The organism is Demequina gelatinilytica (assembly GCF_000971115.1).
Taxonomy (GTDB): Bacteria; Actinomycetota; Actinomycetes; order Actinomycetales; family Demequinaceae; genus Demequina; species Demequina gelatinilytica.
Map to the genome: position 1 here is coordinate 22036 of NZ_BBLV01000016.1, position 44231 is coordinate 66266.

At 71.2% G+C, this 44231-nt stretch carries 40 protein-coding genes and 1 pseudogene; 18 read left to right on the top strand and 23 right to left on the bottom strand.

What is annotated here, in order from left to right; all coding sequences use genetic code 11:
* Positions 1 to 548 (bottom strand): hypothetical protein (locus AOM00_RS15640; RefSeq protein WP_169746855.1); only part of this gene is annotated, 548 nt, incomplete at its 3' end.
* A 180-nt stretch (positions 549 to 728) separates the two neighbouring features.
* On the opposite strand from AOM00_RS15640, the gene AOM00_RS12405 reads away from it, so the two are divergent.
* The gene (locus AOM00_RS12405; RefSeq protein WP_082097030.1) at positions 729 to 2135 is read left to right on the top strand and encodes a recombinase family protein; all 1407 of its coding nucleotides are present in this window, start codon (positions 729 to 731) and stop codon (positions 2133 to 2135) included.
* 162 nt (positions 2136 to 2297) lie between these two features.
* On the opposite strand, the gene AOM00_RS12410 is transcribed toward AOM00_RS12405, so the two are convergent.
* The 6 genes from AOM00_RS12410 to AOM00_RS12430 form a co-directional block, all read right to left on the bottom strand.
* The gene (locus AOM00_RS12410) at positions 2298 to 2840 is read right to left on the bottom strand and encodes a rolling circle replication-associated protein (RefSeq protein ID WP_062518088.1); all 543 of its coding nucleotides are present in this window, start codon (positions 2838 to 2840) and stop codon (positions 2298 to 2300) included.
* Between the two features lie 754 nt (positions 2841 to 3594).
* Positions 3595 to 3846 (bottom strand): DUF2510 domain-containing protein, encoded by a 252-nt coding sequence (locus AOM00_RS15255; RefSeq protein ID WP_082097035.1) that lies wholly within the window; start codon positions 3844 to 3846, stop codon positions 3595 to 3597.
* Positions 3847 to 3924: 78 nt separating this feature from the next.
* Complete coding sequence (locus AOM00_RS12415; protein ID WP_369345433.1) at positions 3925 to 4971, bottom strand: LPO_1073/Vpar_1526 family protein; 1047 nt, start codon at positions 4969 to 4971, stop codon at positions 3925 to 3927.
* A gap of 235 nt (positions 4972 to 5206) precedes the next feature.
* Entirely contained in the window at positions 5207 to 5545 is a 339-nt protein-coding gene (locus AOM00_RS12420) for a hypothetical protein (RefSeq protein ID WP_156159165.1), read from the bottom strand.
* 144 nt (positions 5546 to 5689) lie between these two features.
* On the bottom strand, positions 5690 to 6541 hold the full coding sequence (locus tag AOM00_RS12425; RefSeq protein WP_156159166.1) for a hypothetical protein: 852 nt from the start codon (positions 6539 to 6541) through the stop codon (positions 5690 to 5692).
* 10 nt (positions 6542 to 6551) lie between these two features.
* On the bottom strand, positions 6552 to 7061 hold the full coding sequence (locus AOM00_RS12430) for an O-acetyl-ADP-ribose deacetylase (RefSeq protein WP_062518092.1): 510 nt from the start codon (positions 7059 to 7061) through the stop codon (positions 6552 to 6554).
* A gap of 177 nt (positions 7062 to 7238) precedes the next feature.
* On the opposite strand from AOM00_RS12430, the gene zwf reads away from it, so the two are divergent.
* Together zwf and gnd are read left to right on the top strand one after the other, a co-directional pair.
* Positions 7239 to 8669, top strand: a complete 1431-nt coding sequence (gene zwf, locus AOM00_RS12435; protein ID WP_062518093.1) for a glucose-6-phosphate dehydrogenase — start codon at positions 7239 to 7241, stop codon at positions 8667 to 8669.
* A 22-nt stretch (positions 8670 to 8691) separates the two neighbouring features.
* Positions 8692 to 9729: a phosphogluconate dehydrogenase (NAD(+)-dependent, decarboxylating) gene (gene gnd / locus AOM00_RS12440; RefSeq protein ID WP_062518120.1), complete on the top strand. Its 1038-nt coding sequence runs from the start codon at positions 8692 to 8694 to the stop codon at positions 9727 to 9729.
* A gap of 70 nt (positions 9730 to 9799) precedes the next feature.
* Here gnd and AOM00_RS15835 read toward each other — a convergent pair whose 3' ends face one another.
* The 4 genes and pseudogenes from AOM00_RS15835 to AOM00_RS12455 form a co-directional block, all read right to left on the bottom strand.
* Positions 9800 to 9997, bottom strand: coding sequence for a hypothetical protein (locus AOM00_RS15835; RefSeq protein ID WP_062518094.1), 198 nt, complete (start codon positions 9995 to 9997; stop codon positions 9800 to 9802).
* Between the two features lie 364 nt (positions 9998 to 10361).
* Positions 10362 to 10592 (bottom strand): annotated as a pseudogene (locus AOM00_RS15840) (DUF202 domain-containing protein); the annotation flags it as partial.
* A gap of 22 nt (positions 10593 to 10614) precedes the next feature.
* Entirely contained in the window at positions 10615 to 11163 is a 549-nt protein-coding gene (locus tag AOM00_RS12450) for a hypothetical protein (RefSeq protein WP_228373498.1), read from the bottom strand.
* A 105-nt stretch (positions 11164 to 11268) separates the two neighbouring features.
* Positions 11269 to 12354, bottom strand: coding sequence for an Rv2578c family radical SAM protein (locus AOM00_RS12455; protein ID WP_082097039.1), 1086 nt, complete (start codon positions 12352 to 12354; stop codon positions 11269 to 11271).
* Between the two features lie 111 nt (positions 12355 to 12465).
* Here AOM00_RS12455 and AOM00_RS12460 point away from each other — a divergent pair, with 111 nt between their 5' ends.
* The 5 genes from AOM00_RS12460 to AOM00_RS12480 all read left to right on the top strand — a co-directional run bounded on the left by AOM00_RS12460 (position 12466) and on the right by AOM00_RS12480 (position 18080).
* A complete protein-coding gene (locus AOM00_RS12460; RefSeq protein ID WP_062518096.1) occupies positions 12466 to 13896 on the top strand; it encodes a hypothetical protein in 1431 nt (476 codons plus the stop codon).
* Between the two features lie 163 nt (positions 13897 to 14059).
* Positions 14060 to 15967 (top strand): DUF4914 family protein, encoded by a 1908-nt coding sequence (locus tag AOM00_RS12465; protein WP_228373499.1) that lies wholly within the window; start codon positions 14060 to 14062, stop codon positions 15965 to 15967.
* Positions 15968 to 16006: 39 nt separating this feature from the next.
* Positions 16007 to 16432, top strand: coding sequence for a VOC family protein (locus AOM00_RS12470; protein WP_062518097.1), 426 nt, complete (start codon positions 16007 to 16009; stop codon positions 16430 to 16432).
* A gap of 47 nt (positions 16433 to 16479) precedes the next feature.
* Complete coding sequence (locus AOM00_RS12475) at positions 16480 to 17094, top strand: sugar O-acetyltransferase (protein ID WP_228373500.1); 615 nt, start codon at positions 16480 to 16482, stop codon at positions 17092 to 17094.
* Positions 17091 to 18080: a phosphotransferase family protein gene (locus AOM00_RS12480; protein ID WP_062518098.1), complete on the top strand. Its 990-nt coding sequence runs from the start codon at positions 17091 to 17093 to the stop codon at positions 18078 to 18080. Before AOM00_RS12475 ends, AOM00_RS12480 begins: the two co-directional genes overlap by 4 nt.
* Before the next feature lie 237 nt (positions 18081 to 18317).
* On the opposite strand, the gene AOM00_RS12485 is transcribed toward AOM00_RS12480, so the two are convergent.
* The 3 genes from AOM00_RS12485 to AOM00_RS12495 form a co-directional block, all read right to left on the bottom strand.
* Positions 18318 to 19220 (bottom strand): alpha/beta hydrolase, encoded by a 903-nt coding sequence (locus tag AOM00_RS12485; RefSeq protein WP_228373501.1) that lies wholly within the window; start codon positions 19218 to 19220, stop codon positions 18318 to 18320.
* Between the two features lie 78 nt (positions 19221 to 19298).
* Positions 19299 to 20216, bottom strand: a complete 918-nt coding sequence (locus AOM00_RS12490; protein ID WP_062518100.1) for a phosphotransferase — start codon at positions 20214 to 20216, stop codon at positions 19299 to 19301.
* 20 nt (positions 20217 to 20236) lie between these two features.
* Entirely contained in the window at positions 20237 to 21085 is an 849-nt protein-coding gene (locus AOM00_RS12495; protein ID WP_062518101.1) for a phosphodiester glycosidase family protein, read from the bottom strand.
* A gap of 84 nt (positions 21086 to 21169) precedes the next feature.
* Here AOM00_RS12495 and AOM00_RS12500 point away from each other — a divergent pair, with 84 nt between their 5' ends.
* Complete coding sequence (locus tag AOM00_RS12500; protein ID WP_062518102.1) at positions 21170 to 22060, top strand: NAD(P)-dependent oxidoreductase; 891 nt, start codon at positions 21170 to 21172, stop codon at positions 22058 to 22060.
* A gap of 22 nt (positions 22061 to 22082) precedes the next feature.
* On the opposite strand, the gene AOM00_RS12505 is transcribed toward AOM00_RS12500, so the two are convergent.
* The 4 genes from AOM00_RS12505 to AOM00_RS12520 form a co-directional block, all read right to left on the bottom strand.
* Positions 22083 to 22685 carry a hypothetical protein gene (locus AOM00_RS12505; RefSeq protein ID WP_156159168.1) on the bottom strand — a complete coding sequence of 201 codons (603 nt, stop codon included), beginning with the start codon at positions 22683 to 22685 and terminating at the stop codon, positions 22083 to 22085.
* Positions 22686 to 22718: 33 nt separating this feature from the next.
* On the bottom strand, positions 22719 to 23474 hold the full coding sequence (locus tag AOM00_RS12510) for an amino acid ABC transporter ATP-binding protein (RefSeq protein ID WP_062518123.1): 756 nt from the start codon (positions 23472 to 23474) through the stop codon (positions 22719 to 22721).
* Between the two features lie 5 nt (positions 23475 to 23479).
* The gene (locus AOM00_RS12515; protein WP_062518104.1) at positions 23480 to 24445 is read right to left on the bottom strand and encodes an amino acid ABC transporter permease; all 966 of its coding nucleotides are present in this window, start codon (positions 24443 to 24445) and stop codon (positions 23480 to 23482) included.
* 82 nt (positions 24446 to 24527) lie between these two features.
* Entirely contained in the window at positions 24528 to 25451 is a 924-nt protein-coding gene (locus AOM00_RS12520; protein ID WP_062518105.1) for an ABC transporter substrate-binding protein, read from the bottom strand.
* A 300-nt stretch (positions 25452 to 25751) separates the two neighbouring features.
* On the opposite strand from AOM00_RS12520, the gene AOM00_RS12525 reads away from it, so the two are divergent.
* The 3 genes from AOM00_RS12525 (at position 25752) to AOM00_RS12535 (ending at position 29390) form a co-directional block, all read left to right on the top strand.
* Positions 25752 to 27122: a hemolysin family protein gene (locus AOM00_RS12525; protein WP_062518106.1), complete on the top strand. Its 1371-nt coding sequence runs from the start codon at positions 25752 to 25754 to the stop codon at positions 27120 to 27122.
* The gene (locus AOM00_RS12530) at positions 27119 to 28168 is read left to right on the top strand and encodes a hemolysin family protein (protein WP_062518107.1); all 1050 of its coding nucleotides are present in this window, start codon (positions 27119 to 27121) and stop codon (positions 28166 to 28168) included. Before AOM00_RS12525 ends, AOM00_RS12530 begins: the two co-directional genes overlap by 4 nt.
* A gap of 82 nt (positions 28169 to 28250) precedes the next feature.
* The gene (locus tag AOM00_RS12535; RefSeq protein WP_062518108.1) at positions 28251 to 29390 is read left to right on the top strand and encodes a DUF2510 domain-containing protein; all 1140 of its coding nucleotides are present in this window, start codon (positions 28251 to 28253) and stop codon (positions 29388 to 29390) included.
* Between the two features lie 9 nt (positions 29391 to 29399).
* Here the strand turns inward: AOM00_RS12535 and AOM00_RS15475 are convergent, their stop codons facing one another.
* Together AOM00_RS15475 and AOM00_RS12540 are read right to left on the bottom strand one after the other, a co-directional pair.
* Positions 29400 to 29543: a methionine/alanine import family NSS transporter small subunit gene (locus tag AOM00_RS15475; protein WP_156159169.1), complete on the bottom strand. Its 144-nt coding sequence runs from the start codon at positions 29541 to 29543 to the stop codon at positions 29400 to 29402.
* Positions 29540 to 31147, bottom strand: coding sequence for a sodium-dependent transporter (locus tag AOM00_RS12540; RefSeq protein ID WP_082097043.1), 1608 nt, complete (start codon positions 31145 to 31147; stop codon positions 29540 to 29542). Before AOM00_RS12540 ends, AOM00_RS15475 begins: the two co-directional genes overlap by 4 nt.
* 148 nt (positions 31148 to 31295) lie before the next feature.
* On the opposite strand from AOM00_RS12540, the gene AOM00_RS12545 reads away from it, so the two are divergent.
* From AOM00_RS12545 to AOM00_RS12560, 4 genes are all read left to right on the top strand, one after another.
* Positions 31296 to 32117, top strand: a complete 822-nt coding sequence (locus AOM00_RS12545; protein WP_062518109.1) for an alpha/beta fold hydrolase — start codon at positions 31296 to 31298, stop codon at positions 32115 to 32117.
* A gap of 191 nt (positions 32118 to 32308) precedes the next feature.
* Complete coding sequence (locus AOM00_RS12550; RefSeq protein ID WP_062518110.1) at positions 32309 to 33298, top strand: ABC transporter permease; 990 nt, start codon at positions 32309 to 32311, stop codon at positions 33296 to 33298.
* Positions 33299 to 33307: 9 nt separating this feature from the next.
* Positions 33308 to 34249: a carbohydrate ABC transporter permease gene (locus AOM00_RS12555; protein ID WP_062518111.1), complete on the top strand. Its 942-nt coding sequence runs from the start codon at positions 33308 to 33310 to the stop codon at positions 34247 to 34249.
* A gap of 36 nt (positions 34250 to 34285) precedes the next feature.
* Entirely contained in the window at positions 34286 to 36064 is a 1779-nt protein-coding gene (locus AOM00_RS12560; RefSeq protein WP_062518112.1) for an extracellular solute-binding protein, read from the top strand.
* 58 nt (positions 36065 to 36122) lie between these two features.
* Here the strand turns inward: AOM00_RS12560 and AOM00_RS12565 are convergent, their stop codons facing one another.
* Genes AOM00_RS12565 through AOM00_RS12575 form a run of 3 tightly spaced genes read right to left on the bottom strand, consistent with a single transcriptional unit; the run spans position 36123 to position 39363 of the window.
* A complete protein-coding gene (locus AOM00_RS12565) occupies positions 36123 to 36368 on the bottom strand; it encodes a hypothetical protein (RefSeq protein ID WP_062518113.1) in 246 nt (81 codons plus the stop codon).
* A gap of 39 nt (positions 36369 to 36407) precedes the next feature.
* Positions 36408 to 37010, bottom strand: a complete 603-nt coding sequence (locus AOM00_RS12570) for a YesL family protein (protein WP_062518114.1) — start codon at positions 37008 to 37010, stop codon at positions 36408 to 36410.
* On the bottom strand, positions 36994 to 39363 hold the full coding sequence (locus tag AOM00_RS12575; protein ID WP_082097045.1) for a glycosyl hydrolase family 95 catalytic domain-containing protein: 2370 nt from the start codon (positions 39361 to 39363) through the stop codon (positions 36994 to 36996). Before AOM00_RS12575 ends, AOM00_RS12570 begins: the two co-directional genes overlap by 17 nt.
* 58 nt (positions 39364 to 39421) lie before the next feature.
* On the opposite strand from AOM00_RS12575, the gene AOM00_RS12580 reads away from it, so the two are divergent.
* Together AOM00_RS12580 and AOM00_RS12585 are read left to right on the top strand one after the other, a co-directional pair.
* Positions 39422 to 41449, top strand: coding sequence for a beta-galactosidase (locus AOM00_RS12580; RefSeq protein ID WP_062518116.1), 2028 nt, complete (start codon positions 39422 to 39424; stop codon positions 41447 to 41449).
* Entirely contained in the window at positions 41446 to 43950 is a 2505-nt protein-coding gene (locus AOM00_RS12585; RefSeq protein ID WP_062518117.1) for a beta-glucosidase family protein, read from the top strand. Before AOM00_RS12580 ends, AOM00_RS12585 begins: the two co-directional genes overlap by 4 nt.
* The last annotated feature ends 281 nt before the right edge of the window (positions 43951 to 44231 follow it).

Here is a 44231-nt window from a genome sequence, read left to right on the forward strand (position 1 = left end):
TCCTGCCACCGGTCCCCATCCCACCGTGCCACCACATCCGTGCACGCCCTGCGCAGATCCACCAGCGACAGGCGCGCGGCCATCCTCACCAGCCTCGTAGCCAACTCATCACCGGCGCCCTCGCACCGCTCCAGGGTCTCCACGATCAGCCGAGCCTGCGCCGTCGACACCTCACCCGCGAGCACCGCAGCCGCCACCGGCGACCACCGCACCTCACCCCCAGCCCGGGTACTCGCGTTGACCAGCAGCGTGCCAGCCTCGATCGCATCCCGGGCCTGACCACCCGAACCACCCTGACCCTGCGCGACCATCTGATGAGCGTTCCGATGCCCCCGCCGACGCGCCATCCCACCACCCTTGGCCGCATCGGACCGACGCGCCACCTCGGCTGCGAGGACCGCGTGAGGGACCGCGGCCAGCCGCTGGTAGCGGGCGGCAGCGTCCAACGCCGCCGCCAGCTCCGCCTCGGACAAGGCCGCCAGGTCACGGTCCTCGAACGGCGCGAGCGCCTCACGCGCCGCGTCGATCGCCTCTACCGGGAAGGTCATGACACCAGTCAACACGAGGGGACTGACACCCACCCCCCGATATCCACCCTGCTAGATGTGGAAAACAACACCAGATTTCGACCTGGGGACATCACCCCTGGGGGCTGCCCAAGACGACACGCCTCACCGAGCACCGGACACACTGGGACGCCCTTGGCAGTGACTCGCTAATGTGCCCCCATGGCTGAGCGGACTGCGGTTGCACTGTATGCGCGTATCTCACGGGACCCCAACGGCGACATGCTGGGCGTGACGCGGCAGTTGGAGGACTGCCGCGCGGAAGCCGAGCGGCGCGGATGGACGGTCGCTGAGGAGTACGTGGACGACGACACGTCGGCGTACTCAGGCAAGACGCGTCCGGCGTACGAGCGGATGTTGCGGGACATCACCGATGGGCTGATCGACGGCGTGATCGTGTACCGGATGGACCGGCTGCACCGTCGTCCGCTCGAGCTCGAGCACTTCGCGGACACCTGCAAGGCCGCAGGGCTGACGGACGTGGTGTCGCTTCAAGGCGAGTTCGACATGGGCAAGTCCGATGGACTGTTCGTGGCGCGGCTGATGGCATCGGTCGCGGCGCACGAGTCGCATGTGAAGTCCGAGCGCATCAAGCGCAAGTTCCTGCAGAGCGCCGAGACGGGCGCACCCTACATGGGTGGCGGGCACCGCCCGTTCGGGTACCAGGACGACCGCGCGACGCCTCACGAGGTCGAGGCGACGGCGTTCCGTGAGGCCGCTGCGCGGGTTCTAGCCGGGGAGACGCTGTACTCCGTCGCAGGCTGGATGGAGGCCCAGGAGGTGACCGGCACGAAGGGATCGAAGATGACCCCGAGCGCCCTAAGGTCGCTGCTGCTGAGCCCCAGGAACTACGGCATGCGCGTTCACCAGGGGCAGATCATCGGCGAGGGCACGTGGACGGCCCTGATCAGCGCCGAGGACGGTGAGCGGCTGCGGCTGTTGCTGACGGACCCGAAGCGCCGCACCAACCGCGCCGCACGCCGCTACTTGCTGTCGGGCATGCTCATCTGTGGCAAGTGTGGGGCGACGATGAAGTCCCACCCCCGCAACGGCGTGCGCCGCTATGGGTGCGGCATCCAGTCCACCAAGAACGACCCGTGCAAGGGCACGTACATCGTCGCCGAGCCCGTCGAGGCGCTGATCGCCGAGGCGGTGCTCGTGCGGCTGGACTCGCCCGACCTGGTGGGAGCGCTGACTTCAACCGTGGATGAGGACAAGGTCCATGCGGTCGGTGACGAGATTGCCTCGGATCAGCGGCGCATGGATGACCTGGCATCGATGTTCGCCGACGGGGACATCTCCCGCGAGGAGTGGAAGGTCGCCCGTGACCGGATCGAGGCGCGCATGGAGGCCAACCGGAAGGCGCTGGCACGGATGACCCGTCGGGACGCGATCGAGGACTACATCGGCCAGGGCGCGAGCCTGCGCGATCAGTGGGAGTCGCTGAACCTGTCCAAGCAGGTGCCGATCATCAAGGCCGTGATCGAGTCGGTGACGATCATGCCGTCCCGAGCATCGGGGATGCAGCGCTTCGACCCGTCCCGCGTACTGCCCGTGTGGCGGCTGTAGGCGCCCCGTGCGCGCCTGACGGCTTGCCGCGCGGCGCGCCCATCAGCACGCCGACACGCGCCAGCACCCCCGGATCGGTGACGAGCACCGGCACTCCCTGAGCAGCGCACGACGCCTCCACCCACGCACGCAACTGGTCAAGGGTGAGTCCGTGCCGGCCCTTCATCGGTCACCCCACTGAGCCCACAGCGCCGGCGGCCCCTCCCAATCGTCCGAGTCGCCCGAGTGCCACACCCGCTGCGGCATCGACCCCAGCGCCTCGGATGCGGCATCAAGCAGTCCTTCCGACGAGGGCGCCCACAGGTGCACCTTCTCGGGCTGGAACCCCTGTGCCACGTCGTAGCGGTGCAGCCCGAGAGCGCGCGCCTCGGGATCGGCGAAGGTCTTCGCGACGTACTTGGACACGTATCCCGCAGCCTTGCGGGACTCCTCCACTGCGCCCGCACCGGCCCGCAGGTCACCGAGCAACTTGATGTGCACGAACCCGTGCCCCCACGCCTGCACGATCACGGACCGCTGGACGTACCTGCCGATAGCGAAGTGCACGTGGAGACCGTGACCGGACTTGTGCCACTCCGGCACCCACACGTACGGCAGCGGATCACCGCCAAGCGCGGAGCGGAGGTTGCGGAAGAAGTCCGCGACATCGGCGCGCAGCTGCGAAGGATCGTGACACCCGGCACCGGCGTAGGTGAGGGTGCCCATGCGGTTGAGACGGTTCGCGGTGCAGTAGCGCCGCAGTCTGGCGCGAGCCCGACGACCGGCCTCGCGTGCGGCTCGTTCAGGATCAGCCGCCATGCCCCGAGCGACATAGGAGCGGTCCGGGCGATCGATCGAGGCGCGGAAGTAGCCGCCGCCTTCCAGGGCTTGCGGGTAGAGGCTGAGGTGCCAGCCGGGTTGAGTAGTGGTGCCTTCCAAGACGCAGACCTTCGAGCAGTGCCGACAGAGGAACTGGCAACTGCCGGACCGATGGCGACCTACGAATGACGACGACCGGGAGCAGTTGCTCGACCGGTCATCAGAGGCGTTGGCTTTTTCATCGGGTCCCGTGCTGTGCTGCGGACCGCAGCACGGGAGGCTTCCCGAGATCCCTACCCATGGCCGGGTCGGCAGTCGCAGTCCGGGATCAGACCGCATATGTGTTTGTCTCGTCGCCGGTATCGACGTCCGCGCCACTAGTAGTAGCGCATTTGGTCACCTAGGCGCAATAGTCACCTGCGGGCTTCGCCCCGACACCTCCAGCGTCGCGCCTCCACGCGCCCCCTCAACCCGCGCTCACGCTCGGGTTGAGGAAGGTGCTCCCGCACCTGCGCGGGCCGAGCCCGCGTCCAGGTGCGGGTGGACCGGGCACGCTCCACCGCTTAGGCCTCCGGTATCGAAACGAAGCCCCAGCCTGGCGCGAGCGGTCCAGCGGCAAGCCCGCAGGTGGCCGGGTAAGCGACGGCGAGCGGGTGTCGCGCTAGAAGTCTGCGGCCCGCAGCTGGTTGAGCACGATCCACCCGATGACGACGACGCCGACCGTGATCATGTGCCACGCGACCAGAGTGCGCCACCCTTCCCACCCCGGAGGCGTCACCTTGGACGAGGGCGCGGTGGGCGCAGGTTGCTCAGGATTCCTAGTGTGTTCGGCCCAAGCGGCACCATCCCACCAACGCTCAACCGGCGCCCCACTGGGATCGTTGTACCAGCCCGAAGGCGGTGAATCTGGCATGCCGCAGACGCTAGCGGGAAAGCCCGTCAAAGCCAACGAGTTATGTTGCTATTTCAAGTGAAGTGCGCGCCTGCGGCGCTAGTCAATCGGAGGCAGCACACCGCGCTTGTCGAGGCGCAGTGCATTCGCGCGCGCCAAGACCCGCCCGACCGCCGTTACTTGCACGGCGTGGGGGATCTGCCCCCACCACTGCTCGATCTGCGCCAGATTCGGACGGAGACGCAGCCGCTCCAAGAACGGCTCGACCAGCGACTTGTCTACGTTTCCGAAGCCAAATCTCTTCGCTTGAGACGCCAGGCCGTCAGCAACGTCCGATGGGATCCCCATTGCATCGAGGGTCTGCGCTTGCGCAACCGCGAACCGGAGATAGTCGGGCTTCAGTTCGTGCTGAACCATTAGTCGCGGGTCGATGTACTCCTTCCCGCCATGGGTGAAAGGCCAGTCGAACCCTTCGGCCAGAACGCCTCGCGCCAAGTATCCCGGCATCCGATTGGGGTAGTACTCGCGGAAGGGCTTGAGGCTCGACACTTGGCTTAGTCGAATGGCGTCAAGTACGTCCAGGTGGTCAAGCCACTCAATGCCCTCTGGCAACGGACCATCTACTAGGTCGCCCATGAGTGCATCCATGGCATCGAGTCCCGCATCAAGCGTCTGAGCAAGCGGACTGTATTGCTGTAGTGCTTGGAAGACGGTCAGTCCTCGGAGCGCCTCGTCGTCAACACTGTCGACAATCTCGATCGCTTTCTCGATGCCCGTTCGGACCGTTCGAATGGTTCCGCGAGCCGCGCGGTCCACCAGCAATCCCGACAGAAGGTCGTAGTCCGAATCGTGTTCCGAGACTGCCGCGCCTTCCTGTGCCCGCTTGTAGGACCGGAGGAATCCGGGATCGGCGAAGACCTCCAAGCGGCCCTCCCGAATCAGGGAGGCGATAATGCGGTCGTCGAGCTTCGTGATCCGCTCTTGGATCACGCGCGTCGACTCGTCGGCGTACTCGGCAAGCACGCCTCTCGCCGCCTGTTCCGCGATCTCGCGCGCCCTGGGTTCCGTGACTCCAAGGATCACATCACCCGCCGCTTGCACTTGGGTGGAGTTGTCACCCGCTGATTGAGACTGCCGTGAGTTCACTTGTCAGACCGTGCGTCGCGTCCAGCCTGGACCTGGTGCGAGTTGTTGGCAGCCCGCTGGCGCTGAGTGATGCTTCTCTGCGCGATCTTCCACGTGACCGCGCTGCCCCCTGCCCCGCCGACTAGAAGTCCGATCACGAGTGTTCCGAGACCTTCAAATAGCCAATCCATCCGGTTCCCTCCAACGTCTTGTGCCACAAGATCGGGTGCGTTCTTGGGACAAATTGGCTCGTTCCCTACTGTGCTCCAATGGCTGCTGAGAGCCCTTGGATCGCGAGCACGAACATGAGCGCACCGAGGACGCCGATCGAACCGAAGCTGATACCGGCGATCGCCTGGACCTTGCCGGAACGCGGTTCCCAGGACTGGGAGATGACACGTAGCGCAGACACTCCGGTGAGGATCGCCGTGGCTCCGAATGCGATTCCGAGAACCACCGTCATGCACGTCACCGCAGCCAAGATCCCGAAGATGAGCGAGACGATCGCGCGCTTCACGAACGGGGGGCGCATCGCGTAGACGATCTGAATGTTCTGGTTCGCTCGCTGACGTGCGTTTGGTGCATCGAAAGCCATGATTACGTCCCCCATTGCAGTAAGTCTCGCGCACTCTATCGGCAGTACCGGCGACTCGGTCAAGAGGGGGTGCATTGGCAAGTTGCTCCCTTGGCCAGCCTCCTGCCGCAAGGTCGCCCACACGCGCAAGCACCGAACCCGATCTCAGCGGTTGACCACGTCGCCGTCGGAGGTCAGGTCGTCGTCCGGGCCCACCTCGAACGACTCGAGCCCGGGAACCGCCACCACCGCGTCGATGAGCCCGCGCGCCCCGGCCACCAACGTCGAGTCGAAGTCGACCTCGGTGGCGACGAGCCACGCGTGGTCCTGCGGCCATACGAGCTGAGGGGTGGGGTCACGGAAGCTCGCCCACCACCCGACACCGGCAGCGAACCCCCAATCCGGGTCCGCAAGCTCCGCGAGCGCACCGCCGAGCAGCACGTATTCGCGCCCGGGCAGCGCGAGCACGTCGCCCGCAGCGATGGCCTCCACGATGCCCGCATCGATCATCGGCAGCTGTGGGAGCGCGGTGGCCTCGAGCCCGGCGGCGGCCTCCGTCGCGACCATGACGTGCCGCCCACCGGGATGCAGCCCGCTGGATCCGGTCCAGAACCCGACCACCGCATCGTCCGGCGTGGACGTCGCCTCGAGCAGCGCGGGCACGAGGCGCGCGAACAGCTCCGGCTCGAACGCCCCCTGCTCGGGCTGGTCCACCTCCCACCCGTCACCCCATCGCACCACAGCTTCGCGCGCGAGCGCGTGCCACTGCATCAGGGGATGCGCCGTGCGTCCCAGCGCGGATGCCAGCTCCGCCCAGGTCCAGCGACGCTCGTCGACCACGCTCGGCACCATGCCGCTTCCCCGGTCGGACCAGTCGAGCCGCCTGCCCCGCAAGGGATGCATGACCCGGACGTAGGCCTCGAAGCCCTCACCTGCGACGTCGCGCACCCGTCCGCCGAACGTGGGGATCCGCCCCTGCAGCCACTCCCCTGCATCGGACCCGCGCAGCACCTTCATGCGCAGCACCCTAACGCGACAGGATTCCCCGGTAGATGGCCAGGTCCTCGTCGTCGTAGGCGCAGAAGGTGACCTCCTCGACGTACGGCGCGGACGCGAGCGCACGCGCCACCGACCGCACCGCGACCTCGGCCGCCTGCGCCTTCGGGTACCCGTAGATCCCTGTCGAGATGGACGGGAACGCGACGGTGCGGCACCGATGCTCCTGCGCCAGCACGATCGCCGCCTCGTAGGCCGAGGCGAGCGCGAGCGCCTCCCCGCGGTCTCCGCCGTGCCAGACCGGCCCGACGGCGTGGATCACATAGGTCGCCGGCAGCGCGTAGCCGCCGGTGAGCTTCGCGGATCCCGTCGCGCATCCGTGCAACGTCTCGCATTCGTCCTGCAGCCCCGGTCCCGCGGCGCGGTGGATCGCGCCGTCGACCCCGCCGCCTCCCAGCAGCGACTCGTTCGCCGCGTTGACGATGGCGTCGACCGCCATCGTCGTGATGTCCGCGCGCCGCACGGACATGACGGCGGTCATCGTCCGCCCCCGGATGCGCGCCTTCCCCCAAGCAGCATCGTCACGCTCCCCCGTTGTGCCCCCTGTGCCACACGATAAAGGGAGCGGCGCCATCGCGCCTGCGGAACATCCGCCCGGGCATCTCGGTTGGCCCTGAAGGAGCCCTCAGGGCACGCATCCCCCACCGAAGGAGCGACGATGGTCGACCAGCAGGCGGCTCACGGCCGCGCGGACGCCGATGCCCTGGTGTTCTTCGGAGCCTCGGGCGACCTCGCGCGGAAGATGATCTTCCCTGCGCTGTACGGCATGGTCGCGCACGAGGAGCTCACCGTGCCCGTGATCGGCGTCGCGTACTCGCAGTGGGCCCTCGAGGATCTGCGGACCCGTGCCCGCGAGTCGGTGGCGGCGGCGGTCCCCGACCATGACCCCGAGGTGCTCGACACCCTGCTGGGCCTCCTTCGCTACGTCGACGGCGACTACCGCGACGCCGCGACCTTCGAGTCGCTCAAGGCGGCCGTCGGCGACGCGCAGCGTCCCGTGCACTACCTGGCGATCCCGCCGACCATGTTCGGGACCGTCATCGAGGGCCTCGCCCACGTCGGCCTCCACAAGCACGCGCGCGTGGTGGTCGAGAAGCCCTTCGGCCGCGACCTCGCCTCCGCACGCGAGCTCGACGCCGTGATCCGCAGGGCCTTCCCGGAGGAGTCGGTGTTCCGCATCGATCACTTCCTGGGCAAGGACGAGATCATGAACCTGCTGTACTTCCGGTTCGCGAACTCCTTCCTCGAGCCCGTATGGAACCGCGACCACATCGCGAGCGTGCAGATCACCATCGCGGAGGACTTCGGAGTCCAGGGCCGCGGCGCCTTCTACGACACCGCGGGAGCGCTGCGCGACGTGCTGGAGAACCACATGCTGCAGATCGTGGCGCTGCTCGCGATGGAGCCTCCTGCGTACCAGGGATACGGCGCGGTGCATGAGGCGAAGGCCAACGTCTTCCGGGCGATCCGTGCGCTCACCAGGAACGACATCGTCCGCGGCCAGTTCGCCGGCTACCGCGACGAGCCGGGCGTCGCGCGCGGCTCCGACGTCGAGACCTACGCCGCGGTGCGGCTCTTCATCGACTCGTGGCGCTGGGCCGGGGTGCCCTGGTACCTCCGCACCGGGAAGCACCTGCCGGTGACGGCCCACGAGGTGGTGGTCGAGTTCAAGAAGCCGCCTCAGGCCCTCTTCGACGACGCGATGATGGCCCAGCGCCCCAACCATCTGCGCTTCCGCCTCCAGCCGGACGGCGAGATCGCGCTCGGCGCCCGCGTCAAGACGCCTGGCGAGGAGTTCGTGGGCGAGCAGCGCGAACTGGTGGTGAGCACGGGAGGCGCCGGCTCGCGCCACCCCTACGAGCGCCTGCTCGCGGACGCCCTTGATGGAGACCGCGCGCTGTTCACCGCCGAGGAGACGGTCGAGGCCGCGTGGCGCGTGGTCGACGGCGTCCTCGCAGACCACGCCCCCGCGATCCGCTACACCCCCGGCACGTGGGGCCCTACGGAGGCCGACACGCTGATCGGCGCGGACGGCCCGTGGCACGACCCCGTGCTCAAGACGACGACGGACGATGCGGCGCGCGCCTGAGCGCGCAGGACAGGAGGTCAGCATGCAGCTGGGAATGATCGGTCTGGGCCGGATGGGCGCGGGGCTCACCCGACGGCTCATGCGGGACGGCCACACCGTCGCCGTCCACGACGTGAGCGCCGAGGCGATCGACGCGCTCGCAGCCGAGGGCGCGGTGCCCGTGCATGATCTCGAGGGCTTCGTCGAAGCGCTCCAGGCTCCGCGCACCGTGTGGGTGATGGTGCCGGCGGGAGAGGTCACGCAGCGCGTGGTGACAGAGCTCGCGAAGGTGCTCGAGCCGGGCGACACCGTCATCGACGGCGGCAACAGCTACTACCGCGACGACATCGCCCACGCGGCGGCGCTCGCCGAGCACGGCATCGGCCTGGTCGACGTGGGCACCTCGGGCGGCGTGCACGGGCTCGAGCGCGGCTTCTGCCTCATGATCGGCGGGGACGATGCAACGGTCGAGCGCCTCGCTCCCCTGTGGCGGTCCATCGCGCCGGGCGTCGAGTCGGCCGAGCGGACTCCCGGCATCGCCACGGGCGGCGTGCCCGGGCTGCTCGAGCCGGGCGAGGAGGGCTGGCTCCACTGCGGCCCCACCGGTGCCGGGCACTTCGTCAAGATGGTCCACAACGGGATCGAGTACGGGCTCATGGCGGCGTACGCCGAAGGCCTCAACATCCTCAAGAACGCGAACATCGGGTCGCAGCCACGCGGGGCCGATGCTGAGACCGCCCCTCTGGCACAACCCGAGTACTACCCGTACGACATCGACACCGCCGCGGTGGCCGAGGTGTGGCGGCGTGGCTCGGTGATCGGCTCGTGGCTGCTCGACCTCACGGCGGCGGCGCTGCGGACCGACCCCGAGCTGTCCTCCTTCTCCGGCCACGTGTCGGACTCCGGCGAGGGCAGGTGGACGTCCATCGCGGCGATCGACGAGGGCGTCCCGACCCCGGTCCTCACCACGGCCCTGTACTCGCGCTTCGCGTCGCGCGACCTCGACGACTACGCCCAGCGGACGCTGTCGGCGATGCGCAAGGGCTTCGGCGGGCACGAGGAGAAGCCGACCGGCGAATAGCGGGAGGCCGCCAGGAGCCCCGCGCCTGCGCGGCGCACGGGACGATGCATCCCGCGCGCCGCGTCCTGGGTCAGGCGAGGCGCAGCCGCGCCTCGGCATCGGAGGCGTGCGCGAGGGCACGCGTCAGCACGCGCACCTCGGCGGCACGGACGCGGCGGCGCAGCGTCGCGAAGGCACGCGCGCGTCGGGGCCGCGCGGCGCGACCGCTCAGCGAGGCTGCCGCGAGCCGGTGGGACTGGACAAGGGTGACGAAGTCGTCGGTGAACATGGATGCTCCTTCGGTGAGCCGATGGTTCCGGTGCCGGCGCGACGGTGCCGCGCGGTGGGGCCACGGAGGAGCTGCGGACGCAGGGCGTAGCGGACGTGCCCTGCGGACCGGGCGGGACGCCTCGCGAGGCGGTGGGCCGACGCGGCCGATGGCGGCTCGCTCTGTCGGCACGGACGTTCTCCAGGTGGATCGCGTCCGCGGGTGAACGGCGGGGCGGTCCGCGTTGCCGTGGTCCGCCCTCATGCTCGTCTCGAGGAGGAGGCCCTTGCGGGCCTTCTCCCACGGTAGGAGAAGGGAGCGCTCGGGGGCAAGCCGGCAGGCCGCGGGGCGGCATGCGGCCCGCATCGCGGTCGTACGAGCGCCACGAGCACAGCGCCTGCGCCGCGTACGCGATCGCGAGCAGCAGCGGGATCGCGCCGGCGCCCAGGCACCATCCCCGATCGACAGGAAGGTCGAACGCGACGAGCGCGACCCCCGTGACGATGAGCGCGAGTGCCGTCCGGATCCACGAGAGGAAGGTGCGCTCGTTCGACAGCGCGGCCTGCGCGGTCCGCGCGTTCGTGGCGTCGGCCTTCTCGCGCAGCGCCGTGCTCACCGTCGCCGCCGCGACCCGGCGCCTACGAGCTCAGCTCGGCCACGCCGAGCAGGTCACGCGCCGCGGCGTCGTCGACGTACGGGAGCTGCGCGAGCACGGCGTCCGCGCCATCTCCGAGGAGCTCATGGAGCGGCCCGTCCAACGAGGCGTCCATGCACTCGCCGGGGAAGACGATCCCGCCGTCGCCGGCCTGCACCATGACCGTCGCGACGTAGTCGTCGCCTCCGTGCTCCTCGAGCCCGATCCAGACGGGCGCGCCGTTCGCGAGAGCCCAGTCGATGCCCGGCCAGTACGACGCGTGGACCTCGGCCACCCACGTGTCGCCGTCCGACGTCTCGAACGTCGCGGGAAAGGTCTGCCGGTCGCCGTCCGGATCGCGCACCGCATCCTCCACCGCGGAGAGCTCGAACCACTCCTGCACGGTGTCCACGAGGAACTCCGCGGGCGAGGCCCCCTCGCCGGGCGAGCCGTCGCACGCTCCGAACGCGCTCCGGAGATCCTCCGCGGTCGCATCGGCGCCCGGTTCCACGGCGCAGGCCGCCGCCATGGTCACCAGGCACGCAGCCGCCAACCCACGACCCCACCGTGACATGGTCCCCCCCAGCCTCGACTCGCGATGCTCCCCCTGCGCCTGAGCGTAGTTCCGCGACGAAGCCGCCGGTAGAGGCCGCCCCGATCAGAACAGCGTGGGCTGGGCGGGTGCAGCCACGGGCGCGCCGTCCCGGCCGTAGGCGCGCGTCCGACGCCACTCCCCCTGGTCGTCGCGCGCGTTCGCACGCGATGCGACGGTCCCGGTGTTCGGGTCCTCGGGGGTCCGAGCGAGCCCGTGTGCCGCGATGAGCGGCTTGATCCGCGCGGCGAGCCGTCGCCGGTAGTCCTGGGGCGCGTAGGAGCCGTCCGCGTAGAGCGCGCGGTAGCGCGGCAGCAGGTCGGGCCGATGCCCGTGGAGCCACTGCGCGTACCACTCCTTGACCCCGGGGCGCAGGTGCAGCGCGGTGTACGGCACCGACGAGGCCCCCGCCGCCTTGATGCGGCGGAGCGCGGCGTCGAGATGCTCCTCCGAGTCGGTGAGGAACGGGAGGATCGGCATCATGAACACCGCGACGTCGAAGCCCGCCTCCGCCGCGGCCGTCACGGTCGCGAGCCGCGCCTGCGTGGTGGGCGTGCCGGGCTCGATCATCTGCTGGAGCTCGTCATCCGCGATCGCGATCGACAGCGCCAGGTCCACGGGCGCGGACTCCCGCACCGCGGCGAGGAGCGGCAGGTCGCGTCGCAGCAGCGAGCCCTTGGTGAGGATCGACAGCGGCGTGCCGGAGTCCGCGAGCGCGCGGATGATGCCGGGCATGAGGCGGTAGCGGCCCTCGGCCCGCTGATACGGGTCCGTGTTGGTGCCGAGCGCGACGTGCTCGCGGTTCCACGAGGGCTTGGCGAGGTCCTTGCGCAGCGCCTCCGCGATGTTGATCTTGACGATGATCTGGCGGTCGAAGTCCGCACCCGCGTCGAGCTCCAGGTACCGATGGGACGGCCGCGCGAAGCAGTACACGCACGCATGGGTGCATCCGCGGTACGGGTTCACGGTCCACGTGAACGGCACGGCGCTGCCCGGACCCACGCGGTTGAGGGCGCTCTTCGCGAGCACCTCGTGGAACGTCACGCCGGCGAACTCGGGCGTGGTGACCGTCCGCACCAGGTTCGACATCCTCGCAAGCGCAGGAAGCGCATCGTCCGTCTCGGCGCGCAGCGCCTGTCCCTCCCACCGCATGCCGCCATTCGAACACGTGTTCGAATGGGCGTCAAGCCTACCCGCCGAGCCGCTTCCCGTACGCTCGACACCAGGGGCGACGCCCCACGGCCCACGCCCTGAGGAGGAGCCATGGCAGGGATGACGAAGGCGCAGCTCGAGGCACGCCTGCTCGAGCTCGAGGCGGAGAACACGCGCCTCCAGGAGGCGATCGAGGAGAACACGCGGCTCCGCGCGACGCTCGCACCCGTCGACGCCGCGCCCGCACCCGCACCCGCGGCCGCGCAGCCCCGCCCTGCGCGCGGACGCGCCTTCCTGGGCATCGTGCTCATCGTCCTCGGCGCGCTCGTCGCTCCGCTCGGGACCGTGGCGGCGTACGCGAGCCGCATGGCCACCGACACGGACGTGTTCGTGAACACCCTCGCGCCGCTGGCCGACGACCCCGACGTCCAGGCGTTCGTGGTCGACGAGACCACCGCGGCGATCGACCAGGCGCTCGACACCGACGCGCTGGTCGCCGACCTGCTCGCGAGCGTGATCGACGAGGACTCGACGCCTCGCCTCGCGAACGCCTCGGAGGTGCTCGGCCCGCTCCTCGCGGACCAGGCACGCGTCGCGATCCGCAGCGCGCTCACCCAGGTGGTGGGCGCCGACGCATTCGCGACGGTCTGGCGCGAGGCGCTCACCCTGGCGCACGGCCAGCTGGTGGGTGTGCTCAGCGCCGATGCGGACGGCGCCATCGCGGTCGACGAGGCGGGCGTGGTCCAGCTGCAGCTGCAGCCGATCATCGAGCAGCTCCGGCCGGCCCTGGTCGAGGCGGGCTTCACGCTCGCGGACTCGATCCCCGACGTCGACGTGAACGTCACGCTGGCGGAGGTGCCCAAGGTCGCGCAGGCGCGGCTCGGGTACTCGATCCTGCATACGGTCGGCACGGTGCTGCCATGGATCGCGCTCGCGCTCATCGCGGCGGGCATCCTGGTCCACCCCCGCCGGCCGCGCGCGAGCATCGTCGCGGGCGCGCTGCTGCTCATCGTGGGCGTGGTGCTCGCGCTCGTGGTCGCGACCGCGGGCGACATCGTCGCGGCCGGGCTCGCGACCGAGGTGCCGACCGCGGCCACCGCGGCGATCTACGGGGCCCTCACGGCGGAGCCCGGAGCTGTGCTCATCGCGTACATCGTCGCGGGGGCCGTCGCCATCGTCACGGGCCTGGCGCTGGGAGGCTCGCGCCCCGCGGCGACCGCCCGCGGCCTGGGCGGCACGTACGTGACGCGCGGTGCCACCGCGCTCGACGCCCACGGCTGGCGCCCGTCGGCGCTGGGCGGGCTGCTGCGGCGCCAGGGCTGGCTGCTGTGGCCGTGGCTCGCGATCGTGTTCCTGCTCCTCTTCGCGACCCTGCGTCCGTTCACCCCGACGGGAGTGGTGGTGGGCGTGGTGATCCTCGGCCTCGCGGGCGCGGCCTTCGCGGTCCTGCGGGCCGAGGGGGACGATGCGGCGGCGGACGATGCGGTGGTCGCCGCACCAGAGCCCGCACCCGCGCCCGAGGAGCCCTCCCCCACGATCTGAGCGGGCGCATCGTCCCAGGTCGCGCACGCTTATCGCGTGACCTTCACGTGACCCGTGACCTACGTCCCTTTTACCTTTCCTTTTGCATCGGCAGACTCGCCGGAAGGCGCGCATCCTGGACTCAGGCGTGCCCTCCCCCCACCGCGAGCCGAAGGAGCCGAGCGTGCTGCACACCCTCACCTACCTCGACCAGCTGACCCTTGCCGAGGACGTGCGCGAGGCCCTGTCCTCGGCGCCGTCCGTGACGGTCCCGAAGACGCGGCGCGAGCTCTACGCCCTGTCGCTGGGGCCCGAGGGCGGCCCCGTCTTCTCGGTCGACTACGACGTCGACGGCGAGGTGGTCACGGAGGCCACCGTGACCCGCTGCCGCAACGGCATCGCGGTCAACTACCCCGAGGACTACATGCGCCGCCGCGACCCGCAGTGCATGGTCATCGCGGACGACCGCCCCACCGACAAGACGCGCTACAAGGACCGGTTCGGGCACGGCTTCGACGGCGCGCGGGCGGACACCATGGCATGGCTCGCCCGCCAGGACCTCGTGGTGGTGCCGTTCAAGGCGGGTGGCCTCACGCACGGCTCCCCGTCGATCGCGATCATGCCCGCCAACGCCGCGTTCTTCGCGACCGCGCTGGTCGACCTGCAGGGCTGGGTCACCTTCGACGAGCTCGGCGCCTTCACGCCGCGCTCGATCCTGTACGTCGCGCCGCCGTTCCGCCACACCCACTTCGACGGCAAGCAGGTGGTGGTCCACGACCGCACCGAGACGCTCCACGAGATCTTCGCCTACAACCTCTACCCGGGCCCGAGCGCCAAGAAGGGCGTGTTCTCGGTGCTGCTCGACATCGGCGAGCAGGAGGGCTGGATCACCGCGCACGCCTCCTCGGTACGCGTCACCACGCCGTACGACAACGAGACCGTGATCATGCACGAGGGCGCCTCGGGCGGCGGCAAGTCCGAGATGTGCCAGGAGCTCCGCCGCGAGGACGACGGCCGCATCCTGCTGGGCGAGAACGTGGTCACCGGCGAGGAGTACCTCATCACGCTGTCCGAGACCTCGGACCTCGCCGCCGTCACCGACGACATGACGCTGTGCCACCCGGCTGTCCAGGACGGCAGCGGCAAGATGGTGGTCGCCGACGCTGAGGACGGGTGGTTCGTCCGCGTCGACAACCTCAAGTCCTACGGCGCCGACGTGCACTTCGAGCGCGCGGTCATCCACCCGGACGAGCCGCTGGTCTTCTTCAGCATCGACGGCGTCCCCGACGCGACCGCGCTGCCGTGGGAGCACACCATGGATTCGACCGGCAAGCCGTGCCCGAACCCGCGCGTGGTGATCCCCCGCAGCATGATCCGCGGCATCGTCAACGACCCCGAGCCTGTCGACGTGCGCACGTTCGGCGTGCGCATGCCGGCCTGCACCGCGGAGAAGCCCTCCTACGGGATCATGGGCCTCACGCACTTCGTGCCTCCGTCCCTCGCATGGCTGTGGCGTCTCATCGCGCCGCGCGGCGACAAGAACCCGTCGATCGGCGAGGCCGCCGACGCGGTCCGCAAGCTCGAGCACGGCGGCATGGTGTCGGAGGGCGTCGGCTCGTACTGGCCCTTCTCCACCGGCACCCAGGTCGAGGCCGCGAACCTGCTGCTGCGGCAGATCACCGAGTACAACCGCACGCGCTACGTGCTCACGCCCAACCAGCACGTCGGCGCGTACAAGGTGGGCTTCTCGGGCGAGTGGCTGACGCGCGAGTGGCTCGCACGCAAGGGTGGCGGGCGCATGCGCGCCGACCAGCTCGAGCCGGCGCGCTGCGCGCTGTTCGGCTACGCCCCGAAGGAGATCACGCTCGACGGTCAGCCGATCCGCCGCACGCTCCTGCGCCCCGAGACCCAGTCGCAGGTGGGCACCGCCGCCTACGACGCCGGCTGCGCGATCCTCACGGGCTTCTTCAAGGCGGAGCTCGAGAAGTTCCTCACCGACGACCTCGACCCCCTGGGCCGGCAGATCATCGAGACCTGCATGGCGGACGGCACGGTGGCGGACTACGAGGCCCTCACGCCGATGTACCTCTGAGCGGTTGACGGGAGGGCGCCCGGGGCGCACGGTGGCGGCATGACCGCCGACCGCGCCTCGGGCGCCCTCCAGCTCCGCCTGGTCCTCCACGCGGAGGACCTCGACGCGGCGCTCGCGCTCTACCGCGACGCCCTCGGCATGCCCGTCGAGCTCGACCTCGCCACCTCCACCGAGGACGGCGACGCGCGGGTGGTGGTGCTCGACGCAGGCCGCGCCACGCTCGAGCTGGTCAACGGCGCGCAGCGCTCGCTCATCGACTCGATCGAGGTGGGGCGCCCGGTCGCACGCGAGGTCAGGCTCGCGCTCGAGGTGGACGATGCTGCGGGCGCGACCTCGGCGGCACGTGCGGCAGGCGCGGAGCAGGTCGCCCCGCCCACGCGCACACCCTGGGGCTCGCTCAACGCGCGCCTCGAGACGCCCACCGGGGTCCAGCTCACGCTGTTCGAGCAGCTCGAGCCCGAGTAGCCGTACGTCCCACCCACGGCGCCCGCCGCGGCCCTAGGTTGGAGGGCGTGACGCACGAGAACCAGATGAAGGCCGCGATGGCCGAGGTGCCCGTCGAGGACCCGAGCCGCACGGAGTACCAGAAGCTGAGCAACGACGAGTGGTTCAAGTACCGCTCCGGCCCCGAGCTCGCCGACATGCAGCGCGCGACGCTCGCACGGCTGCGCGAGCTCAACGCGGCCTACTACGACGATCCGGAGGGTTCGACCGCAGGCCTCGCGGACCTTGTCGGGGGATGCGGTCCGGGTCTCGACTACCGCCCGCCCCTGTACCTCGAGTACAAGGAGCGCGTCCGGTTCGGCGCGAACGTCTTCATCAACTCGAACCTCATGATCCTGGGCTCGGGCGTGGTGACCATCGGCGACAACGCGCTCATCGGGCCCGACGCGCGCTTCTACACGGTCAACCACGCCTTCGACGTCGAGATCCGTCGCGAAGGCTGGGAGCGGGCCTTCCCCATCACCCTCGAGCCCGACGTCTGGCTGGGCGGCTCCGTGGTGATCTGCCCGGGCGTGACGATCGGCCGCGGCTCCGTGGTCGCCGCGGGCGCGGTGGTCACCAAGGATGTCCCGCCCATGTCCGTGGTCGCCGGCAACCCCGCGCGCGTGATCCGGACGCTGTGACCGAGCTGCTCCCCACCCAGCGCGCGCTCGACCGCGCCGAGCTCGAGGCCGTCCTGGCGCCGCTCGGCACGGTCGTCGACCACTGGCTCCTCTCGGGCGGCACCTTCTCCGCGGTCCAGGGCGTCGAGCTCGGAGGCGGCGGGACCGTGGTGGTGAAGACGTCGGTACCGGACGCGCGCCGCCTGCTCGCGTACGAGCACGACATGCTGCGCTGCGAGCGAGACAACCTCGCGCTGGTCGCGGAGCTCGACATCCCCGCGCCGCGCGTGCTCCTCGACGACTTCACGCGCACGCACACGGACGTCGACGTGCTGGTCATGACGATGATGCCGGGCATGGCGTGGGACGATGCGGCCCCGGTCATGACGCCCGAGGCGAACGAGGCCGCATCGGCGCAGGTCGGCGCGATCCTCGCGGAGCTCGGGCGGGTACGAGGGCCGCGCTTCGGCATGCCGGCGGAGCGGTTCCGCCTGGGCGGCGACACCTGGCCGAGCTTCATGAGGCGCCTGATCGACGCCACGGTGGACGATGCCGAGGCCTGGGGCGTGGACGTCGAGGCCGGGCGCCTGCGCGCGGGCCTGGAGGCCGCTGGCGGCTCGCTCGCGGAGGTGACGGTGCCCTCGCTGGTCCACGCGGACCTGTGGCACGGCAACGTCCTCGTCGATCCGAGCACCGGGCAGGTCACGGGCGTGGTCGACTTCGAGCGCTCGCTGTTCGGGGACCCGCTGTGGGGCCTTGCCGGCGGCGAGACGCACGCCTCGGGGCCGTTCGAGCCGGCCAAGGTGCGCGGCTACGAGGACGCCACGGGCGCGCCGCTGCGCATGGACCGTGCCGCGGAGCTCCGCGTCGCGCTGTACCGCCTGTGGTCGATGGCGGTGCAGCTCACCGAGATCGAGCCTCGCGGCTTCGCCGGCGACTGGGTCGAGGGGCATCGCGGCTCGATCCGCGCGAACCGGGAGAGGCTCTGCGCGATCCTCGGCGTCTGAGCTGCGCCGACGGTCGGCGAGCGCCGGCCTTCCGGAGTCGTGGGTGAGCGCATGGCCCCGGCCATGGAGCTCGACGAGGTCGGTGCGGCACGGGTTGCGGCTCTGGATGCGGAACTGGACGGCGACATCGCGGGCGCGGCGGCGGCCCGTGCGCGCTCGGCGGGGTAGTCGCGATGGATGTCATCGCGTCTCGACGCTCTCCGGAGCGATGCGGATGCCGCGCGGTGCGCGCGCCCGTCACTCTCCCGCGTTCTCCTGGAGCCACGCGATCACCGCATCCGCGACCTCGCGCCAACCCGAGTCGATCGCGATCGAATGGCCGCGGCCAGGGAACTCGCGGAACTCGGTCGGACCGGGGTTCCGGCTCTGCAGCTTGAGGGTCGCCCGGTTGATCGCGGGCGCGACCAGGTGGTCGACCTCGCCTCCGATGATGAGCAGCGGGCCGCGGGCGGGGTTGTCGAGGTCCACGGCCGCCTCGGAGCGCGGCTGGAAGCGGGCCGCCGCGGCCTGGAACAGCGGACGCGCGGGAGCCGCGACATGCATCGTCTCCCACAGGCGGCGTGCCTCCTCCTTGCCCAGCCCGTTGGCCCACGCGTACTCGAACTGAGGGAGCGTGAGCCGGATGGCGCGCGAGCGGTTGGCGGGGTTGCCCAGCACGGGCGACGAGGCGCGCAGCACCGGCAGCGGCAACGGCAGCACGCCCTTGATGGGCGCGGGCTCGATCGCGACGGTCGCGCGTGCGAGGCCCAGCCCGGCCACCTTCTGCGCGAGCAGCCCTCCGAACGAGTGGCCGACCACGAACGGCGGGAGGTCGAGCGCGGCGATCACCGCCGCGACATGGTCGGCGGCCTCCTGGATCCCCACGCCGGCCACGGCGTCCGGGTCCGCGAGCGCGGACTCGAACGTCTCGGGCTCGCGCGGCCATGCGACGGCGACGGACGTCATCCCGTGCTCGAGGAGCAGCTCCTGCCAGGGGCTCCAACCGTCCGCGACGGCCCACAGCCCGTGGATGAGGACCACCCCGGGCCGCCCGGAGGCGTTGACCGCATCGATCTGCTGCTGCTCGCGCGCCGTGATGGGCGCGGGGGGATCGGCGACGGTCATGGAACCCTCCGGGGACTCGCCAACGGGGGCGCTCACCCCCGACGCGACGCTAACCCCCGCACCCACCCGAGCGGTAGGCCCTGGGCGCTTTCGGCGGATTCGTGCGCGTGAGCGTCACACGCCGGCGAGCGCGAGCCGCTCCTCGCCGTCGCGCAGGATCGCCGCCGTCACGGCGCCCGGACCGCCATGGAGGTGCTCGAAGACGGCGTTGTAGCACGCAAGCCAGACCGACGTCGCCCACGCGACCTCGACCTCGTCGGGCGTGAGCGTCCTCCCCGTCGCCTCCTCGTAGGCGGCGAGGACGCGTGCTCCCGTCGCGATGTCGGCCGCCGCACCCGCGTCGGGGGTCGCGGGATGATCGAGCGCGAGCGTGCCGACCAGGACCGCCTCGGGACGCAGCACGATCGAGTCCCAGTCGTGCACGATCGCCCGGTCCCCCCGCCACCGCACGTTGAGCCCGTTGAGGTCCGCGTGCCCGAGCACCGCCGGGAGTTCGCTCGCCTCGAGCCGGCTCCGCGCGGCCCTCGCGAGCGCCGCGAGCGCGGGCGGGAGATCGGGCTCGATCCGGTGCGGGTCCCAGCGAGCGGACGATGCGGGCGGCCACACCCGTGCGGCGGCGCGATGGTCGTAGTGGAGCCACGGCGTCGGCGCGAGCCCTCGCGCCTCGACCTCCGCGAGCGCCGCGACGATGCGTGCGAGAAGGCTCGCGTACAGGGCGGGGGCGTCGCCGTCCGGGGTGAAGACCCCCTCGGGACGCCACTCCTCGGCCGTGAGCCACGCATCGTCCCCGAGCGGGTCGGGTCCCGCCACCAGGTCGGGGGCGTCGATCCCGGCGTCGAGCGCCGCGCGGTGGGCGCGTGCGACGATCGCGAGCCGATCTCCCCCGCCCCGCCGCTTGACGGCGAACCGCCGCCCATCCTCGAGGCGGACGCCCCACACGTCCGACATCGAGGAGGCCTCGAAGAACACCTCCGCGGGCGTGGATCCCAGGCGTGACACGACCCAGCGGGTCACAGGCTCGTCGAGCGTCATGGCATGACGCTAGCGCCCGCTCAGCGCGGGTAGGCGGCGATCACGCCGGCGTACGGCCCCAGGAAGGACGTGGGCTCGGAGCCGCCGGAGATCCATAGCTGGGAGATCTGGCCGTCGAGGTACAGCGCATCCTCCACGCCCAGCTCGTCGCGGAACATCGTCGCGAAGTCCCACAGGTTGACGTAGGTGCGCGTGATGACCAGGTAGACGGTGCCGCCGTCGGGGCTGACCCCGACGCCGGTGCGCAGCGCGGTGTTGGCGCTGCCCTCGGTGAACTGCGGGTGGATCTCGCCGTCGAGCAGCAGCGCGGGCCCGGACTGGGTCGCCTGCGCGACGCCCGCGGGGTCGTACAGCGTCGAGTCGACCACCGCGGCGGTGCCGTCCTCGCGGATCTCGAACACCGCGTTGGGCTTGAGGTGGAAGTTGCCGTAGCCGTCCGCGAGGTTGAGGGCACGCAGCTCCTCGCCATCGGCCACCAGGAGCCCTCCGGGCGTGAGGTCGTCGGAGAAGATCCCGGCGTTGGTGAGCACCGCGATGCCGGGATGCGCGTCGATGTACTCCTCGAGGTCGGTGCCGTCGGGGTCCTGCGGCCAGTCGACGTGCACGTCCCACGCGTCGAGGTCGAGCGTCACCACGCCGTAGGACCCGTGCTCGGCGAGGTCGATGACCTCGACGGGCACGTCCACGGCTTGGGCATCCGGCGTGGAGGTTCCGGTGGACACAGCCTCGGACGCGGTCGCGGTGGGTGCAGGCAGCCCGGAGGAGCTCGGTTCGCCGATGTCGACGCTGGTCTCGGAGCCGTCCGAGCCTCCCAGCCACGAGCAGCCGGCGAGCGGGAGCGCCACGAGGGCGACGAGGAGGGGGCGCACGCCCCGAGGCTACGCGAGGGAAGCCCGGGGGCGCGCCAACCGTTGTCCTCACGGACCCACCGTCACCCGATCAGAGGAGCACCCATGTCCGACAACCCCGCCGCCGCACCCCGTCCCCTCGTCGTCGCGGTGCTCGGGACCGGCATCATGGGCGCCGCGATGGCGCGCAACCTGGTGCGCGGCGGGCACCAGGTCCGCGTGTGGAACCGCACGCATGCGACGGCCGCGGCGCTCGCCGCGGACGGCGCCTCGGTCACGCTGACCCCGTCGGAGGCGGTCCACGAGGCCGATGCGGTGCTCACCATGGTGCATGACGGGGCCGCCGCGATCGAGGTGATGCGGCAGGCGGCGCCCGGGCTGCGCGCGGGCACGCTGTGGATCCAGTCCTCGACGGTGGGCCTCGAGACGCTGCCGGACCTGGTCGCGCTCGCGGAGGAGCTCGAGGTGGTGCTGATCGACGCGCCGGTGCTCGGCACGCGCGAGCCCGCGGAGGCGGGGCGCCTGACCGTGCTGGCGGCCGGACCGCTCGATGTCCGTGACACCGCGATGACCGTCTTCGACACCGTCGCCACGCGCACCGTATGGACCGGGGACGATGCCGCGGCGGGCACGGCGCAGCGCCTCAAGCTGGTCGCGAACTCGTGGGTGCTCGCCGTCAACAACGCCGCCGGCGAGACGCTCGCGCTCGCCCGTGGGCTCGGGGTCGAGCCACAGGCCTTCCTCGATCTCATCGAGGGTGGCCCGCTCGACCTCGGCTACCTTCACGCGAAGGCGGCGCTCATCCTCGAGGACCGGCTCGCCGAGGCGAGCTTCGGGGCGGCGACGGCCGCCAAGGACGCCGCGCTCATCACCCACGCCGCCGCCTCCGCCGGGGTGCGCGTGGATGCCCTCGACGGGGCGCGCGAGCGCCTGGTCCGCATCGTCGAGGCGGGGCACGGCGATGAGGACATGGCGGCCGCGTACCGCGCGAGCTGACCCCGAGCGGCGCCGAGGGAGCTCAGAAGACGAACGTGATGGAGCTGACGACGCCGTAGGCCACCAGGCCTCCGAACGCGAGGAGAACGGACCCGGCGAGCACCGCTGCCCACCAGGGGAGACCGCGCGCGCACCATCGAGCAACCGGCCAGTACAGCGCGACGATCGCCGCGACCGACAGCACGTGCGCCATGAAGAACAGCAGGCCAGCGGACCCCAGCACGAGCCCCAGGACGGGCAGCGCGAGCAGCGGCACCACCGGGACCCAGCGCGCCAGCGCGAGCCTGCCGCCGGTGACGGCGTAGGCGAAGGCCCGCAACGTCAGGAGCGCCCACGCGAGCGCGGTGCCCGCCAGCACGGAGGCGCTTCCCGGGCCCTGCCAGCGGTCCTCGCCCCACAGGAGCAGGAACGCGAACGGCAGCGTCACTCCCGGGAGGAGTGCGAGGACCAGCGTGGCGGCGAGGACCAGGTTCTCCCCCGGCGACCGCGGATGCCGATCCCGCGGCGAGAGCTCCACGGGCGCCGCGAAGACGGGCGGCCCCTCGGAGGCGACCACCGGCGGGGCGGGGCCGTCGTCGGGATGCCAGCTCCAGCGCCCGTCTGCGCCCCCTCGCCCCTCAGCCATGGCACGCATCATGCCGCGCGCGCACCGTCGGGTCTACAGCACGTGCACGAGGAAGTCCTTGGTGCGCTCGTGCGTGGGCGCGTCGATGACCTGCGACGCGGGCCCCTCCTCGACCACCAGGCCGTCGTCCATGAACACCACGTGATCGGCGACCTCGCGCGCGAAGCCGATCTCATGGGTCACCACCACCATGGTCATGCCGCGTGCTGCGAGGTCCTTCATCACGGCGAGCACCTCGCCCACGAGCTCGGGGTCGAGCGCCGACGTCGGCTCGTCGAAGAGCATGATCTCGGGATCCATCGCGAGCGCGCGGGCGATCGCCACACGCTGCTGCTGGCCGCCCGAGAGCTGCGCCGGGTAGTGGTCCATGCGGTCGGACAGGCCCACGCGCTCGAGGAGCTCCGTCGCCTTGGTCCTGGCCTCCGCCTTGGAGCGTTTGAGGACCTGCACCTGCGCCTCGACCACGTTCTCGAGCGCCGTCATGTGCGGGAACAGGTGGAAGCGCTGGAAGACCATGCCGATCCGGGAGCGCTGCCGCGCGATCGCGGTCGGGTGCAGCCGGTGCAGCGTGCCCGAGGCGTCCTCGCGGTAGCCGAGCAGCTCCCCCTCGATGCGCACCGAGCCGCCGGTGAGCACCTCGAGCTCGTTGAGGCAGCGCAGCAGCGTGGACTTGCCCGAGCCCGAAGGACCGAGCACCACGCACACCTCGCCGGGCTGGACCGTGAGGTCCACGCCCTTGAGGACGTGCAGCTCGCCGAACATCTTGTGCGCCTCGCGCACCTCGACCATCGCGGTCACGGGGTCACCTCCAGGAAGGGGTCGTCCTTGGCGGTGCCGGACGCCTTGATCGCCGCCTGCCGCCCGAGGCGGGGCGCACGCGGTCCACGCCTCCGAGGCGTGGTCTCGCCGGTGCCCCGGCCGTAGTACCGCTCGAGGTAGTGCTGGCCGACCATGAGGACGGACGTGATGAGCAGGTACCAGAACGCGCTCACGATGAGCAGCGGGATCGGCTCGAAGATGCGGTTGCCGATCGCGTTGGTCGCAAACGTCAGGTCCAGCGTGAAGGGCACCGCGGACACGAGCGACGTGGTCTTCAGCATCGAGATCGTCTCGTTGCCCGTCGGCGGCACGATGACGCGCATCGCCTGCGGGATCACGATGCGCCGCAGGATGGTCGACTCCTTCATGCCGAGCGCCCGCGCCGCCTCCTCCTGGCCGGGGTCCACCGACCCGAGCCCGGCACGGACGATCTCCGCAAGGTAGGCGGCCTCGTTGAGCCCGAGGCCCAGCAGCGCCGCCCAGAAGGCCGTGATGACCGTCTGCGTCTCGAAGGTGACGAACTCGGGACCGAACGGGATGCCGAGCGACAGCGTCGGGTAGAGCACCGAGATGAGGCCCCAGAACACCAGCTGGGTCCAGATCGGGGTGCCGCGGAACAGCCAGATGTAGAACCACGCGACCGAGCGCAGCACGGGGTTGTCCGAGCGGCGCATGATCGCGAGGATCACGGCGAGCACGATGCCGATGAGCATCGACCCGACCGTGAGGATGAGCGTCCAGCCGACGCCACGGATGACGGTGACGTCGCGCAGGTACAGCCCGACGGTATCCCAGGCGAACTTGGGGTTGGTCACGAGCGCGTGCACCGCCATCGCGGCGAGCACGACCACGATGGCGGCGGCGATCCAACGCCCGGGGCGCGGCACGGGGCGCGCGTGGATCCGGTTGGGCACCGGGTCGGCGTGCGTGGGCTGGGTCATCGCTGTCTCCTTCTCTCGGACGCGAGACGACCGGCACATCGTCCCTCCTCTCCCGGGTGGGACGATGCGCCGGCGGCTCGGGTCAGGAGGCCGGGTTGACCTCGGCCGTGGTGAGCATGCCGTCCGAGGCGCCCCACGCGTCGAGGATGCTCTTCAGCGTGCCATCGTCCATGAGGCCCTGCAGAGCGAGCGCGATCGCATCGGTGACCTCGGAGCCCTGCGCCGTGACGATGCCCTGCGACGCGGTCGCGAAGGCGTCGCCCAGCTGCTCGAGCTGGTCGCCGGTCTGGGTGACCGCGTAGCCGATGATCGGCGAGTCCGCGAAGAGCACGTCGGCCTTGCCGCCGACCACGTTGGTCGCGGCGTCGGCCTGCGAGTCGTAGTTGAGCACGTCGAGCGCGTCCTTGCCGGCGGCGTCGCAGTCGGCGGCCATCTGGTTGGCCTCGTCCTGCTGGACGGTGCCGGTCTGCACCGCGACGGTCGCGCCGCACAGGTCGGCGGCGTCGATGCCGGCGGGGTTGCCTGCGGCCACCGCGTAGGCCTCGCCCACGCTGAGGTAGGACGTCATGTCGGCGACGGCCTCGCGCTCAGCGGTGATGGTGAAGGAGCTGATGCCGGCATCGAACTTGGTGCCGATGGACGGGATGATCGAGTCGAATGCCGCGGACTGGATCTCGGCCTCGAGGCCCAGCGCCGCGGCGATGGCCTCGGAGATGTCCACGTCGTAGCCGATCGGGGTCTGGCCGTCGACGTCGAGGTACTCGGCGGGCGCGTAGGTGGTCTCCATGCCGACGCGGAGCGTGCCGCGGTCCACCACGTCCTGCGGCAGGAGCGCGACAGCCTCCTCGTTGACCGCGACCGTGCTCGGGTCGAAGCCCTCGGCGGCCGCGGTGGCGGTGCCGGTGCTCGTGCCGGTCGACGTGCCCGTCTCCTGCGAGGCGTAGGTGCAGGCGGACAGGGACACGGCGGTCATCGCGGCGATCGCGACGAGGGCAGGCTTGCGCATAGGGGTGCTCCTTCGAGGGGTGTGAGGGCGCATGCGCCCTCGGGGACCCGCGAGGTGGTTCCTGTCGGTCTCTCACGGAGGGCGATGCATCGCTATGCATCATTATGCATGGTGATGAATGGCGCTCGGGACGCGCGGGACGAATCGCACTCCTAGGTGGGGTGACGATCGGTCGGCCTCATCGCGCGCGGACCTCGCCTACAGTGTTCGCATGCCCGACGGTCATAGTCCCGAGCGCCGGAACGCGATCCCGCGATCGCCGATGGCGCCCCTTCCCACCCCGTCGAGGGGAGCGCGCCGATGACGCAGGCCTGGCTGCTGCTGCTCCTCACGCTTGCGCTGATCGCCGCGAACGCGCTGTTCGTCGCGGCCGAGTTCGCGTTCGTCACGGTCGACCGGCCCACGGTGGACCGCGAGGCGTCCGCGGGCGACAGGCGCGCGCGCTCGCTCCGGATGGGCCTCACCAGGCTGTCGACCGAGCTGTCCGGGGCGCAGCTCGGCATCACCGTGTCGTCCCTCCTGGTCGGGTTCATCGCGGAGCCGTCCGTCGCGACGCTCCTGCGCGGGCCGCTCGAGTCGCTCGGGCTCCCCGAGGAGACGTCGCTCGGCGTCGCGCTCACGCTCGCCTTCATCCTTGCGACCGGCACCCAGATGGTCTTCGGCGAGCTCGTGCCCAAGAACTGGGCGATCGCCGAGCCGCTGCGCGTCGGCCGCGCAGTCGCGGGCGCGCAGCGGGGCTTCACCTGGTTCGCCGGCCCGCTCATCGGCGTCCTCAACGGGGCCGCCAACCGCATCGTCCGCATGCTCGGGATGGAGCCGCGGGAGGAGCTCGCGTCGGCGCGCACCGCGCGCGAGCTGCACTCGCTGGCCGAGCGGTCGGGCGCCCAGGGCACGCTCGAGCCGCGCGTCGCGCGCCGCCTCGCACGCGCAGCCGAGATGAAGGAGCGCACCGCCTCGGACGCCATGACGCCGCGCACACGCGTGCACTTCGTCGCGCACGATGCGCCGGTCGCCGAGGTCCTCGCGCTCGCGTCGCGCACCGGGCACGCGCGCTTCCCTGTCACGGGCGAGAGCGTCGACCAGATCGTCGGCGTCGCGCACTTCAAGCGCGCGCTCGCGGTGCCCGCGCGCTCGCGCCGGTCGGTGGCGGTCTCCGAGATCTGCCTCCCGGTGGCCTCCGTGCCGTCCACCATGCCGCTCAGCGCGGTCCTCGAGGCGCTCCGCTCAGGCTCGCAGGTGGCGGTGGTGGTCGACGAGTACGGCGGCACCGACGGCGTGGTGACCCTCGAGGACCTGGTCGAGGAGATCGTGGGCGAGATCGAGGACGAGCAGGACCGCCCGGTGAGCCGGCACCGCCGGCTTCAGGACGGCAGCTGGTCGCTGTCGGGCCTGCTGCGTCCCGACGAGGCCGGCGAGGTGATGGGCCTCGAGCTTCCCGAGGCACGCGAGTCCGACACGTTGGGCGGCCTGCTCACCGAGGTGCTCGAACGGTTCCCCCGCGTGGGCGACGAGGTCGAGCTCGCCGCACGCGACGAGTCCCGCCGCGACGACGACGGCATCGCCATGCCCGTGGTCGCGCGGGCCCGCGTCACCCGCCTCGACGGCCATCGCGTCGATCGCGTGATCGTGACGGTGGCCGCGCCCTCCCCCGCCGAGGAGGCAGGCCGATGAACGACTACGTCGCGCTGCTGCTCGCCCTCGCGCTGCTCGCGGGCAACGCCTTCTTCGTGGGCGCCGAGTTCGCGCTGATCTCCGCGCGCCGCACCCAGATCGAGCCGCGCGCCGCCGAGGGATCCTGGGCGGCACGCATGACCCTCCGCGCGATGGAGCATGTCTCGCTCATGATGGCCGGTGCTCAGCTGGGCATCACCGCCTGCTCGCTCGGCCTCGGCGCGATCGCGGAGCCGGCTGTCGCGCATCTCATCGAGGCTCCGCTCGCGGCCGTCGGCGTCTCGGGCGCCTGGCTGCACGGCATCGGGTTCACGATCGCGCTGGTCATCGTGGTCGCGCTCCACATGGTGCTCGGCGAGATGGTGCCCAAGAACATCGCGATCGCCGGCCCGGAGCGGGCGGCGATGTCGCTGGGCCCCCTCCTGTACGGCGTCGTGTGGGTGCTCAAGCCGCTCATCTGGCTGCTCAACGCGAGCGCGAACCTGGTGCTCCGGATGCTCAAGGTCGAGCCGCAGGACGAGGTCACGTCCACGTTCAGCGCCGAGGAGGTGGAGGGCTACCTCGCCCAGTCGCGCTCCGAGGGGCTGCTCGACGAGCACGAGCATCGCGTCCTCACGGGCTCGCTCACGCTGAGCTTCGAGACCGTGCGCGACGTGATGACCCCCGTGGGCTCGCTCACCACCCTGCCCGTGGACGTCACCCCGCAGCGGGCCCAACGCGAGTGCGTGAGGACCGGGTACTCGCGCTTCCCGGTGGTGGACGCCGACGGCCGCTACGTGGGCTACCTCCACCTCAAGGACTTCGCGTCCGTGCCGCGCGGCGGCGCGACCCGGCCGGTGGACCCCGACGCGATCCGGCCCCTGTCGGTCATCTCGCCGGAGTCCTCGCTCGAGGAGGCCCTCACCACGATGCAGGCGCGCGGCACGCACCTCGCGCTGGTACGCGACCCGGGCTCGGACGAGGTGCTCGGCGCCGCGATGCTCGAGGACGTCATCGAACGGCTCGTGGGCGAGGTCGCGGACGCCGCGCAGGCGGTCGGGCCGTGAGGCGCGCGCCCTGCTCGCGCGCCGACCGACCCACCTGGTAGGTTCCCCTTCACGCGTGGCGACGCGCGGGCTGGGGGATGCCATGGAGTTCACGCCGGAGTTCGGGCAGGAGCCTGCGCCGCCGCGCGCGGTCCGGCTCCCCGAGGCAGGCTGGCTCCCCGACCCGAGCGAGACCGACCTGGAGCGCTACTGGTCCGGGACCGCCTGGACCGGACGCGTGAGGGACCGCGTCACCAAGGTCGAGCGCGGGATGATCCGCCCCCAGGTGGTCCTGGAGCTCTACGCCCGCGAGCGTCGCCGGCGTCGCGGCCGTGTCGCGTGGCGCGTGACCTTCGCCGCGCTCGCCGGGGTCCTGGCCGTGAGCCTCGCGAGCACCGCGGGGCTGCTGCCCGAGTCGGCCAACGTCGCGGCGATCGCCGCGGACGCCGTCAACGAGGCGACGCGACCCGGCACGGGCGACAGCCGCTACCCGATCGGGGGCTCGACCGAGCTGGTGCGGCACCTCGCCACAGCGATGGTCGAGCAGGACGACTCGATCGACGTCTCGTACTGGGTGCGGTCGGAGGGCTCGGACGCGGTCGACGACGCGATGCGGGAGGCGCTCACGCAGAACCCGTACGTGTTCGTGCGCGGCTGGACCGTGCGCACGCGCGGCGGCGGCACGACGATCGCCCCGAACTACGTGTACGACGACGCGGAGGCCGAGCGGCGTCGGCTCGAGACCCAGACCGCGGTCGCGGTGGGCCTCGAGGCCTCGGGAGCCAATGCCGCGACGAGCGACGCGGACAAGGTCGCCGCGATCCACGACCACCTCGCGTCGGTCGCGACCTACGACATGGCGGCGTTCGAGGCGATGCACGTCACCGACACCTCCCCCGTGATCGAGCGCTCGCAGGAGGCCTACGGGATCCTGGTCGACGGCACCGCGGTGTGCAACGGCTACGCGCAGGCCTTCCTCGCGATGGCGTGGGCGGCGGGCCTCGAGGCCGTGGAGGTGACCGGCTCCGACTCGGCGGGTGCGACCGGCGGCGACCACGCGTGGAACAAGGTCCTGGTCGACGGCCGGTGGCTGCTGGTCGACGTCACGTGGGACGACTCGGGCGATCCGCCGCGGCCGTACCGCGACTACCTCATGGTCAAGGACTCGGCCCGCGTGCTCGCGACGCGCACCACCGACGCCTCGTGGATCGTCGACGAGCACCTGGGCGACTACGCGTCCTGATCCCGCTCCTCAGTCGGGCACGCGCGTGTCCTCGCCGCCCTCGGGCATGTGGTCGTTCTCCGGGCGGCGCGCGACATAGGCGATCGACGCCACGAGGCCTCCCCAGATGAGGACGATCGACACGAGCATGAGCACCAACGCGTCGGCGGTCATGTCCGCCCCCTCGGGTCGTAGTCCTCGGTATGGCGCTCCCCCACCTCCGCCGGGAGCGCGAGCTGCTCACGCGAGGGCCAGGCGTGGAAGCGGTCGATGTCGCGGCGCCATCGCATCAGCGGCATGAGCAGCGCGACCGCGAGCAGGAAGGCCGCGGTGCCCCATCCGAACACCGCGAGGTACCAGCCCGGGTAGCCGCCGTAGCCGTCCCTGATGAGGCTCACCGCTTTCTCCGCGAACATGTAGATGAGCAGCAGCGCGACCGCGTTGACCAGCCACAGCCAGTAGCGACCCGGGCGCATCGTGGACACGGCGGCGAGGTGCCGCTCGAGCTCGTGCCCGCGGCGGCCGAACCACAGCGCAGCGGCGATCATGGTGATCGCCCCGGCCACGATGCCGAGCTGGTTGGACCACTGGTCCACCGTGTCGAGCAGGTACAGGCCCGTGGTGGTGCCGAAGCCGATGATCGACAGCACGGCGGACACGACGCCCACCGCGACCGCGCCCCCACGCGGGTGGAGGCCGAACTTGTCCTGCAGCGCCGCGGAGATCACCTGGAGCACGGAGACCAGCGAGGTGAGCCCCGCGAGCACGAGCGAGCCGAAGAACAGCGCCCCGAAGAACGCCCCGCCGGGCATCTCCGCGATCACCGCCGGGAACGTCACGAAGGAGAGGAAGGGCCCGGCAAGGTTGTCCAGGCCCGCGACCGTGGTGCCCTGCTGGTGGGCGAGGAACCCGAGCGTGGCGAACACGCCGATGCCCGCGAGGAGCTCGAACGAGCTGTTGCCGAACGCGACCACCATGCCGGGCGCCGTGATGTTGGAGCGACGGCGGCGGTACGAGGCGTAGGTGATCATGATCCCGTAGGCGAGCGACAGCGAGAAGAAGATCTGCCCGTACGCCGCGATCCACACCTGCGGGTCGGTGAGCGCCGCGAAGTCGGGCGTGAAGAGCGCCCCGACACCGTCCGCGGCCCCGTCGAGGAGCAGCGCGCGCACCACGATCACCAGGAACGTCGCGACCAGCACCGGGATCCCGATGATGTTGAGCCGCTCGACGCCCTTGTGGATGCCGAGCGCCAGGATCACGATGGTCACCACCCAGACAGCGACGAGCGGGATGAGCACCTGCGGGACGAACGACAGGCTCACCGTGCCCGCCTCACCGAGCTGCAGGTACTCCCCGGTGAAGAATCCCGCGGGGTCGTCCGCATAGGACTGGCCGAAGCTGAAGAAGAAGTAGCTCACCGCCCACGCGATGATCGCGGTGTAGTAGAGCCCGATCACGAAGCAGATGGCGACGTGGAGCCACCCCACGCCCTCGGCGTTGCGGTGGACGCGACGCATGGCGAGCGGCGCCGAGCCGCGGAAGCGGTGCCCGATCGCGTTCTCGAGGAACAGGATGGGGACGCCGGCGGTCACCAGCGCGACGAGGTACGGGATCATGAACGCGCCGCCGCCATGCTCGTAGGCCTGGCCGGGGAAGCGCCAGATGTTGCCGAGCCCGACAGCCGAGCCGATCGCGGCGAGGATGAACGCGGTCTGCCCGCTCCAATGCTCGCGCTTCTCGTGCGTGTGGGGTGCCGCCTCCGGGTGCTCTGCCATGGGGTCCCTCCCTCCGCGCGTGCGCGCGACTCCCACGCTATGCCTGGCGTGCGCATCGTGCCTGGTGGGGCAGGACGATGCGGCGCAACTGGTACATTTTCGCCCGCGGTGCCGCACGCGGCACCGGGAGCGACAGGGAGGTCGATCGATGGAGGCAGGCACGGTCCAGGCCCGCACCGAGGCGAGCCGCGAGGCGCAGCTCGCGTACCGGCGACGCCGGTCCGCAGGGCCGATGCTGGTGCTCCTGCACGGCATCACCGACGGCGGCTCCACCTGGGGCCGGGTGGCCGGCGCGCTCGACGGAGGGTTCGACCTGGTGATGCCGGACGCGCGCGGCCACGGCGGCTCGACCCGTGTGGCCGCGCCGCTCACGCTGCCCCTGCTCGCGGAGGACGTCGCGGCGACGATCGAGGCCCTCGGCGGCGCCCCTGCCCTGGTGTGGGGCCACTCGATGGGCGCCGCCACGGCGGCGCTGCTCGCCGCGACACGGCCAGACCTGGTGCGCGCCGTGATCCTCGAGGACCCGCCGTTCCACGCCTCCGAGACGATGCGCACGGGCGAGGACCCTCATCTCGCGGCATGGGTGGCCTCGCTCGCCGGCATGCGGGACATGACCGCGGCAGAGCGCCTCGAGATCGCGCGGCGCGACAACCCCGGATGGGATCCTGCCGAGCTGGAGCCGTGGGCCGAGACCAAGGCGCAGCTCGACACGGCCGCCCTCGCGCTGCTCGACGGTGCGCTCGGCGCGGGCTGGCGCGCCACCCTCGCGCGCGTGACGTGCCCCGCGCTGCTGGTGACGGGCGACCCCGCCCGCGGCGCCATCGTCACCCCCGAGGTCGCGGCGGAGGCCCTCGCGCTGCTCCCCCGCGGCGAGGTCGCGCGCATCGACGGTGCCGGGCACAGCGTCCACCGCGACCGCTTCGGCGAGACTCTCGACGCGGTTCACGGCTTCCTCGCGCGCGTGCCGTGAGCCGCGACGCATGCATCGTTGCAGACCTGTGACCCACGCAAGTTGACGTATCGATTCGACACGTCTACCTTGAGTCGAAGCGATTCGAAAGTTGCCGCCGCCAACGAATGTCGGTAGCGGCCCGAGGTCCTGAATCACGAAGGAGTGGCCATGGACAACACGCAGAAGACCCCCACGAAGGGTGCGAGCAGGTGAGCTCGCCGACGGTGGTGACCGAGGCCGTCACGACGACCATCGATCACGCGGCCGATACCAAGGGACGCAAGCGCGCCGACAAGCCGCGGCGCAAGACGTCCTTCAAGCTGTTCCTGCTGATCTCACCGTTCCTGGTGCTGTCGTTCCTGTTCGCGTACTACCCGCTGTACGGCTGGGTGTACTCGCTCTACGACTACAAGCCCGCGCTCGGCCTGTCGGGCAGCGAGTTCGTGGGCCTCCAGTGGTTCCGGCTCCTGGTGAGCTCCCCCACCCAGGTCGACCAGATCCTCCAGGTGCTCACCAACACCCTCGCGATCAGCTTCCTGGGCCTCGCGACCTCGATCCTGCCGCTGCTGTTCGCGGTGCTCCTCAACGAGGTCAAGATCACCCGGTTCCGCAACGCGGTGCAGACGCTCACCACGCTCCCGAACTTCATCTCGTGGGTGCTCGTCTACATGATCGCCTTCTCGCTCTTCTCGAGCACGGGCCTGGTCAACGACATCCTGCTGGACTCCGGCATCATCACCACGCCCGTCAAGTTCCTCGACACCGACCAGCACGTGTGGCTGTCGATGACGCTGTGGAGCATCTGGAAGGGCCTGGGCTGGGGCGCGATCATCTACCTCGCCGCGATCTCGGGGATCGACCCCTCGCTGTACGAGTCGGCGAAGATGGACGGCGCCGGACGCTTCCAGACGATGCGCTACGTCACCATCCCGCAGCTCATGCCCACGTACCTGGTGCTGCTGCTGCTGTCGGTCGCGAACCTGCTCAACAACGGCATGGAGCAGTACTACGTGTTCCAGAACGCCTTCAACAAGGAGCACATCCAGGTCCTCGACCTGTACGTCTACAACATCGGCATGACCGGCAACAGCCTGTCGATGGCCACCGCGATCGGCATGCTCAAGAGCCTGATCTCCGTGGCGCTCCTCTTCTCCGTCAATGCGTTCGCCAAGCGCGTCCGCGGCCAGTCGCTCGTCTAGGGGATCGCGATGACCACCACGCACACCGAGCACAAGCCGACGCAGGTCACCGGCCACACGCGCACCTCCGGCGATGTGCTGTTCTCCATCGTCAACTACAGCTTCTTCATCCTCCTCGCGGTGCTGTGCGCCTACCCGTTCTACTACCTCATCATCAACTCGGTGAGCGCGAACGACCTCTCCGCGCTGGGCGATGTCCGCCTTTTCCCGCAGGGCTTCCACCTGTCGAACTTCGAGCAGGTGTTCCACCTCCAGGGGCTCCCGATGGCGGCGGCCGTGTCGCTCGCCCGCACCGTGATCGGCACCACCGCCACGGTGCTCGCCTCGGCCTTCCTGGGCTTCATGTTCACGCAGGAGCGCATGTGGGCGCGCCGGTTCTGGTACCGGTTCGTGGTCATCACCATGTACTTCAGCGCCGGCCTGATCCCGCTGTTCATCATCATGAAGAACCTGGGGCTCACCAACAACTTCTGGGTCTACGTGCTGCCGTTCGTGGTCCAGCCGTTCTTCATCGTCCTGGTGAAGACCTACGTCGAGGGCATGCCGCGCGAGCTCCAGGAGGCGGCCGAGGTCGACGGCGCGAGCGTGCTGCGCGTGTTCTTCATGATCTACCTGCCGAACATGACGCCGATCCTCGCGACCGTCGCGATCTTCGCCGCGGTGACGCAGTGGAACTCGTTCCAGGACACGCTGATCTACGTCACCGACCAGAGCCTGTACACCCTGCAGTACCTGCTCTACATGTTCATCAACCAGGCCAACAGCCTCGCGCAGGCGGCTCAGAACGCAGGCGGCAACCTCGGCGCACTCGCCGATGCGGCGTCGACGCAGACGCCCACCTCGATCCGGATGACGGTGTCCGTGCTCGTGGTGCTGCCGATCATCTTCATCTACCCCCTGTTCCAGCGCTTCTTCGTCAAGGGCATCATGCTCGGCGCGGTCAAGGGCTGAACCTCATCACCCCACCTCACACCCGAAAGGAAAGCAATGAAGCTGAAGAGTACGGTGGCCCTCACGGCATCGGTCATCCTCGCTGCAGGGACGCTGGCGTCCTGCAGCAGCGCGGAGGACCCGACGCCCACGGAGACCTCGGGCACTGGAAGCACGACCGAGACCGCGGCCTTCCCCACGCAGTGGGAGGACGAGATCACCATCGACGTGTTCGACGGCCTCGCCAACTACATGGGCATGCAGAGCGGCTGGTTCGCCAAGGTGGTGAAGGACAAGTTCAACATGAACCTGAACATCATCGCCCCCAACGTGGCCGGCGGCGGTGACACGCTCTACAACACCCGCGTCGCGGCGGGCGACCTGGGCGACCTCATCGTCACCGACAAGGGCGAGCGCATGGAGGAGCTGATCCAGGGCGGACTCCTGCTCGACATGTCCGAGTACTACCCGGCCATGGAGAACGTCGCGGTGTTCGACCAGGCGGTCGAGAAGCTCAACGACGGCACCGGCGGCATCTACGCGACGCCCACCTCGGTGTCCTCGATCCTGCCGACGGAGCCCTCGGAGGGCCTCGACCCGACGTTCGGCCCGTTCATCCGCTGGGACCTCTACAAGGAGCTCGGCTACCCGGAGATCAGCACCCTCGAGGACCTCCTGCCGATCCTCAAGGACATGCAGGACCTCGAGCCCAAGGCCGAGAACGGCCAGAACGTCTACGCCCTGTCGCTGTTCAAGGACTGGGACGGCAACATGATGGTCACCGGCAAGCAGCCCACCTGCTTCTACGGCTTCGACGAGATCGGGTTCGTGCTCGCGAAGGCCGACGGCTCGGAGTACCAGAGCATCCTCGACTCCGACTCCGAGTACATCCGCACCATGCGCTTCTACTACGAGGCGAACCAGCTGGGCCTGGTCGACCCGGAGTCCACCACGCAGAACTACGACACCCTGTGGTCGAAGTTCCAGAACGGCCAGGTGCTGTTCTCCTGGTGGCCGTGGCTCGGCCAGTCCGCGTACAACACCGCGGACCACATGGCCGAGGGCAAGGGCTTCGAGATCGCCCCGCTCGAGGACATGCAGGTGTTCTCCTACGGCGCCGAGGCGTACGGCGGCAAGCAGGTCATCGCGATCGGCTCGCAGGCCGAGGACCCGGAGCGCATCGCTGCCTTCGTCGACTGGCTGTACTCCGCCGAGGGCACGTACATGAACAACTCGCAGACCATGGGTGCGGCCGGTCCCGAGGGCCTCACCTGGGAGGTCGGTGCGAGCGGCGAGCCCGAGCTCACCGAGTTCGGCCAGGCGGTCTTCCTCGACGGCGACGCGACCGTTCCCGAGGAGTGGGGCGGCGGCGGCTACATCGACGGCACCTCGACGCTCAACGTGAGCGCGGTCCTGCCGAACGACACCGACACGACCACCGGCTACCCGTTCTCCTACAAGTTCTGGCCCTCGTACCAGGCGCTCGTCGAGACGCCGCTGTCCGAGGACTGGTCCGCGGAGATGGGCGGCGCGGCCACCACGATGGACTACCTGCGTGACAACGACAAGCTCCTGGTCGCGCCGGGTGCGAGCTTCGTGGTCCCGACCGACACCTCGGAGATCGAGACGCTGCGCAACCAGATCAAGGCGATCGTGGTGCAGTACTCGTGGCAGATGGTCTTCGCCAAGGACGACGCCCAGTTCGAGAGCCTGCTCTCCGAGCTGCAGTCCACCGCGGACGGCCTGGGCTACCAGCAGGTGCTCGAGGTCGACATGGCCAACGCGCAGGCGCAGAACGATGCCCGCGTCGCCATCGCGGCGGAGTTCAGCGAGTGAGCTGACCTGACACGGAAGGGCCCCGGGGATCTCCCCGGGGCCCTTCTTCATGCCCGCGTCAGGCGGGACGGCGGAACGCGCGGCGCAGGGCGTAGGCGACCGCGCCGAGGGTGAGCACCACCACCAGCGCGAGGCCCACCCGGTCCACGACGCCGGGGGCGCACATGCCGCCGAGGCTCCCCGCATCGTCCGCTGCCACGGATGCGCAGGCGACGGTCGACAGCCGGACGAGCGTGAGCCCGCCGACCGCGAGCGCGCCCAGCGCCGCGCCGGCCCATCCCCAACGGAACCGCGTCCCCGTCATGGACGCGAGCCTAGCGACGGGCGCGCGGCCCGTCACGCGTCAGGAGTGACGCGAGAAGACCGCGCGCAGCAGGAAGGCCGCGCCGTACGCGCCGACCGAGAAGCCGACCGTGAGGATGAGGATCCACACGGGCGGGAACACGATCGCGAGCGACAGCATCGCGGCCGGGATGAGCATGAGGCCGGCGGTGCGCAGGGGCTCCGCCATGGGCAGCAGGAGCGCGTTGCGCAGCATCTGGCGCAGCGGGTTGCGGTAGCGCGCGATGAGGGCCGTCGCGTAGCCGAAGGCCGCGAGCACGTACACGCCCGCGGCGATCGCGATGAAGCCGGCGACGGTGGTCGGGATGGTCTGCTGCGCGAGCCAGAAGATCGCCGCGAACGCGAGCAGCCCGGCGGGCAGCAGCAGCGCGCCGAAGGCGACGAGGCCGGGCCGGAGGTTGCGGCGCAGCGCCGGCAGGTAGTCCGGGAGGGGGCGGCCGCGCTCGTCGTCCGAGTACCGGATGGTGACCTCGAGCAGCGCGCTGGTGGCGGCGCCGATGGTGACCACCGGGAGGCAGGTCACCAGGTACAGCAGGTTGAGGCCCACGAACTCGAGGAACTCGGTGAGCCCCTGCACCGTCCGGTTGTCAGGGTCGATGCGCATGCGTCTCCTCCGGGGCGCTCGTGACGCCGTCGATGATGGCGGGCAGGTCGGGTCCGACCGTGTGCGTGCGCTCGACGCCGTCGGGCGTGCGCACCGTCACGGTAGCGGGCCCGCGGGCCCCGTGCAGCCGCGCCCGCACCAGCGCGCCGTCGGCCCATGCGATGTCCACCAGGATGCCGCCACGCGCGCGGAGCCCGCGCACGCTCCCACTGGCCCAGCCCGGCGGGAGCGCGGGCAGCAGCCGGATCACGCCGCCGTGGGACTGCAGGAGGGCCTCCGCGATGCCCGCGGTCGCCCCCATGTTGCCGTCGATCTGGAACGGCGGGTGCGCGCTGAGCAGGTTCGGGTAGAGGCCGCCTCGGTGCTCCTCTCCCCCTCCGGACGCGGGCCGCAGCGCGAGCGCGAGCTGCGACTCCACGCGTGCGCCCTCGCCCAGCCGCGCCCACATCGCGGTGCGCCACGCGAGCGCCCAGCCCGTCGACTCGGGGCCGCGCCCGAGGATCGATGCGGCCGCGGCGGCCGCGAGCGCCGGTGTGCCCTCGCGCGTGATCTGCGCGTACGGGAACAGCCCGACCAGGTGGGACAGGTGACGATGCAGCGGCTCGGGCTCCTCGCGGGGACGGTCCCATTCGAGGAGCCTGCCGTCGGGGCCTACCTGCGGGTCGGGCAGGGCGGAGGCACGCGCGAGCAGGGCGTCGACCCACGCGGGGCGCGCACCGGGACCGAGGCCCAGCGCGGCGGCGGCGTCGCGGCACGCCGCGGCGAGCTCGCGCAGCAGGGCGACGTCCATGGTCGCGTTGACGGCGACGCCGCGCTCCTCGCCGTCGTCGTCGAGGTAGTGGTTCTCGGGGGAGGTCGACGGGCTGGTCCATGCCCGTGCCTCGTCGCCCTGGATCCAGTCGAGCGCGAAGCGCGCCGCGCCCTCGAGGACGGGCCACGCCTGGGTGCGGAGCCGGTCGAGGTCGCCTCCGAACGCGTAGTGCTCCCACAGGTGGAGCGCGAGCCACGTCCCACCCAGGGGCCAGAAGGCCCACGCGGTGTCGCCGTGCCCCGCCCCCACGGCCGCGGCATGACCCCACGCGTCCGAGTTGTGGTGGAGCACCCAGCCGTCGGCGCCGTACAGGGCGCGGGCCGCCTCCGACCCCGTGGTCGCGGCGAGACGCTCGACCCAGTCCAGCAGGGGCGCGTGGCACTCCGGGAGGTTCGTCGTCTCCGCGTGCCAGTAGGCCATCTCGAGGTTGATGTTCGTGGTGTACGCGCTCGACCACGGGCCGGGGAGCTCGGCGTTCCAGATTCCCTGGAGGTTCGCGGGGAGCCCACCGGTGCGGGACGAGGAGATCAGCAGGTAGCGCCCGTAGTGGAAGGCGAGCGCGGAGAGGCCGGGGTCGGGCCGCTCGCCGGCCGCGAGCACCCGCGCGTCGGAGTCGAGCCCGGCCGCGTCGGGCGCGGACGGCAGCGACAGCGTGCAGCGCTCGTAGAGCGCGCCGTGCGCGGCCCGGTGGGCCGCGAGCAGCCCGTCGGCATCGAGGTCGATGCCCGGGAGGTCGACGAGAGGAGCGCTCAGGCCCGGGAGGTCGGGCGACGTGCCGGTCGCGATGAGCAGCACGTGCCGCGTCGCGGGCTCGCAGGCGAGGACCCCGTCGGCCAGGGTCCACCGCCCGCCCGGGCGGATGACGATGCTGCCGGTGCGGCCGTCCGCGGCGTAGCGGATGGGCTCGTCGGGCTGCTCGTGGCCCGGCGCGACGTCGACGGGGAGGTCGAGGCGCCACTCCGGCAGCCGATGCCCGCTCGCCAGGCCCGCGCCGGACGCCCGCAGCAGGCTCCCGACCCGCACGGTGAGCGCGACGGGCTCCTCGGACTCGACCACGTGGACCAGCGCCCCGGTGACGGCGTCCGCCCAGGTGCGGTGGCGCATCGTGACGCCGCCGGCCGCGTACGTGTGCGAGGCGACGCCGGTGCGGAGGTCGAGCGCGCGCGCGTACGAGGTGGGCTCGCCGGCGGGGACGCCCGTCTCGATGTCGAGCCACCCGAGCGGGAGGTACGCCTGGGCCCACGGCGACTGCTGGGTCTGGAGCAGCGCCTCGGCCTCGGCGGCGTCACCGCGCGCGAGAGCGTCGCGGACCCGGTCGAGGGTCGCGCGACCGGGGGCGGCGATGCCGGCGAGCGGTCCGCCGGGCACCGGGCCCGACCACGCGGTGGTGTCGTTGAGCCACAGCCGAGCGGTGCCGATCCCCCCGTCGCACATCGCGCCGCGATGCCCGTTGCCCACGGGCAGCGCCTCGAGCCAGCGGGTCGCCGGACGGGAGTATCGGAGCAGGTGGAGCGCGTCCTCGCGCAGGTGCAACGGTGCCACCTGGGTAGTATAGGGTCGATTTGTAGAAGCGCTTCGACGATGTAGCGAGAAGGATCCGATGACGCACCCTGACCCCGCCCCGGCACGCCCGCGCGTGCGCTTCGGAGGCGACTACAACCCTGAGCAGTGGCCCCGCGAGACGTGGGACGAGGACGTCGCGCTGATGGCCCGCGCCGGGGTCAACCTGGTGACGGTAGGGGTGTTCAGCTGGTCGACGCTCGAGCCCTCCCCCGGCGAGCGCAGCTTCGCCTGGCTCGACGAGGTGCTCGACCTCCTTCACGCCCACGGCATCGACGTGGACCTCGCGACGCCGAGCGCCTCCCCGCCGCCGTGGCTCGGGATCCTCCACCCCGAGACGCTGCCGGTGACGGCGGACGGCGTGCGGCTCGCCGCCGGATCGCGCAACCAGTTCACGCCCGCCTCCCGCGTGTACCGCGAGCATGCCCTCGCCCTCACGCGCGATCTCGCCGCACGCTACGTGGACCACCCGGCCGTGGTGATGTGGCATGTGGGCAACGAGTACGGACAGCTCGACCACGGCGACGAGGCGGCGCGCGAGTTCCGCCGATGGCTCCAGGACAGGTACGGCGACATCGCGACGCTCAACCGCGAGTGGGGCACGGCCGTGTGGTCGCAGGGCTACCGGTCCTTCGAGGAGGTGCTGCCGCCCCGAGCCATGCCGTACCTGGTCAACCCGACGCAGAACCTCGACTTCCGCCGCTACAGCTCCGACATGATGCTCGCGTGCTACGCCGAGCAGCGCGACGCGATCCGCGCCGCGGGAGCGACCCAGCCCATCACCACCAACTTCATGGGCTTCTTCCCCCACGTCGACTACTGGGACTGGGCCGATCAGGTCGATGTCATCGCCGACGACCAGTACCCCGACCACTCCCAGCCGCACTCCGCGGCGCACGCCGCGATGGTCCAGGACCTCATGCGCTCGCTCGGCGGGGGCCGCCCGTGGCTGCTCATGGAGCAGGCGATCAACGCTGTGTCGTGGCGCCCGCACAACCTGCCCAAGAGCAGCACCCAGGCGCTGCTCGACTCGTACCAGGCGGTCGCGCGTGGCGCGGACGGCATCTGCTTCTTCCAGTGGCGTCAGGCGACGGCGGGTGCGGAGCGGCACCACTCGGCGATGCTCCCCCATGCCGGGGAGGACTCCGAGGTGTTCCGGACCGTCTGCTCCCTAGGCGACGGGCTGTCCCGCCTGGGCGCCGTGGTGGGCGGCCGCATCGACGCGCGCGTCGCGATGGCCTTCGACTGGGACTCCTGGTGGGCCGCATCCGAGCCCGGCCGGCCCACGTCGCTGCTCGACACCGTCGAGCAGGCGCAGCGCTGGTACCGGGTGCTGTGGTCGCTCGGTGTCGCAGTCGACCTGGTGCGCCCGGGCGCCTCGCTGGACGGGTACGACATGGTGCTGGTGCCGCACTCGTACATCGTGGAGCCTTCCTTCGCCGCATCGCTCGACGCCGCCGTGGCGCGGGGAGCGACCGTGGTGGTGGGGCCGTACAGCGGCGTCGCCGACGCACGGGGGCACATCCACGTGGGCCGCTCCCCCGTGCTGCTCGCGGAGCTGCTGGGCGTCAGCGGCGAGGAGTGGGCGGGGCTGCCCGACGCCCCCACCTCGCTGGCACCCACGGCGGCCTGGGCGTCCGCGCCCGCGTCCCCGACGGCAACGATCCTCGGGGAGCGCCTGCGCGCCGACTCCGCGGAGGTGCTCGCCACGTTCGGCCCCGGGCACCTGTCCGGGCTTCCGGCCGTCACGCGTCGGACCGTCGGGACGGGGAGCGCCTGGTACCTGGGCGCAGTCCTGTCGGACGAGGCGCTCGCGTCGGTGCTCGGGGACGCGCTTGCGGGCGCGGGCGTCGCAGGCGTCCTGCCTCAGCTCCCCGACGGCGTCGAGGCGGTGCGCCGCGGCGACCTCCTCTTCCTGCTCCACCACGGCTCCGTCCCCGGCCGTGTCACCCTCCCGCGGCCCGGACGCGACCTGCTCACGGGCGAGACCCTCGCCGGCGAGGTCGAGATCGAGCCTGGCCGCATCATCGTCCTGAGCCTCGTGCCCACTGAAGGAGACCACGCATGACCGACCCGTTCCGCGACACGTCGCTGCCCGCCGAGGACCGCGCCGCCGACCTTCTCGCGCGGCTCACACCCGAGGAGCGCATCGCGATGCTGCACCAGGTGGTCGCGCCCATCGAACGGCTCGGGCTCGGCGAGTTCCACACCGGCTGCGAGGCGCTGCACGGCGCGGCCTGGATGGGGACGGCGACCGTGTTCCCGCAGCCCGTGGGGCTCGCGGCGACATGGGACACGGGCCTCATCGAGCGCGTGGGTGCGGCCTCCGCGACCGAGGTGCGCGCCAAGCGCGCCGAGAAGCCGTCGGTGAGCCTCAACGTGTGGGCGCCCGTGGTCAACACGCTGCGCCACCCCGGATGGGGGCGCAACGAGGAGGGCTACTCGGAGGACCCGCATGTCACCGGGCTCTTCGGGGCGGCGTACGCCCAGGGTCTGCGCGGTCGCGATCCTCGCGTGTGGCGCACGGTGCCCGCCCTCAAGCACTTCCTGGGCTACTCCAACGAGACGGACCGCTCCGTGACGTCCTCCGAGATGTCGCTGCGCACCCTTCACGAGGAGGAGCTGCCTGCCTTCCGCTGCGCCCTCGAGACCGGCGCGGCAGGCGGCATGATGCTCGCGTACAACAGGGTCAACGGGAAGGCGGCGCACACGCAGCCCGAGCTCGTCGCGGAGGCGCGCTCGTGGGCGCCGGACTCGATCGCGGTGGTGTCGGACGCCGCCGCCCCGACGTTCCTGGTGACCACGCAGCGCGAGGAGCCCGACTTCGTGCACGGCGCGGCCGCGCTGATCCGGGCCGGCATGGACTCCTTCACCGACAACGACGCGGACTCCTCCCCCACCGTCGCGCAGGTGACGGCCGCCCTCGAGGCCGGGCTGCTGACCATGGAGGACGTGGACCGCGCCGTGCTGCGGCTGCTCGAGCTGCGGGTTCGGACGGGCGAGCTCGACGGCGACGCCGATCCGTACGGGGCCGTGTCGCTCGCGGACCTTGACACGGCGGCGTCGCGCGCGCTGGCGCGGGAGGCGGTGGCCGCGTCGGTGGTGGTGCTGCGCAACTCGGCCGGCGTGCTGCCGCTCGCCGCGCCTTCGCGGGTCGCCGTGGTGGGCCCGCTCGCCGACGACATCCTCACGGACTGGTACTCGGGCACGCCGCCGTACAAGTCGACCGTCGCCGGCGCGCTTGCGGAGCGCTTCCCGGGCGCCGCGGTGACCGTCGCGACGGGCGCCGATACGGTCTCGCTCCGGGCAGCATCGTCCGGCGCCTACCTCACCGCGTCCGAGGATGGATCGACGGTGGGTGCGACCGCTGCATCCGGCGCGGACGATGCGCAGTGGGACGTCACCGACTGGGGCGACGGCGTGCTCACGCTGCGCTCGCACGCGAGCGGGCTGCTGCTCACGGGCGGGCACTGGCCGGTCCGAGCCGATGCGTCGCGCGTGGGCGGCTGGGTCGCGCAGGAGAGCTTCCGCAAGCACGTGCATCCCGACGGGACCTGGTCGCTGCTCCACCTGGGCTCGGGGCGCTGGCTGCGCGCGTGGCGCGACTCCGGCCTGGTCGCGGCCGATGCGGTGACGGTCGACACGGCCGAGCGCTTCAGGGTGCAGACCGTGCGTGCCGGGCTTGCGTCCGTCGCGGACGCGGCGGCCGGCGCCGATGCCGTGGTGGTCGCGGTCGGCAACGACCCTCACCTCGCCGGGCGCGAGACCGAGGACCGGCCGCACCTGTGGCTGCCGGAGTCCGCGGCGGCGGTGTGGCGGGCGGCCAGCGCGGCGAACCCGAAGGCGGTGCTCGCGATCATGTCGAGCTTCCCCTACGTGCTGCCCTCCGGGGTCGCCGATGCCCCGACCGTGGTGTGGTCGAGCCACGGCGGCCAGGAGATGGGTCGCGGGCTGGTGGACGTGCTGACCGGCGACGTCGAGCCCCGGGGCCGGCTCGCACAGTCGTGGCCGGTGGACCCGTCGCAGGCCGGGGACCTGTTCGACTACGACACGCTCCGTCAGCAGGCCACGTACCGGCACCAGCCCGCGCCGTACGCGTTCGCCTTCGGTCATGGGCTCACCTATGGCGAGGTCGCCTACTCGGCGGTCGCGCTCGAGGCAGACGTGGTGACGGCGCCCGCGCCCACGCATCGGCACGCGTCGTTCGTGGCGCGCCCCGACGAGGCGGTGGTCTCCGCCACGGTGACCGTGACGAACTCCGGTGAGCGCGATGCCGATGAGCTGGTGCAGGTCTACGTGGAGCCCGCCGAGGAGTTCGCGCTCCCGACGCCGCGTCGCCTCCTGGTCGCATACGAGCGGGTGCGGCTCGCGCCCGGTGAGACTCGCATCGTGCCGCTGGCCTTCCCGGTCGCCCGGCTGTCGGTGTGGGACGGCTCCGTGCGACTCGGCGGCGCACCGCAGGACTGGCTGCACGAGGGCGCGCTGCGCGTGCAGCCCGGCCTGTACCGGGTCGCCGCCGGACCCTCCGCCGATGCGCTCGAGGTGGGCACCGAGCTCACGGTCGAGTAAGGCACGCACAGGCCCGTCAACGCGTGATCGCGCCCACCGGGGGCGCGTCGCCCGTGTCGGGGCGTGCCGGTAGGGCGCCCGCCGTGGGGTGGGCGCCGTGGGGGCGTGGCAGCTAGCCGGGTGGGCTTGCGATGGCGGGTGTGCGTGCGGGTAGGTCGACCTGGAGTGCGGCTTTGCCGCCTCGTCTGGAGGTGCGGGTGGGGTCGATGCTGGCGGGTGGGGTGAACCACACCTCGGTGGTGGTGGCGTGGACTTGCCAGCCGTCGTCGTGGATGCGGTGG

Coding starts and splice junctions, on each gene's coding strand:
- AOM00_RS12405 (WP_082097030.1), top strand. CDS start 729: ATGGCTGAGCGGACTGCGGTTGCACTGTATGCGCGTATCTCACGGGAC.
- AOM00_RS12410 (WP_062518088.1), bottom strand. CDS start 2,840: ATGGGCACCCTCACCTACGCCGGTGCCGGGTGTCACGATCCTTCGCAG.
- AOM00_RS15255 (WP_082097035.1), bottom strand. CDS start 3,846: ATGCCAGATTCACCGCCTTCGGGCTGGTACAACGATCCCAGTGGGGCG.
- AOM00_RS12420 (WP_156159165.1), bottom strand. CDS start 5,545: ATGGCTTTCGATGCACCAAACGCACGTCAGCGAGCGAACCAGAACATT.
- AOM00_RS12425 (WP_156159166.1), bottom strand. CDS start 6,541: ATGAAGGTGCTGCGCGGGTCCGATGCAGGGGAGTGGCTGCAGGGGCGG.
- AOM00_RS12430 (WP_062518092.1), bottom strand. CDS start 7,061: ATGACCGCCGTCATGTCCGTGCGGCGCGCGGACATCACGACGATGGCG.
- zwf (WP_062518093.1), top strand. CDS start 7,239: ATGGTCGACCAGCAGGCGGCTCACGGCCGCGCGGACGCCGATGCCCTG.
- gnd (WP_062518120.1), top strand. CDS start 8,692: ATGCAGCTGGGAATGATCGGTCTGGGCCGGATGGGCGCGGGGCTCACC.
- AOM00_RS15835 (WP_062518094.1), bottom strand. CDS start 9,997: ATGTTCACCGACGACTTCGTCACCCTTGTCCAGTCCCACCGGCTCGCG.
- AOM00_RS12455 (WP_082097039.1), bottom strand. CDS start 12,354: ATGCGGTGGGAGGGACAGGCGCTGCGCGCCGAGACGGACGATGCGCTT.
- AOM00_RS12460 (WP_062518096.1), top strand. CDS start 12,466: ATGGCAGGGATGACGAAGGCGCAGCTCGAGGCACGCCTGCTCGAGCTC.
- AOM00_RS12470 (WP_062518097.1), top strand. CDS start 16,007: ATGACCGCCGACCGCGCCTCGGGCGCCCTCCAGCTCCGCCTGGTCCTC.
- AOM00_RS12490 (WP_062518100.1), bottom strand. CDS start 20,216: ATGACGCTCGACGAGCCTGTGACCCGCTGGGTCGTGTCACGCCTGGGA.
- AOM00_RS12500 (WP_062518102.1), top strand. CDS start 21,170: ATGTCCGACAACCCCGCCGCCGCACCCCGTCCCCTCGTCGTCGCGGTG.
- AOM00_RS12505 (WP_156159168.1), bottom strand. CDS start 22,685: ATGGCTGAGGGGCGAGGGGGCGCAGACGGGCGCTGGAGCTGGCATCCC.
- AOM00_RS12510 (WP_062518123.1), bottom strand. CDS start 23,474: ATGGTCGAGGTGCGCGAGGCGCACAAGATGTTCGGCGAGCTGCACGTC.
- AOM00_RS12515 (WP_062518104.1), bottom strand. CDS start 24,445: ATGACCCAGCCCACGCACGCCGACCCGGTGCCCAACCGGATCCACGCG.
- AOM00_RS12520 (WP_062518105.1), bottom strand. CDS start 25,451: ATGCGCAAGCCTGCCCTCGTCGCGATCGCCGCGATGACCGCCGTGTCC.
- AOM00_RS12525 (WP_062518106.1), top strand. CDS start 25,752: ATGACGCAGGCCTGGCTGCTGCTGCTCCTCACGCTTGCGCTGATCGCC.
- AOM00_RS12530 (WP_062518107.1), top strand. CDS start 27,119: ATGAACGACTACGTCGCGCTGCTGCTCGCCCTCGCGCTGCTCGCGGGC.
- AOM00_RS12535 (WP_062518108.1), top strand. CDS start 28,251: ATGGAGTTCACGCCGGAGTTCGGGCAGGAGCCTGCGCCGCCGCGCGCG.
- AOM00_RS15475 (WP_156159169.1), bottom strand. CDS start 29,543: ATGACCGCCGACGCGTTGGTGCTCATGCTCGTGTCGATCGTCCTCATC.
- AOM00_RS12540 (WP_082097043.1), bottom strand. CDS start 31,147: ATGGCAGAGCACCCGGAGGCGGCACCCCACACGCACGAGAAGCGCGAG.
- AOM00_RS12545 (WP_062518109.1), top strand. CDS start 31,296: ATGGAGGCAGGCACGGTCCAGGCCCGCACCGAGGCGAGCCGCGAGGCG.
- AOM00_RS12555 (WP_062518111.1), top strand. CDS start 33,308: ATGACCACCACGCACACCGAGCACAAGCCGACGCAGGTCACCGGCCAC.
- AOM00_RS12560 (WP_062518112.1), top strand. CDS start 34,286: ATGAAGCTGAAGAGTACGGTGGCCCTCACGGCATCGGTCATCCTCGCT.
- AOM00_RS12565 (WP_062518113.1), bottom strand. CDS start 36,368: ATGACGGGGACGCGGTTCCGTTGGGGATGGGCCGGCGCGGCGCTGGGC.
- AOM00_RS12570 (WP_062518114.1), bottom strand. CDS start 37,010: ATGCGCATCGACCCTGACAACCGGACGGTGCAGGGGCTCACCGAGTTC.
- AOM00_RS12580 (WP_062518116.1), top strand. CDS start 39,422: ATGACGCACCCTGACCCCGCCCCGGCACGCCCGCGCGTGCGCTTCGGA.
- AOM00_RS12585 (WP_062518117.1), top strand. CDS start 41,446: ATGACCGACCCGTTCCGCGACACGTCGCTGCCCGCCGAGGACCGCGCC.